At 62.5% G+C, this 56,283-nt stretch carries 54 protein-coding genes and 1 tRNA gene (1 of these 55 only partly in view); 20 read left to right on the forward strand and 35 right to left on the reverse strand.

The features are described from left to right. Nucleotides 1–15 carry the 5' portion of a tRNA dihydrouridine synthase DusB gene (gene dusB, locus M2281_RS26330; RefSeq protein WP_280824169.1) on the reverse strand. 1,002 nt of this gene lie to the left of the window's left edge, so only the first 15 of its 1,017 coding nucleotides appear in the window; its start codon is at nt 13–15; the stop codon falls past the left edge of the window. Between the two features lie 138 nt (nt 16–153). Here dusB and M2281_RS26335 point away from each other — a divergent pair, with 138 nt between their 5' ends. Next, complete coding sequence (locus M2281_RS26335) at nt 154–1,377, forward strand: bifunctional 2-C-methyl-D-erythritol 4-phosphate cytidylyltransferase/2-C-methyl-D-erythritol 2,4-cyclodiphosphate synthase (protein ID WP_280824170.1); 1,224 nt, start codon at nt 154–156, stop codon at nt 1,375–1,377. Continuing rightward, nucleotides 1,374–1,859 (forward strand): CinA family protein, encoded by a 486-nt coding sequence (locus M2281_RS26340; RefSeq protein WP_280824171.1) that lies wholly within the window; start codon nt 1,374–1,376, stop codon nt 1,857–1,859. The genes M2281_RS26335 and M2281_RS26340 overlap by 4 nt, the downstream gene beginning before the upstream one ends. Here M2281_RS26340 and M2281_RS26345 read toward each other — a convergent pair whose 3' ends face one another. From M2281_RS26345 to M2281_RS26415, 15 genes are all read right to left on the reverse strand, one after another. Continuing rightward, nucleotides 1,860–2,321, reverse strand: a complete 462-nt coding sequence (locus M2281_RS26345; protein WP_280824172.1) for a type II toxin-antitoxin system RatA family toxin — start codon at nt 2,319–2,321, stop codon at nt 1,860–1,862. Next, nucleotides 2,321–3,295, reverse strand: a complete 975-nt coding sequence (lipA, locus tag M2281_RS26350; RefSeq protein WP_280824173.1) for a lipoyl synthase — start codon at nt 3,293–3,295, stop codon at nt 2,321–2,323. Before lipA ends, M2281_RS26345 begins: the two co-directional genes overlap by 1 nt. An 8-nt stretch (nt 3,296–3,303) precedes the next feature. Then, the gene (locus M2281_RS26355) at nt 3,304–3,588 is read right to left on the reverse strand and encodes a GlsB/YeaQ/YmgE family stress response membrane protein (RefSeq protein WP_280824174.1); all 285 of its coding nucleotides are present in this window, start codon (nt 3,586–3,588) and stop codon (nt 3,304–3,306) included. 81 nt (nt 3,589–3,669) lie between these two features. Beyond that, complete coding sequence (lpdA, locus tag M2281_RS26360) at nt 3,670–5,115, reverse strand: dihydrolipoyl dehydrogenase (protein ID WP_280824175.1); 1,446 nt, start codon at nt 5,113–5,115, stop codon at nt 3,670–3,672. 15 nt (nt 5,116–5,130) lie between these two features. Beyond that, on the reverse strand, nt 5,131–5,769 hold the full coding sequence (locus M2281_RS26365) for an SGNH/GDSL hydrolase family protein (RefSeq protein WP_280824176.1): 639 nt from the start codon (nt 5,767–5,769) through the stop codon (nt 5,131–5,133). A gap of 13 nt (nt 5,770–5,782) precedes the next feature. Further along, nucleotides 5,783–7,147, reverse strand: a complete 1,365-nt coding sequence (locus M2281_RS26370; protein WP_280824177.1) for a pyruvate dehydrogenase complex dihydrolipoamide acetyltransferase — start codon at nt 7,145–7,147, stop codon at nt 5,783–5,785. Nucleotides 7,148–7,150: 3 nt separating this feature from the next. Beyond that, nucleotides 7,151–7,438, reverse strand: a complete 288-nt coding sequence (locus M2281_RS26375; protein ID WP_280824178.1) for a hypothetical protein — start codon at nt 7,436–7,438, stop codon at nt 7,151–7,153. 12 nt (nt 7,439–7,450) lie between these two features. Continuing rightward, nucleotides 7,451–8,836 (reverse strand): pyruvate dehydrogenase complex E1 component subunit beta, encoded by a 1,386-nt coding sequence (locus M2281_RS26380; protein WP_280824179.1) that lies wholly within the window; start codon nt 8,834–8,836, stop codon nt 7,451–7,453. Nucleotides 8,837–8,850: 14 nt separating this feature from the next. Beyond that, nucleotides 8,851–9,888, reverse strand: a complete 1,038-nt coding sequence (pdhA, locus tag M2281_RS26385; protein ID WP_280824180.1) for a pyruvate dehydrogenase (acetyl-transferring) E1 component subunit alpha — start codon at nt 9,886–9,888, stop codon at nt 8,851–8,853. A gap of 175 nt (nt 9,889–10,063) precedes the next feature. Beyond that, entirely contained in the window at nt 10,064–10,390 is a 327-nt protein-coding gene (locus M2281_RS26390) for an FtsB family cell division protein (RefSeq protein ID WP_280824181.1), read from the reverse strand. Between the two features lie 144 nt (nt 10,391–10,534). Then, complete coding sequence (gene eno, locus M2281_RS26395) at nt 10,535–11,809, reverse strand: phosphopyruvate hydratase (protein ID WP_280824182.1); 1,275 nt, start codon at nt 11,807–11,809, stop codon at nt 10,535–10,537. Between the two features lie 93 nt (nt 11,810–11,902). Further along, complete coding sequence (kdsA, locus tag M2281_RS26400) at nt 11,903–12,739, reverse strand: 3-deoxy-8-phosphooctulonate synthase (protein WP_280824183.1); 837 nt, start codon at nt 12,737–12,739, stop codon at nt 11,903–11,905. Then, on the reverse strand, nt 12,739–13,623 hold the full coding sequence (locus tag M2281_RS26405) for a VOC family protein (RefSeq protein WP_280824184.1): 885 nt from the start codon (nt 13,621–13,623) through the stop codon (nt 12,739–12,741). Before M2281_RS26405 ends, kdsA begins: the two co-directional genes overlap by 1 nt. A 495-nt stretch (nt 13,624–14,118) precedes the next feature. Beyond that, entirely contained in the window at nt 14,119–17,619 is a 3,501-nt protein-coding gene (gene mfd / locus M2281_RS26410) for a transcription-repair coupling factor (protein ID WP_280824185.1), read from the reverse strand. Nucleotide 17,620: 1 nt separating this feature from the next. Next, nucleotides 17,621–17,908: a succinate dehydrogenase assembly factor 2 gene (locus M2281_RS26415; RefSeq protein WP_280824186.1), complete on the reverse strand. Its 288-nt coding sequence runs from the start codon at nt 17,906–17,908 to the stop codon at nt 17,621–17,623. A gap of 93 nt (nt 17,909–18,001) precedes the next feature. On the opposite strand from M2281_RS26415, the gene recG reads away from it, so the two are divergent. Continuing rightward, nucleotides 18,002–20,110 (forward strand): ATP-dependent DNA helicase RecG, encoded by a 2,109-nt coding sequence (gene recG, locus M2281_RS26420; protein ID WP_280824187.1) that lies wholly within the window; start codon nt 18,002–18,004, stop codon nt 20,108–20,110. Here recG and M2281_RS26425 read toward each other — a convergent pair. The 4 genes from M2281_RS26425 to M2281_RS26440 all read right to left on the reverse strand — a co-directional run bounded on the left by M2281_RS26425 (nt 20,062) and on the right by M2281_RS26440 (nt 25,142). After that, entirely contained in the window at nt 20,062–20,817 is a 756-nt protein-coding gene (locus M2281_RS26425) for a DUF502 domain-containing protein (protein ID WP_280824188.1), read from the reverse strand. The two genes, recG and M2281_RS26425, sit on opposite strands and share 49 nt — an antisense overlap. Nucleotides 20,818–20,897: 80 nt before the next feature. Next, the gene (gene glmS, locus M2281_RS26430; protein WP_280824189.1) at nt 20,898–22,721 is read right to left on the reverse strand and encodes a glutamine--fructose-6-phosphate transaminase (isomerizing); all 1,824 of its coding nucleotides are present in this window, start codon (nt 22,719–22,721) and stop codon (nt 20,898–20,900) included. A gap of 159 nt (nt 22,722–22,880) precedes the next feature. After that, nucleotides 22,881–24,230 (reverse strand): bifunctional UDP-N-acetylglucosamine diphosphorylase/glucosamine-1-phosphate N-acetyltransferase GlmU, encoded by a 1,350-nt coding sequence (gene glmU, locus M2281_RS26435; protein ID WP_280824190.1) that lies wholly within the window; start codon nt 24,228–24,230, stop codon nt 22,881–22,883. A gap of 165 nt (nt 24,231–24,395) precedes the next feature. Continuing rightward, complete coding sequence (locus M2281_RS26440) at nt 24,396–25,142, reverse strand: cytochrome c biogenesis CcdA family protein (protein ID WP_280824191.1); 747 nt, start codon at nt 25,140–25,142, stop codon at nt 24,396–24,398. Nucleotides 25,143–25,355: 213 nt separating this feature from the next. Between M2281_RS26440 and M2281_RS26445 the strand changes: the two genes are divergently transcribed. The 3 genes from M2281_RS26445 to M2281_RS26455 all read left to right on the forward strand — a co-directional run bounded on the left by M2281_RS26445 (nt 25,356) and on the right by M2281_RS26455 (nt 27,305). Then, nucleotides 25,356–25,871, forward strand: coding sequence for a DedA family protein (locus M2281_RS26445; protein ID WP_280824192.1), 516 nt, complete (start codon nt 25,356–25,358; stop codon nt 25,869–25,871). A 155-nt stretch (nt 25,872–26,026) separates the two neighbouring features. Continuing rightward, on the forward strand, nt 26,027–27,013 hold the full coding sequence (locus M2281_RS26450) for a DUF1402 family protein (RefSeq protein WP_280824193.1): 987 nt from the start codon (nt 26,027–26,029) through the stop codon (nt 27,011–27,013). A gap of 112 nt (nt 27,014–27,125) precedes the next feature. Next, a complete protein-coding gene (locus M2281_RS26455) occupies nt 27,126–27,305 on the forward strand; it encodes a hypothetical protein (protein WP_280824194.1) in 180 nt (59 codons plus the stop codon). 43 nt (nt 27,306–27,348) lie between these two features. Here M2281_RS26455 and M2281_RS26460 read toward each other — a convergent pair whose 3' ends face one another. Genes M2281_RS26460 through M2281_RS26470 form a run of 3 tightly spaced genes read right to left on the reverse strand, consistent with a single transcriptional unit; the run spans nt 27,349 to nt 29,518 of the window. Then, on the reverse strand, nt 27,349–28,089 hold the full coding sequence (locus M2281_RS26460; protein ID WP_280824195.1) for an SDR family oxidoreductase: 741 nt from the start codon (nt 28,087–28,089) through the stop codon (nt 27,349–27,351). A gap of 28 nt (nt 28,090–28,117) precedes the next feature. After that, a complete protein-coding gene (locus M2281_RS26465) occupies nt 28,118–29,107 on the reverse strand; it encodes an aldo/keto reductase (RefSeq protein ID WP_280824196.1) in 990 nt (329 codons plus the stop codon). Between the two features lie 15 nt (nt 29,108–29,122). Continuing rightward, on the reverse strand, nt 29,123–29,518 hold the full coding sequence (locus M2281_RS26470; protein ID WP_280824197.1) for a (R)-mandelonitrile lyase: 396 nt from the start codon (nt 29,516–29,518) through the stop codon (nt 29,123–29,125). Between the two features lie 113 nt (nt 29,519–29,631). Here M2281_RS26470 and M2281_RS26475 point away from each other — a divergent pair, with 113 nt between their 5' ends. Continuing rightward, nucleotides 29,632–30,525: a LysR family transcriptional regulator gene (locus tag M2281_RS26475; protein ID WP_280824198.1), complete on the forward strand. Its 894-nt coding sequence runs from the start codon at nt 29,632–29,634 to the stop codon at nt 30,523–30,525. A gap of 385 nt (nt 30,526–30,910) precedes the next feature. Here the strand turns inward: M2281_RS26475 and M2281_RS26480 are convergent. After that, a tRNA-Lys gene (locus M2281_RS26480) sits at nt 30,911–30,986 on the reverse strand. 872 nt (nt 30,987–31,858) lie between these two features. Here M2281_RS26480 and M2281_RS29290 point away from each other — a divergent pair. Further along, the gene (locus tag M2281_RS29290) at nt 31,859–31,978 is read left to right on the forward strand and encodes a BA14K family protein (protein ID WP_425537810.1); all 120 of its coding nucleotides are present in this window, start codon (nt 31,859–31,861) and stop codon (nt 31,976–31,978) included. A gap of 68 nt (nt 31,979–32,046) precedes the next feature. Here the strand turns inward: M2281_RS29290 and glpK are convergent, their stop codons facing one another. The 9 genes from glpK to coaD all read right to left on the reverse strand — a co-directional run bounded on the left by glpK (nt 32,047) and on the right by coaD (nt 40,245). After that, nucleotides 32,047–33,540, reverse strand: a complete 1,494-nt coding sequence (glpK, locus tag M2281_RS26490) for a glycerol kinase GlpK (protein WP_280824199.1) — start codon at nt 33,538–33,540, stop codon at nt 32,047–32,049. A gap of 89 nt (nt 33,541–33,629) precedes the next feature. Then, on the reverse strand, nt 33,630–34,394 hold the full coding sequence (locus M2281_RS26495) for a DeoR/GlpR family DNA-binding transcription regulator (RefSeq protein WP_280824200.1): 765 nt from the start codon (nt 34,392–34,394) through the stop codon (nt 33,630–33,632). A gap of 94 nt (nt 34,395–34,488) precedes the next feature. Further along, on the reverse strand, nt 34,489–35,898 hold the full coding sequence (locus tag M2281_RS26500; RefSeq protein ID WP_280824201.1) for a pyridoxal phosphate-dependent decarboxylase family protein: 1,410 nt from the start codon (nt 35,896–35,898) through the stop codon (nt 34,489–34,491). A gap of 37 nt (nt 35,899–35,935) precedes the next feature. Then, complete coding sequence (gene tgt / locus M2281_RS26505; protein WP_280824202.1) at nt 35,936–37,066, reverse strand: tRNA guanosine(34) transglycosylase Tgt; 1,131 nt, start codon at nt 37,064–37,066, stop codon at nt 35,936–35,938. Further along, complete coding sequence (gene queA, locus M2281_RS26510) at nt 37,063–38,139, reverse strand: tRNA preQ1(34) S-adenosylmethionine ribosyltransferase-isomerase QueA (RefSeq protein ID WP_280824203.1); 1,077 nt, start codon at nt 38,137–38,139, stop codon at nt 37,063–37,065. Before queA ends, tgt begins: the two co-directional genes overlap by 4 nt. Further along, nucleotides 38,139–38,567: a DMT family transporter gene (locus tag M2281_RS26515; RefSeq protein WP_425537811.1), complete on the reverse strand. Its 429-nt coding sequence runs from the start codon at nt 38,565–38,567 to the stop codon at nt 38,139–38,141. The genes queA and M2281_RS26515 overlap by 1 nt, the downstream gene beginning before the upstream one ends. 34 nt (nt 38,568–38,601) lie before the next feature. After that, nucleotides 38,602–39,117 (reverse strand): peptidylprolyl isomerase, encoded by a 516-nt coding sequence (locus tag M2281_RS26520; protein WP_280824205.1) that lies wholly within the window; start codon nt 39,115–39,117, stop codon nt 38,602–38,604. A gap of 24 nt (nt 39,118–39,141) precedes the next feature. Further along, a complete protein-coding gene (locus M2281_RS26525) occupies nt 39,142–39,729 on the reverse strand; it encodes a peptidylprolyl isomerase (protein WP_280824206.1) in 588 nt (195 codons plus the stop codon). A 15-nt stretch (nt 39,730–39,744) separates the two neighbouring features. After that, nucleotides 39,745–40,245, reverse strand: coding sequence for a pantetheine-phosphate adenylyltransferase (gene coaD / locus M2281_RS26530; protein WP_280824207.1), 501 nt, complete (start codon nt 40,243–40,245; stop codon nt 39,745–39,747). A gap of 272 nt (nt 40,246–40,517) precedes the next feature. Between coaD and M2281_RS26535 the strand changes: the two genes are divergently transcribed. Then, a complete protein-coding gene (locus M2281_RS26535) occupies nt 40,518–40,652 on the forward strand; it encodes a hypothetical protein (RefSeq protein ID WP_280824208.1) in 135 nt (44 codons plus the stop codon). Nucleotides 40,653–40,810: 158 nt separating this feature from the next. Here the strand turns inward: M2281_RS26535 and gyrA are convergent, their stop codons facing one another. Continuing rightward, nucleotides 40,811–43,576, reverse strand: coding sequence for a DNA gyrase subunit A (gene gyrA / locus M2281_RS26540; RefSeq protein ID WP_280824209.1), 2,766 nt, complete (start codon nt 43,574–43,576; stop codon nt 40,811–40,813). A 237-nt stretch (nt 43,577–43,813) separates the two neighbouring features. Between gyrA and M2281_RS26545 the strand changes: the two genes are divergently transcribed. The 9 genes from M2281_RS26545 (at nt 43,814) to M2281_RS26585 (ending at nt 51,398) form a co-directional block, all read left to right on the forward strand. Continuing rightward, the gene (locus M2281_RS26545) at nt 43,814–44,443 is read left to right on the forward strand and encodes a MarC family protein (RefSeq protein ID WP_280824210.1); all 630 of its coding nucleotides are present in this window, start codon (nt 43,814–43,816) and stop codon (nt 44,441–44,443) included. A 262-nt stretch (nt 44,444–44,705) separates the two neighbouring features. Beyond that, entirely contained in the window at nt 44,706–45,209 is a 504-nt protein-coding gene (locus M2281_RS26550; RefSeq protein ID WP_280824211.1) for a hypothetical protein, read from the forward strand. 3 nt (nt 45,210–45,212) lie between these two features. Next, on the forward strand, nt 45,213–46,442 hold the full coding sequence (locus M2281_RS26555) for an HlyD family secretion protein (RefSeq protein WP_280824212.1): 1,230 nt from the start codon (nt 45,213–45,215) through the stop codon (nt 46,440–46,442). 283 nt (nt 46,443–46,725) lie between these two features. Continuing rightward, complete coding sequence (locus M2281_RS26560) at nt 46,726–47,157, forward strand: hypothetical protein (RefSeq protein WP_425537812.1); 432 nt, start codon at nt 46,726–46,728, stop codon at nt 47,155–47,157. 36 nt (nt 47,158–47,193) lie between these two features. Further along, the gene (gene ppk2 / locus M2281_RS26565) at nt 47,194–48,015 is read left to right on the forward strand and encodes a polyphosphate kinase 2 (protein ID WP_280824214.1); all 822 of its coding nucleotides are present in this window, start codon (nt 47,194–47,196) and stop codon (nt 48,013–48,015) included. A gap of 88 nt (nt 48,016–48,103) precedes the next feature. Further along, nucleotides 48,104–49,798 (forward strand): SulP family inorganic anion transporter, encoded by a 1,695-nt coding sequence (locus M2281_RS26570; RefSeq protein WP_280824215.1) that lies wholly within the window; start codon nt 48,104–48,106, stop codon nt 49,796–49,798. Next, nucleotides 49,765–50,091, forward strand: coding sequence for a DUF3302 domain-containing protein (locus M2281_RS26575; RefSeq protein WP_280824238.1), 327 nt, complete (start codon nt 49,765–49,767; stop codon nt 50,089–50,091). The genes M2281_RS26570 and M2281_RS26575 overlap by 34 nt, the downstream gene beginning before the upstream one ends. Beyond that, entirely contained in the window at nt 50,088–50,255 is a 168-nt protein-coding gene (locus tag M2281_RS26580) for a hypothetical protein (protein WP_280824216.1), read from the forward strand. Before M2281_RS26575 ends, M2281_RS26580 begins: the two co-directional genes overlap by 4 nt. 3 nt (nt 50,256–50,258) lie before the next feature. Continuing rightward, complete coding sequence (locus M2281_RS26585; protein ID WP_280824217.1) at nt 50,259–51,398, forward strand: HlyD family secretion protein; 1,140 nt, start codon at nt 50,259–50,261, stop codon at nt 51,396–51,398. Nucleotides 51,399–51,549: 151 nt separating this feature from the next. Here M2281_RS26585 and ssb read toward each other — a convergent pair whose 3' ends face one another. Next, nucleotides 51,550–52,092: a single-stranded DNA-binding protein gene (ssb, locus tag M2281_RS26590; RefSeq protein ID WP_280824218.1), complete on the reverse strand. Its 543-nt coding sequence runs from the start codon at nt 52,090–52,092 to the stop codon at nt 51,550–51,552. A gap of 921 nt (nt 52,093–53,013) precedes the next feature. Between ssb and uvrA the strand changes: the two genes are divergently transcribed. Continuing rightward, nucleotides 53,014–55,938, forward strand: coding sequence for an excinuclease ABC subunit UvrA (gene uvrA / locus M2281_RS26595; RefSeq protein WP_280824219.1), 2,925 nt, complete (start codon nt 53,014–53,016; stop codon nt 55,936–55,938). Nucleotides 55,939–55,962: 24 nt separating this feature from the next. Then, complete coding sequence (locus tag M2281_RS26600) at nt 55,963–56,235, forward strand: hypothetical protein (RefSeq protein WP_280824220.1); 273 nt, start codon at nt 55,963–55,965, stop codon at nt 56,233–56,235. Nucleotides 56,236–56,283 lie beyond the last annotated feature (48 nt).

The following is a 56,283-nucleotide window of genomic DNA, read 5'->3' on the forward strand; positions in this document are numbered from 1 at the left end:
CGTGAAATCTGGCATGCACAAATTCCAAGCAGTTTTATCTTCTGCTTATTCAGTAGCCAGTTTCAGCTTATTGTGCAATGCGGAAAGGGCGCGGCAAGGTTGCGCGATGGAAAACTCTCGCCTTTGGCCATGGTTGCGACTAAGCCTCTGCGCATGGAAAAGAGCAGATCTGAATCGTCGAGAAAACTGCCGACCGCCGTGGTGATCGTGGCTGCCGGACGCGGCGAGCGTGCGGGCCAGGCCGATGGCCCCAAGCAGTATCGCCTTATTGGTGGACGTGCCGTGCTTGCACAGACGGTGGAGAATTTTCTCCGCCATCCGGCAATCGGAACCGTCGTCGTCGTGATCCATCCGGACGATGGTGTTCTGCTGAAGCAGGCACTCGGCGCCCTCGCCGAAAAGGTGACCCTAGTTCATGGGGGAGCGACGCGTCAGGATTCGACCCGGCTTGGACTTCTGGCGCTGCAGTCCGAGAACCCAGGCGCGGTGCTCATACATGACGGCGTGCGTCCCTTTGCCGATGCCGCACTCATCGACCGGGTGATCGCGTCGATAGACGAAAACCACGGCACCCTGCCCGCGCTGCCAGTGTCCGACACACTCAAGCGCGAGGCCGCAGGTGGCACGGTGGCGGAGACTGTGGCGCGAGCTGGCCTGCATGCAGCCCAGACGCCGCAGGGTTTCCCCTATGCAAGAATTCTGGCTGCGCATCAGGCCGCGCACAGGCAGGGCCTCAGCGAGTTCACCGACGATGCGGCGATTGCCGAATGGGCTGACATGCCGGTTCGGATCGTGCAGGGCTCGCCCGACAATGTAAAACTCACCTGGGCAAAGGATATCGCCATGGCCGATCAGCGTCTGTCTGGAACGTTCAATGCATTTCCAGACGTGCGCACGGGCAACGGCTATGACGTGCACTCCTTCGAGCCCGGCGACCACGTTACGCTATGCGGCGTGGCAATCCCGCATACGAAAAAACTCTCCGGTCATTCCGACGCCGATGTCTGCCTGCACGCCCTGACGGACGCGCTTCTCGCGACCATCGGCGCCGGCGACATCGGCACGCATTTCCCGCCATCCGACCCGCAATGGAAGGGTGCCGCCTCGCGCATTTTCGTGGAGCATGCGGTGAAACTGGTGCGCGCGAAGGGCGGCCGCATCGCCAATGCCGACATCACGCTCATCTGCGAGGCACCGCGTGTCGGTCCGCATCGCGAGGCGATGACCGCCGCCCTCTCCGACATGCTTGGCATCGACAGGGGCCGGGTGTCGATCAAGGCAACCACAAACGAGCGGCTGGGTTTTGTTGGGCGTGAGGAAGGCATTGCGGCGATCGCCACGGCGAGCGTCGTCTATCCGGGAGGGCTGCCCGAGTGAGCGAATTGCGCGAACTGGCTATCGAATTCCTGAAAGCCTGTGAGCGGCACGGCATCATGGCCGCGACGGCGGAATCCTGCACCGGCGGCATGATCGTCGCCGCGCTTACCGATATTCCCGGTTCTTCGACGGTGGTGGACCGCGGCTTCATCACCTATTCCAACGAGGCCAAGATGGAGATGCTGGGCGTCTCCGAGGCGACGTTGGCCGCCCATGGCGCGGTCTCCCGCGAGACGGCGCTGGAAATGGCCGCAGGCGCAATCCAGAATTCCCGCGCCAGCATTGCGCTGGCCGTCACCGGTATTGCCGGGCCCGACGGCGGTTCGGCAACAAAGCCGGTGGGGCTCGTCTGGTTCGGGCTGGCGCTGCGCGGCCAGCCGGCGGTTGCCGAAAGCCGGATCTTTCCGAATGAGGGCCGCGACTTCGTCCGTCGCGAGACCGTTCGGACTGCCCTGAACCTGGGCCTCAAAGCACTCGGTTGATCAGGCCACTTTCGCCGGACCGTAGATTTCGGTCGCGCGCCGCTCGAATGCTTCCACGAACATGCGGAAGGCACGATCGAACATCGCGCCCATGAGCGCGCCCAGAATGCGGCTCTTGAATTCGTAGTCGATGAAAAAATGGATGTCGGTGGCGCCGCCATCCGCCGCATCGAAGCGCCAGATATTGGTCAGATATTTAAACGGGCCATCGAGATATTTCACGTCGATGGCGCTCTCATCCGGCTTCAGGTGAACCTGGGTGGTAAAAGTCTCACGGATCGCCTTGTAGCCGACAGTCATGCTCGCAACGAGAACGGTGCGCCCGTCGCGCTCCTTGCGCGAGCGCACCGTCAACCCTTCGCAAAGCGGAAGGAACTGCGGATACTGTTCCACATCCGCGACCAGGGCAAACATCTGGTCCGGCGCATGGGAGACGCGGCGTATGGTCTCGAATTTTGGCATCAGGCAGAAGCTTTGACCGGCTTCCGCAGATGCTCCTCGCGCGCAGCCTTCAGTTTGGCGAAGTCCTCGCCGGCATGGTGGGACGAACGCGTCAGCGGGCTCGATGCGACCAGCAGGAAGCCCTTGGTCATGCCAACGGTCTCATAGGACTTGAATTCCTCCGGCGTGACGAACTTCTTCACCGCATGGTGCTTCTTGGTCGGCTGCAGGTACTGGCCGATGGTCATGAAGTCGACGTCGGCGCTGCGCAGATCGTCCATGAGCTGCAGCACTTCGTTCCGCTCCTCGCCCAGGCCCACCATGATGCCGGACTTGGTGAAGATCGACGGGTCGAGTTCCTTCACGCGCTGCAGCAGGCGGATGGAGTGGAAGTAGCGCGCACCCGGACGAACGGTGAGATAGTTCGAAGGCACGGTTTCAAGGTTGTGGTTGAAGACGTCAGGCTTTGCTGCAACCACGACCTCCAATGCGCCATCCTTGCGCAGGAAGTCCGGCGTCAGGATTTCGATCGTCGTGTTGGGGTTCAGTGCGCGGATCGCGCGGATCGTTTCTGCAAAATGCTGCGCGCCGCCGTCGGCCAGGTCGTCGCGGTCCACCGATGTGATGACGACGTGGGTGAGCCCCATCTTGGCGACGGCCTTTGCCACGCTCTCCGGCTCGTTCTGATCGAGCGGCAGCGGGCGCCCGGTCGCCACGTTACAGAAAGCGCAGGCGCGGGTGCAGATCTCGCCCATGATCATGAAGGTGGCGTGCTTCTTTTCCCAGCACTCGCCGATATTGGGGCAGCCCGCCTCTTCGCACACCGTCACCAGCTTGTGCGAGCGCACGATCTCGCGTGTCTCGGCATAGCCTTTGGAAACCGGCGCCTTGACGCGGATCCAGTCCGGCTTGCGCAGCACTTCCTGATCCGGCCGGTGGGCCTTTTCGGGATGCCGCACACGAGGAGCGTTGGAGAGATCGAGCACAGTGACCATGTCAGTTCCTAGCGCGGCCGCGGCGATTGCGTGCGGCCGAATATCCAGAGGATGATGATCGCGCCAAAGATGGCGACAAGCAGGTTTCCGAAGAAACCGTAATAGTGAATCTCGAGGAGGCCCGCCAAGGTGCCTCCAACGAAAGAGCCGGCGATGCCGACGAGGATGTTGGTGAAGAAGCCGTGCTCGCGGTTCAAGGTCTTCTCGGCGACATAGCCGGCAAGAAAACCGATGACGAGCATGCCGAAGAAGCCGACGCCCGGCATGCTCATGAAACCCACGCTCTGGTCCATCACAGTCTCCTCGCGACCGCTTGCCAAAGACCCATATAAGTCAGAAGCCGCCGAAACAATAGCCCGGCAAAGGCTCCCCTGTTATGCGTTCAGCGCGCGGCCATAGGCGTCCAGCACGCTCTCCTTCATCATCTCCGACAGGGTCGGGTGTGGGAAGATAGTGTGCATCAGCTCTTCCTCGGTGGTTTCGAGGTTCATCGCCACCACAAAGCCCTGGATCAGCTCAGTCACCTCGGCGCCGATCATATGCGCGCCCAGTAGCTGGCCGGTCTTCTTGTCGAAGATGGTCTTGACGAAGCCTTGGTCCTCGCCAAGCGCAATGGCCTTGCCGTTGGCGATGAACTGGAAGCGGCCGACGCGGATGTCGTAGCCCTGTTCCTTGGCCTTGGCTTCGGTGAGACCGACGGAAGCGACCTGCGGGTTGCAATAGGTGCAGCCCGGGATCTTCAGCTTGTCCATCGGGTGAACGTTCGGCAGGCCGGCGATCTTCTCGACGCAGATCACGCCCTCATGCTCGGCCTTGTGGGCCAGCATGGGCGGGCCGGCAACGTCGCCGATTGCGTAGATGCCCGGCACATTGGTGCGGCCATAGCCGTCGATGACGACACAGCCGCGATCGGTCTTCACGCCGAGCGCTTCAAGGCCAAGGTTCTCGATGTTGCCCTGCACGCCGACAGCCGAGATCATGCGATCGGCCGTGATCTTCTCGATCTTGCCGTCCTTGAGCTCGACATGGGCGGTGACGGAGTTCGCGCCCTTCTCGACCTTGGTCACCTTGGCCTCGAGCAGGATCTTCATGCCCTGCTTTTCGAACTGCTTCTTGGCGAAGGTGGAAACTTCCGCGTCCTCCACCGGCATCACCGCCGGCATGACCTCGACGACGGTCACGTCCACGCCGAGCGTGCGGTAGAAGCTCGCGAACTCGATGCCGATGGCGCCCGAGCCCATGACGATCATCGACTTGGGCAGATCCTGGGGCACCATGGCCTCGAAATAGGTCCAGATCAGCTTGCCGTCCGGCTCGATGCCCGGCAGCGCGCGCGGACGCGCGCCGGTGGCGAGGATGATGTGCTTGGCCGTATAGGTGCCCTCGCCTTTGATGTTCTTGGGCGCCGGGTGCTGCGGCTCCATCGGCTTCTTCGAAGATTTTGCGACGACGATTTCGCCCGGCTTGGAGAGCTTGGCCTCGCCCCAGATGACGTCCACCTTGTGTTTCTTCATCAGGAAGCTGACGCCGCCGTTCAGCTGTCCCGAAACGGCGCGCGAGCGCTGCACGATCGACTGGACGTCCGGACTGACCGAACCCTCGATCTTCACGCCATACTTTTTGGCATATTCGGCATAGTGCAGGATTTCGGCCGAACGCAGCAGCGCCTTGGTGGGAATGCAGCCCCAATTCAGGCAGATGCCGCCCAGATGCTCGCGTTCCACGATGGCCGTCTTGAAGCCAAGCTGCGCCGAGCGCACGGCCGTGACATAGCCGCCGGGGCCCGAACCGATGATGATGACGTCGTAGTTTTCGGCCACAATCTTCTCCTGAGATCAGAGCGCGAGCATGACTCGCGCCAGGGGCGCGAGCGCTTCGCCAATTTTGCGCGTGTTTTCCGCGTCGAGATGGACGCCATCGAGCGGCGTTGTGACTGCAACGGAGCCGGCATCGTAGAAACCGCAACTGGTTTCGGCGGCCAACCCCGCATAGAGTTCCGCCAGTTTTTGCGAGCCCTTGTCGCCGCCTGCGAACATTTCCGCAAAATCCACGTTTTGGGTACGCGTGACCTGCGGTGGCGAAACCAGAAGGATTTTGGGCGCGGCAGCGTCCAGCGGATAGGCGTGGCCGCGCACGATCTTCACCAGGCGCGCCATGCCCTGCCTGGCGGCGAACGGGTTGCCATGGATCCACGGCTTCATGTCGTTGGAGCCAAGCAGGATGATGATCAGATCGAGCGGCGAGTGCGTGCCGAGCACGGTCGGCAGCACGCGCGCGCCATTGCGATCTTCCGGGGCAAGGCTGTCGTCGAAGGCCGTCGTGCGGCCATTCAACCCCTCGGCAATAACCCGAACTCCGCCACCCAACTCGGCCTGGAGCACACTCGGCCAACGGTCCTCCGGCGCATGGCGCGAAGGACCTTCGGCATTGTAGCCCCAGGTGAGCGAGTCACCGTAGCAGAGGACGGTTTTCACTAAAGCCGCGCCCCTATACGAGCATGCCCATCGGGTTTTCGATGTGGCGCTTGAAGGCACCGAGCAGTTCGGCACCAAGCGCGCCGTCGACAGCACGATGATCGGTCGACAGCGTGACCGACATCATGTTGGCGATCTTGATTTCGCCGTTCTTCACCACGGCCCGCTCTTCGCCCGCGCCAACGGCCAGGATGGTCGCATGCGGCGGGTTGATGACGGCGGAGAAATCCTTGATGCCAAACATGCCCAGATTGGACACCGCAGTGGTGCCGCCCTGGTATTCCTCGGGCTTCAGCTTGCGATCGCGGGCACGCTTGGCGAGGTCCTTCATCTCGTTGGAGATGGTAGACAGGCTCTTCTCCTCGGCCCGGCGCACGATCGGCGTGATGAGGCCGCCCGGGATCGAAACGGCAACGCCCACATCCGAATGGTTGTGCTGCACCATGGCGCTGTCCGTCCACGACACATTCGCAGTCGGCACATCGCGCAGGGCGAGCGCCATCGCCTTGATGATCAGGTCGTTGACCGACAGCTTGTAGGCCGGCACATCGCCCTTCTCCGTCTTGCGCGTCGGCGCGGCTGCGTTGAGCTGGGTGCGCAGCGCCAGCAAGGCGTCGAGTTCGCAATCGAGCGTCAGGTAGAAATGCGGGATGGTGGTCTTGGCTTCGACCAGACGCCGAGCAATGACCTTCCGCATGTTGTCGTGCGGAATGAGCTCGTAGGAACCTGCCTCGAACAGCTTCAGCACCTGTTCGTCAGACATCGGCTTCGCGGCCGGAGCCGGAGCCGGGGCGGGAGCGCCCGCGACCGGTGCGGCTGCCGGAGCAGCCTTCGCAACGCCGCCGGAAATCGCGGTCTCGACGTCGGCCTTCACCACGCGGCCATGCGGCCCCGTGCCCTTCACCGCCGAGATATCGACGCCGGCATTCTTGGCGATGCGACGGGCGAGCGGCGATGCAAAGACGCGGCCCTCCTGGGCAACTGCCGTGCCGTTTGCCACGGCTACCGATGCCGGCTGGGCAGCCGGCGCAGGCTGCGGCTTGGCTTCCTCGGCCTTCGCCGGGGCGGGCGCTGCGGTCGGCTGGGCAGCAGGCTTGGCGCCGGCATCCGCCTTGGCGGCAGCACCAGCATCTTCGCCCTCGCCCGCCAGAACGGCGATCACCGCATTGACCTTGACGCCCTCGGTGCCGGCCGGAACGACCAGCTTGGCGACAGTGCCTTCATCGACGGCCTCGACTTCCATCGTCGCCTTGTCGGTCTCGATTTCAGCGATCACGTCGCCGGGCGAAACCTTGTCGCCTTCCTTGACCAGCCACTTGGCCAGATTGCCTTCTTCCATCGTCGGCGAGAGCGCCGGCATTGTGATGTTGATCGGCATCGCTCACTCCTGGATGAATTTGAACAGGCCGCGCATGACCGTCAGCGTGGCGATAATGAACACCGGCGGCAGAATGCCGATGTTGAAAGTGCTTTTGCTCATCTCGAGCGCCATCATCCCACCGGCCTGCTCGGCCTGCATGGCACTGGTGGCAACCAAGGCAAAAATGATGGACGACGCGCCGCTTAACATCTGCAGCACGCCGTCGAACCGGCTAGTCATCGAGCGAATGACAAACGCGAGCGCGACGGTCGGAACGATGATGGCGGCCAGGGTCAATAAAGACGGCATCGCCTACACCTCCTACCGATATGTCACCGCTTTGACCGCCTCGACGACCTCGCCGACATTCGGCAGCGCCAACTTTTCGAGATTGGCGGCGTAAGGCATCGGCACGTCCTTGCCGGCGATGGTGATGACCGGCGCATCGAGATAGTCGAAGGCGCGCCGCGAAACCTGGTTGGCGATGTGGTCGCCGACCGAGCTCTGCGGGAAGCCCTCTTCTACCACGACCAGCCGGTTGGTCTTCTTCACCGACTCGATGATCGTGTCGTAGTCGAGCGGACGGATCGTGCGCAGGTCGATGATCTCGGCATCGATTCCCATCTCGCGAAGCTCGGCTTCGGCCTTCACCGCATAGGTCATGCCGATGCCGAAGGAGACGATGGTGACGTCCTTGCCCTGCTTGTGGACACGCGCCTTGCCAATCGGCAGCACGAAATCGTCAAGCTTGGGCACATCGAAGGAGTGACCGTAAAGAATCTCGTTTTCGAGGAAGATCACCGGGTTCGGGTCACGGATCGCTGCCTTGAGCAGGCCCTTGGCGTCGGCAGCCGTGTAAGGCATCACTACCTTGAGGCCGGGGATGTGGCTGTACCAGGCCGCATAGCACTGCGAGTGCTGTGCGGCGACGCGGGCAGCCGCACCGTTCGGACCGCGGAAGACGATCGGGGCGCCCATCTGGCCGCCGGACATATAGAGCGTCTTGGCGGCCGAATTCACGATCTGGTCAATCGCCTGCATGGCGAAGTTGAAGGTCATGAACTCCACGATCGGCTTCAGGCCGGCCATGGCCGCGCCAACGCCGACGCCGGCAAAGCCGTGTTCGGTGATCGGGGTGTCGACGACGCGACGCGGGCCGAACTCCTGCAGCAACCCTTGCGTGATCTTATAGGCGCCCTGATATTCGGCGACTTCCTCGCCCATGACGAAAACGTCCTGGTCGCGGCGCATTTCCTCGGCCATCGCGTCGCGCAACGCTTCGCGGACGGTCATGGAAACCATTTCGGTGCCGGCTGGAATATCCGGATCGGCGGCCACTTCGACCTTCGGCGCAGCGGCAACGGGAGCGGGCTTGGCGGGTTCAGGGGCCTTCTCGGCGGCGACTGGCGCCTTCGGCGACACTTCTTCCTCGCCGATGCCTTCCCCGATCTTGTCAATGTCTTCGCCCTCGACGGCCAAAACGGCGATCGGGGTGTTCACCTTGACGCCTTCGCTGCCGGCGGGAATGAGGATCTTCCCAAGCGTACCCTCGTCGACGGCTTCCACTTCCATGGTTGCCTTGTCGGTCTCGATCTCGGCGATCACGTCACCGGGGGCGACCTTGTCGCCTTCTTTCTTCAGCCACTTGGACAGGTTGCCCTCTTCCATGGTCGGCGAGAGCGCAGGCATCAGGATTTCGATCGGCATGTCTGTGCCCTCCCTTACAGCGTGATGTCAGTATAGAGTTCGGACACATCCGGCTCCGGATCGGTCTGCGCGAACTCGGCCGAGTCGGCCACGATGTCACGCACCTCCTTGTCGATCGCCTTCAGGTCGTCTTCCGTGGCCCACTTCTTGTCGAGCAACCGCGCCTTGACCTGCTCGATCGGGTCGTGCTCGGAGCGCATCTTCTGCACCTCCTCCTTCGACCGGTATTTTGCCGGGTCGGACATGGAGTGGCCGCGATAGCGGTAGGTCTGCATCTCGAGAATGATCGGACCCTTGCCGGAGCGGCACCACTCGACGGCGAGATCGGCGGCAGCTTTCACTGCGCGCACATCCATGCCATCGACCTGGATGCCCGGGATCTTGAAGGAAGCGCCGCGATGCGAAAAATCGGTCTCGGCCGACGAGCGTGACACCGACGTGCCCATGGCGTAGCGGTTGTTCTCGATGATGTAGACCACCGGCAGCTTCCACAGCGAGGCCATGTTGAAGCTCTCGTAGACCTGGCCCTGGTTGGCCGCGCCGTCGCCGAAATAGGTCAGGGAGACGTTCTTGTTCTCACGGTAGCGATTGGCGAAGGCCAGGCCGGTGCCGAGCGACACCTGGGCACCGACGATGCCGTGGCCGCCATAGAAATTCTTCTCCTTGGAGAACATGTGCATGGAGCCACCCTTGCCCTTGGAGTAGCCCCCACGGCGACCGGTGAGCTCGGCCATGACCCCGCGCGGCGACATGTCCATGGCGAGCATATGGCCATGGTCACGATAGGCGGTGATCATCTGATCGCCTTCGATCAGCGCCATCTGCATGCCGGTGACGACAGCCTCCTGACCGATATACAGGTGACAGAAGCCGCCGATGAAGCCCATGCCGTAAAGCTGACCAGCCTTCTCTTCGAAGCGCCGAATCAGCAGCATGTCGCGATAGGCCTTGAGCTCCTGCTCCTTGGTGAATTCTACGGGTTTGGGCGCTACAAGCGCGGGTTTGCCGTCCGCTTTCGATTTCGCGGACGCCGTCTTGGCGGCAGAAGCCATTCAACACTCCCTAGCAATGTCTCTTTTCGGACATTGGAGGGAGAGCACAATCCCCCTCCGATTGGGGAGAAAGCTAGCACGCAATCCACCCTTCCGCTATGCGGAAAAATGCATGGCAGGCATGCAGCTAAGCACCTGCAATCATTGGGGATATCTACGATTAACCGGATTTCGGTTAATTTGCCCAATCGGACGAACGGATGATCGTGATCTCATCCGTGTGCGAAAGGTTCAGCGCTTTGCGGGCCTGCTCGTCGAGCATGTCCTTCTCGAGAGTGCCATCATGCAGCAACTGAACGCGGCGCTCAAGATCGACGCGACGGGACCTGACGGCATCGAGTTGCGCCTGCAATTCGACCGCCCGCGCCTGGAGCCGGTACTTGGAATAGATACCCAGCTCGCCGTGATAGGCATGGAAGCCGAAATAGGAAAGGAACAGAACGGTGAGGCCCGGCACGATGAATCGGCCGGTATTTCTCTCGCGATGCTGACGTGTCCACATGGTGCATTTCCCTGATGCGTCCCATCTGGCCCCATTATGCTTAATGTCCGGTTACGGGGGATAAAAATTCCGGCCCCAAATGAAAAGGGGCGAGGTTGCCCTCGCCCCTTTTGTTCAGGTTAGCAGCGGAAAATCCGGCCCCGTTCAAGCCTTCAGGATCGAACGGCCGGCGTAGCGGGCCTGCTTGCCGAGCTCTTCCTCGATGCGGATGAGCTGGTTGTACTTGGCCGTACGATCCGAGCGCGCGAGCGAGCCGGTCTTGATCTGCCCGCAATTGGTGGCGACGGCGAGATCGGCGATGGTCGAGTCTTCCGTTTCGCCCGAGCGGTGCGACATGACGGCGGTGTAGGCGGCCTTGTGGGCGGTCTCGACCGCGTCGAGCGTCTCGGTGAGCGTGCCGATCTGGTTGACCTTGACCAGGATCGAGTTGGCAACGCCCATGCGGATGCCGTCGCGCAGGCGCGCCGAGTTGGTGACGAACAGGTCGTCGCCGACCAGCTGCACGTTCTTGCCGATCAGGTCGGTCAGCATCTTCCAGCCTTCCCAATCGTCCTCGGCCATGCCGTCCTCGATCGAGATGATCGGGTAGTCGGCAGCCAGCTTGGCCAGGTACTTGGCCTGGGTCTTGGGGTCGCGGGTCTTCTTCTCGCCTTCGTAGACGTAGTTGCCGCCCTTGAAGAACTCGGTCGAGGCGCAGTCCAGCGCGATCGCGACGTCGTCGCCGGGCTTGTAGCCGGCCTTCTCGATCGACTGCATGACGAAGTCGAGCGCGGCCTGCGCGCTCTTCAGGTTCGGCGCAAAGCCACCCTCATCGCCCACATTGGTGTTGTGGCCGGCGTCCTTCAGAGCCTTCTTGAGGGTGTGGAAGATTTCCGAGCCCCAGCGAACGGCGTCGCGGAAGGTCGGCGCGCCCACCGGCATGATCATGAATTCCTGGAAATCGATCGGATTGTCGGCATGGGCGCCGCCATTGACGATGTTCATCATCGGCACCGGCAGAACGCGGGCGTTCGGGCCGCCGACATAGCGATAGAGCGGCAGGTTGGAGGCCACGGCCGCAGCCTTGGCCACCGCCAGCGAGACGCCGAGGATTGCGTTGGCGCCGAGGCGGGCCTTGTTGGGCGTGCCGTCGAGGTCGATCATGGTCTGGTCGATCTCGGCCTGGTGCTCGGCTTCCATACCGCCGATGGCTTCAAAAATCTCGCCGTTGACAGCTTCAACGGCGCGCTCGACGCCCTTGCCGAGATAGCGCGGACCGCCGTCGCGCAGTTCTACTGCCTCATGCGCGCCGGTCGAGGCGCCGGACGGTACGGCTGCACGGCCCATGGAGCCGTCTTCCAGCACTACGTCCACTTCCACGGTCGGGTTGCCCCGGCTGTCGAGAATTTCGCGGCCGATGATATCGATGATGGCGGTCATTGTGGTGTCCCTCGGATCGTGGCGGAAATGATGGCCGTCTTAGCGAAAGGCGGCGAAAACGCAATGAGACGCCCGGGTGGCCGGGCGCCGAACTCAGTAACCTTTTGCGACGCGGTCGAAAGCCATCAGCTTTTCAAGCAGCTCAGGCATGTCCTTCAGCGGGACCATGTTCGGGCCGTCCGACGAGGTGGAATTGTCGGGATCCTGATGCGTTTCGATGAACACGCCAGCGACGCCAACGGCCACGGCGGCAGACGCCAGGGTCTTCACGAAACGGCGCTCGCCGCCCGAAGAACCGCCCTGCCCGCCAGGCTGCTGAACCGAATGGGTGGCGTCGAAAATCACCGGCGCGCCCATATCGACCATGATCGGCAAAGCGCGCATGTCCGAAACCAGCGTGTTGTAGCCGAAGGACGCACCACGCTCGGTGACCAGCACATTTGCGTTGCCGGAACCTGTGACCTTGCCGATGACATTCTTCATGTCCCACGGGGCAAGAAACTGGCCCTTTTTCACATTCACAATCTTGCCCGTCTTGGCCGCGGCGACCAGCAGGTCTGTCTGACGGCTAAGGAAGGCCGGAATCTGCAGCACATCGACCACTTCGGCTACGAGAGCGCACTGCTCTTCGTTGTGAATGTCGGTGAGGACCGGAATTTCGAACTCCTTGCGCAGGTCCGCAAAGACCGGCAGCGCCGCCTCAAGCCCCGCGCCGCGCGTGGCGCCGAGCGAAGTCCGGTTCGCCTTGTCGTAGCTGGACTTGTAGACCAGGCCGATGCCGAGCTTGCCGGTCAGTTCCTTCAGCGCGCCGGCCATGTCAAAGGCGTGTTGGCGCGACTCGAGCTGGCAGGGACCGGCGATCAGCGCCAGCGGCGCCTTGTTGTCGAAAACGACATTGCCAACGGTAACGGTCGGGTTCGGCGTGTTCATCAAAGCTCCTCGAATACAAAAATGGCGCCCTGCCCGGGTGCCGATGGTACGATCAGCCGACTGCCACAATGGTCGAACTCGATGACATTGGCGCGAAGTAATTTTTCGGTCTGCGTCAGGCTGGCAACGCCGAAGACGACCGCCGCGAGCCGAAGGGTGCCTGCGGGCGCTTCGATCCCGGTATCGGCCATGAATGTGGCCGGATCGACGAGCTCTATCGCTGCATTCGGCAGGCTCACCTGGATCCGGCCGTTTGCGGCGGGCAGCGCCTCCGCGTTTGCCACGGCTTCGAAGAAGCGCGCATGGCTGGCGGGATCGTCCGCGCAGGCGACGACCGACACAATGCGCCTGGCGCCATTGGCATGGGCCTGCAGGGCCGAGCGGTCGACCTGCGGAACGTTTGCGCGCTGGCAGGTGAAGAAAAATGCGTCCGGCGCATCGGCCTCGGCGGCGAAAGCCAGCCGGAAGGACGCCATATCGGCCTTGCCGGAAGCATCCGTGAAGGGCCGCGAGAAATCGAGCCTGTCGCCCGCCGAAACGCCGGCTTCCACGAAGGTTTTGTGGTCGGCATCCGCGTCATCGGTTCCGAAGACAACGGCCGAAAGCCCCTCCTCGCCATTGCGAGTGCGGAATTGGCGGTCGCGTGCGACAAAGACATTTTTCGTCGCCACTGCTTCCTTGACCTTGGCGGCATCTCCGACGACCAGCGGCTCGAGGAATGTGTTGTCGGCGAGGTAGACGCAGGCGTTCTCGGTGCCGAAGGGATGGACGCCCACCGGAGCTACAGTGAAGCCAAGCACTGACAGTCTATCACGCGCAATGCCGAGGTCAGCGGTCGGCAGCACGAGATGGTCGAGCGGACGGGGCGTAGCGGATGTACTCATCTGGCTGCCATGTGCCCCAAATTCGGCGCGCGTTCAAGCGGCCATCTCGCCGGCGGTGGCGTGCTTTATCATCGCCACGCCCGGTTTTCACCGTCTGGCCATTTCAAAGAACGCTCTCTTTCGAGAACTGGGAAGACGGGCGGTCAGGAAACGCGCTCATCTAGTAATTTATCTGCGGTCTCCGCGACCGCCCGTTCGATGCGCTTGCCTGGGTTTGTTCGCCTCCGCATTCGCGCGGTCAGCCACACCCTGGGCCCGGACTTGGGGATTCATCATCCAGCAGCGCTACCGTTAGCGCCACCAGCCCGGACATCGTCGCCCTCCACGCTCATCCGGTTCATGACCCGTGTTCCCGTTGAGGCCGATGCGGACATTATGTGAGCGGCGGAAAGACAGGGGATAAATGAGGCTACAGATTTCTTTTCGAGCAAATGATTTCAGCGGCTTACGCGCGAAGCGGGGTGATTTTCATCCCCATCTCCGCGCGGTAGCAGCCTATGCCGCCTTTTCGACCAGCCGCGCCAGCTGCGTCATGACCACGGCCGAGCCGGCAAGACGCTTTTCGGCGCTCGGCCAGTCGCGGATGAAGACGATGCTCTGGTCCGGCCTGATCTTGGCCAGCGAGCCCTGCTCGCCGATGAATTTGACCAGCCCTGCCGGGTTGGAGAACTCGCGCTTGCGGAAATGGATGACGATGCCCTTCGGGCCGGCGTCGAGCTTTTCCACATTGGCCTTGCGGCAGAGCGCCTTGATGAAGACGATCTTGAGCAGGTGCTGAACCTCTTGCGGCAGCGAGCCGAACCGGTCGATGAGTTCGGCGGCGAAGGCGTCGATCTCCTCCGGCGAATCGAGATCGGCCAGGCGGCGGTAGAGCGCGAGCCTGAGCTGCAGGTCGGGCACATAGCCTTCCGGGATCATCACGGCCGTGCCGATGGTGATCTGCGGCGACCAGCCGCCGTCCAGCGCTTCGCCGTCGCCCTTGATCTCGGCCACCGCCTCTTCCAGCATCTGCTGGTAGAGCTCGAAGCCGACTTCCTTGATGTGGCCGGACTGTTCCTCGCCCAGAAGATTGCCGGCGCCGCGAATGTCGAGGTCATGGCTGGCGAGCTGGAAGCCCGCGCCCAACGTGTCGAGCGATTGCATAACCTTGAGGCGACGGTCGGCGGTGTCGGTCAGCTTCTTGTTGGCCGGCAGGGTCATCAACGCATAGGCGCGCAGCTTGGAGCGGCCGACGCGGCCACGCAGCTGGTAGAGCTGCGCCAGGCCGAACATGTCCGCCCGGTGCACGATCATCGTGTTGGCGGTCGGAATGTCGAGGCCGGATTCGACGATCGTGGTCGACAGGAGCACGTCGTACTGGCCGTCGTAGAAGGCGTTCATGATGTCGTCGAGCTCGCCCGCCGGCATCTGGCCGTGCGCGGTCGCAACCTTCAGCTCGGGGACAGAGCCATGCAGGAAATCGCGGATCTCGGAGAGGTCCGTAATGCGCGGCACGACATAAAAGCTCTGGCCGCCGCGATAGCGCTCGCGCAGCAGCGTCTCGCGCACCACGAGCGGGTCGAAGGGAGAGATGAAGGTGCGCACCGCCATGCGGTCGACCGGAGGGGTGGCGATGAGCGACAGCTCGCGCACGCCTGTCAGCGCAAGCTGCAGGGTGCGCGGGATTGGCGTTGCCGAGAGCGTCAGCACGTGCACGTCGCTCTTCAGCTCCTTCAGCCGCTCCTTGTGCTTGACGCCAAAGTGCTGCTCCTCGTCTATGATGAGCAGGCCGATATTCTTGAAGGTGATCGAGTTGCCCAGAAGCGCATGCGTGCCGACGACGATGTCGACGGTGCCTTCGGCAATCGCCTTCTTGGTTTCCGCGAGCTCCTTGGGACCGACCATGCGCGAGGCCTGCCGCACATTAATTGGTAAGCCGGCAAAGCGTTGCGCAAATGTCTTGAAATGCTGGCGCGCGAGCAGCGTGGTCGGCACCACAACCGCGACCTGGAAGCCTTCCATGGCGGCGAGGAAAGCCGCGCGCAGCGCCACTTCGGTCTTGCCGAAACCGACGTCGCCGCAGACCAGGCGGTCCATCGGTTTGCCGGCTAATAGATCATCCATGACCGAATCGATGGCACGCTGCTGGTCGTCGGTTTCCTCATACGGGAAACGAGCGGCGAACTCGCCATAGACACCGTCTGGCGGGCTGATGATGGGCGCGCTGCGCATCTGGCGCTCGGCGGCGAGCTTTATCAGCTGGCCGGCCATGTCGAGCAGGCGGCGCTTGAGCTTGGCCTTGCGCGCCTGCCAGGCGCCGCCGCCGAGCTTGTCCAGCGTCGCTTCGGCCGTGTCGGAGCCGTAGCGCGACAGAAGCTCGATGTTTTCGACTGGCAGGAACAGGCGGTCGTCGCCGGCATAGTGGATTTCAAGACAATCGTGCGGCGCGCCGGCCGCCTCGATGGTGCGCAGGCCGACGAAGCGGCCGATGCCGTGGTCGGCATGGACGACGATGTCGCCGGCTGAAAGTGCGGCTGCCTCCGCGATGAAATCGGAGGCGCGCTTGCGCTTCTTGGAGCGGCGCACGAGGCGGTCGCCCAGAATGTCCTGCTCGGCCACGACTACGATGTCGTCGGTCTCGAAGCCGGCTTCGAGCGGCAGCACGGCAAGGCCGGCCTGCCCCGCAGTTAGCTTCTCGACATCGGCAAGCGTCGCCACGGCTTTGAGGTTGCCAAGGTGATGCTCGGTGAGGATCTGCGTCAGGCGGTCGAGCGAGCCTTCCGTCCAGCCGGCGATGAGCACGCGCCGCTTGGCCGCGCGCACGTCGCTTACATATTTCACCACCTCTTCGAACACGTTGACGTTCGGGTCGGCGCGTTCGAGCTCGAAGCCGCGCGACGGCTTCGAGCCGGCGTGCAGGAGCTTGCGGCCGCCGGTCTCGGGCGTGTCGAAAGGGGTGAACTCCACCGCCATGCGGTCGGCGACGGCCGCCGCCACGTCATCGGGCGAGAGATACATCTCGGCCGGCGGCACGGGCTTGTAGGGCACCGCTTCCTTCAGCGCACCCGACGTGGCCGGGTGGCGGCGCGCTTCGTAGTAGTCGAGGATCAGCGTATGGCGCTCGCCGAGCGCTTCGCGCGCCAGATGGTCAAATATGACCGGCGCCTCGGGCAGATAGTCGAAGATCGTTTCCAGCCGCTCGTAGTAGAAGGGCAGCCAGTGCTCCATGCCGGCGAAGCGGCGCCCTTCCGAGACGGCCGCGTAGAGCCCGTCATCGCGCGAGGGCGCACCGAAGGCTTCGATATATTGGCGGCGGAAGCGGCTGATGGCCTCGGGCGTCAGCGCCACCTCGCTCATCGCCTGCAATGTCAGCGCATTCCGCTGGCCGGTGGTGCGCTGGGTGGCGACATCGAAGGCGCGGATCGATTCCAGCGTGTCGCCGAAGAAATCGAGCCGCAGCGCCTCTTCAGCGCCCGGCGCGAAAAGGTCCAGAATGCCGCCGCGCACGGCAAATTCGCCGACCTCGCGCACGGTCGCAACGCGGTCGAAGCCGGAATTCTCCAACCGCGCGATCAGCACGTTCATATCGACCTGGTTGCCTGGCCGCGCACGGAAAGTCTGGGCTTCGATCGCCGAGGCTGGCGGCACGCGCTGCAGGAGCGCGTTGGCAGTGGTGAGGATGACGGCGCGGTGCGGCTGCTTTGCCAGCGAAGCCATGGCCCCCATAGCGTCGAGGCGGCGGGCGGCCGCATCGGCGCCAGGCGAGACGCGATCATAGGGAAGGCAGTCCCAGCCCGGGAATTCCAGCACCGGCAGCTCCGGTGCGGCGAAGGCAAGCGCGTCGGTGATTACCGGCAGCCGCTGTCCGTCGCGGGCGACGAAGATCACCGGGCCATCGGGTGCGGCCTCGAGCGCGGCGGTGACGAGCGCCAAGGCCTCGTAGCCGTCGGCCACGCCATCGACGATGAACTGGCCGGTGCCGCTCTTCGGCAGGCCGATTTTCTTGATCAGGCTCATCCTAGAAACTCATGGACAGGCGCTGGGCCAATATCTTGCGGTAGATTGCGGTGTCTTGTGCTGCCGGAATGGCCTGCTCGCCGGTGAACCACGAAAGCAGGTCTGCGTCCTGCAGTTCCAGCAGATTCTCATATTCGTCGAGTTCGGCGTCGGACAGGTCGTGGATGGTGGTGTCGGCGAAAGTGCCGAGAATCAGGTCCATCTCGCGCATGCCGCGGTGCCAGGATCGGAACAGCAGCTTGCGCCGGCGCGTGTCGAGCCCCTCACTTGATCGCGTCGTGCCTGTCATCTTCCACATCCTGGTTGCCGAGCGGCGCATATAGCGTGGATGACGCGGCGTGTCAGCCTTGCACATGGTCGCGTGGCGCATAAGCTGCCAATCATGCGCCCTTCCCTCCTCGACCCATTGTTCGTGCCGATCACCTCGCTCGCCGGCGTGGGCCCGAAAATTGCCGACCTGATCGCCAAGGTCGTGCCTGCCGACCTCAGCGACCGGCCGGCGCGCGCGGCCGATCTCGTCTTCACACTGCCCAATTCGGTGATCGACCGGCGCAACCGGCCGGGCATAGCTTTGGCGCCGTCGGGCGCCATCGTGACGCTGGACGTGACGGTGGACCGCCATCAGCCAGCGCCGCGCGGCAACAAGTCGGTGCCCTACCGCGTCTATGCCTACGACGATACGGGCGAGATCGCACTGACCTTCTTCCACGCCAACGCCTCGTGGCTCGAGCGCGCCCTGCCAGTGGGCGAGGAAGTGATCGTGAGCGGCCGGATGGAGTGGTTCAACGGCCGCCCGAGCATGGTGCATCCCGACCATATCGCGCGCAAGTCCGAGGCCGAGAACCTGCCGCTGGTCGAGCCGGTCTATCCTCTCACTGCGGGCCTGTCGCCAAAGGTGCTGCGCCGCGCCGTCGGCCAGGCACTGGAGCGCGTGCCGGAACTGCCAGAATGGCAGGACGCCGAACTGATGCGGCGGCAGACCTTTCCGGCTATGCGCGATGCGCTCAACCGCATTCACCACCCGGCCGATCCGCTCGACGTTTCGCCCGACAGTGCGGCGTGGCGCCGGCTCGCCTATGACGAGTTTTTGGCGGGACAAATCTCGCTGGCGCTGGTGCGGGCGACCGTGCGCAAGCTTTCGGGCCGACCGCTAACCGGCGACGGCAAGCTGATTGCGGCGCTGAAAAACGCCCTGCCCTATGAGCTGACGCGCTCACAGATTGAGGCGCTGGCTGAGATTGACGCGGACCTGCAAAAGCCAGAACGCATGCTGCGCCTGCTGCAGGGCGATGTTGGCTCGGGCAAGACGGTCGTGGCACTGCTTTCCATGGCTCGCGCGGTGGAAGCCGGCGGGCAGGCAGCGATGATGGCGCCGACGGAAATCCTTGCCCGCCAGCATTTTGCGTCGATTGCGCCGCTTGCCGAAAAGGTCGGCTTGCGGATAGCTGTTCTGACGGGCCGCGAAAAGGGCCGCGAGCGCGCCGATATCCTTGCCAGTCTGGCAGATGGCGAGATCAACATCGTCGTCGGCACGCATGCGCTGTTCCAGGAGACGGTGCAATTCCGCGACTTGGCGCTGGCAGTCATCGACGAGCAGCACCGCTTCGGCGTGCACCAGCGGCTTGCGATGACGGCTAAGGGCGATGCGCCCGACATGCTGGTGATGACGGCAACGCCCATTCCGCGCACGCTGGTGCTGACTGCCTTCGGCGACATGGACGTCTCGCGCCTGACCGAAAAGCCGGCGGGCCGGCAACCCATCCGCACGATCACCCTGCCATTCGACCGCCTGGATGAGTTGGTCGGGCGGATGCGCGACGCCGTCGCGGAAGGCCAAAAGGTCTACTGGATCTGTCCGCTCGTGGAGGAGTCCGAAGAGGTCGAGCTGATGTCGGCCGAGGAGCGTTTTTCGTCGCTAAAACCCGTGTTCGGTGACAGGATCGGCCTCGTTCATGGGCGCATGAAGGGCGCGGAGAAGGACGAAGCCATGCGCGCCTTCAAGGAAGGCGAAACGCGCATCCTGATTGCCACCACGGTCATCGAGGTGGGCGTCGACGTGCCCGACGCCACCATCATCGTGATCGAACATGCCGAGCGTTTTGGGCTCGCGCAGCTACACCAGCTGCGCGGCCGCGTCGGGCGCGGTTCCAAGGCTTCGACCTGCGCGCTGCTCTATAAGGACCCGCTCGGTGAAACCGCCAAGCGCCGGCTTTCAGTCATGCGCGAAACCGAAGACGGTTTTCGTATCGCCGAGGAAGACCTGAAGCTGCGTGGCGAAGGTGAGTTGCTGGGCACACGGCAATCGGGCACGCCGGGCTTCCAGGTCGCTCGTATTGAAGCTCACGCGGATCTGCTCGAAATCGCGCGTGACGATGCTCGCCTACTGCTGAACCGCGATCCGGACCTCAAGTCCGAGCGCGGACAAGCTGTGCGGACGCTGCTCTATTTGTTCGGGCGCGACGAGGCGGTGAGGCTGCTGCGCGCCGGCTGATCGGCATCGGCCAGCGCCGGATTGCCGATGCCGCCGTCAATCGTGACGCCCTTGACCTTGATCGCCTTCTTGACCTCTGGCGCGACGAGGCCGGCCGAGACGATGAGCTTGGCGCCGTCTTCGATGCTCATGTCGAGCAGAACGATCTCGGATTTGCGCACATACATCAGGAAGCCGGTCGTCGGATTCGGCGTGCAGGGCATGAACACCGCAATCAGCGGATCGTCGCCGTCGTCGAGCTTCTCGTTGATTTCCGTGCGCTTGTCGCCGGCCACGAAGACGAGCGACCACACGCCCTTGCGCGGATATTCGACCAGCCCGACTGTGCGGAACATCTCATTCTTGTTCGAAAGGGCCGTTTCGAAAATCTGCTTCAGCGCCTTGTAGATGCTGCGCACCAGCGGCATGCGGTCGAGCAGCCGCTCGCCGAGCGAAATCACCGTGCGGCCGATGATGTTGGCGGTAAGGAAGCCGATCAGCGTGATCAGCACGAGCGCCACGATGAGGCCGAAGCCAGGCACCCTGATCGAGAGATAGGTATCTGGATTGTAGTCGGCCGGAATGTAGGGCTTAACCCAGGAATCGACCCAGCCGATGAAGGACCAGGCGATGTAGGCCGTGATCGCCAACGGCGCGCAGACCACGAACCCGGTCAGGAAATAATTCCTCAACCGTGTCATAGCCGATGTCTTGTGCGTTTCCGACATGCTTCACCCGCCGCTGGTTGCAGCGCAACATTAGTGAAGCATGCCGTCCTTTGGAACAGCGAAATTGGCCGAGCGGCCGCTTATTCGACCGTGACCGACTTGGCGAGGTTGCGCGGCTGGTCGACGTCGGTGCCCATGAACACGGCCGTGAAATAGGCCAGCATCTGGATCGGCAGCGCGTAGACGATAGGCGTGATGATCTCCGGCACGTCCGGCAGCACGATCGTCTCCATCGTGTTCACCGAGGCCTGTTCGGCGCCCTTGCGGTCGGTGATCAAGATGATCTTGCCACCGCGCGCAGCCACTTCCTGCATGTTCGAAACGGTCTTTTCGAAGATGCGGTCGTGCGGCGCAATCACGATCACCGGCATGTTCTCGTCGATCAGCGCGATCGGTCCATGCTTCAGCTCGCCCGCGGCGTAGCCTTCAGCGTGGATGTAGGAGATTTCCTTGAGCTTCAGCGCGCCTTCCATGGCGAGCGGGAAATTGGTGTCGCGGCCGAGATAGAGCACGTGGCGATAGTGCGAAAGCTCGCGCGCGACTTTCTCGATCTGCTCGTCGAGCTTCAGCACCTGGTTGGCATAGCGCGGTGCTTCGGAGAGCGCACGCACCAGAACCCGCTCCGTCTCCGTCGAGATGGTGCCGCGCGCCACGCCGGCGCGCACGGCAAGCGAGGCAAGCACCGAAAGCTGGCAGGTGAAGGCCTTGGTTGAGGCAACGCCGATTTCCGGACCGGCAAGCGTGGGCAGCACGACGTCGGATTCGCGCGCGATGGTCGATTCGCGGACATTGACGATGGCGCCGATCGGGACGCCCGCCTTGCGGCAGTAGCGCAGCGAGGCCAGCGTGTCGGCGGTTTCGCCCGACTGTGAGATGAACAGTGCGGCGCTGTTCTTCGAGATCGGCATTTCGCGGTAGCGGAACTCGGAGGCGATATCGATGTCCACCGGCAGCCGCGCGATGCGCTCGAACCAGTATTTGCCGATGAGGCCGCTGAGATAGGCCGTGCCGCAGGCCGACAGCGCCAGGCGGTCGATCTTGGCGAAGTCGAAAGGCAAATCGAGCGGCTTGGAGGTGCCGGCGGTGAAATCCACATAGTTGGCGAGCGTGTGGGAGATGACCTCCGGCTGCTCGTGGATTTCCTTTTCCATGAAGTGGCGGCGGTTGCCCTTGTCGACCATGAAGCTCGTGCTGAGCGATTGCTGGCGCTTGCGCTCGACCGAATTGCCTTCGATGTCGAAGATATTGAACGAATCCCGGCGCACCACCGCCCAGTCGCCGTCTTCCAGATAGGTGATGGAATTGGTGAAGGGCGCGAGCGCAATGGCATCGGAGCCGAGGAACATTTCGCCCTCGCCATGGCCGACGGCCAGCGGCGGGCCGTTGCGGGCGCCGACGATGAGGTTTTCGTCGCCGCGGAACATGATGGCGAGCGCGAATGCGCCCTCCAGACGTTTTAGCGCCGCGTGCGCGGCCGCGACCGGGTCGGCGCCGCGCTTGAGCTCACGCGAGACGAGGTGGGCGACCACCTCAGTGTCGGTCTGGGACGTGAATTCGTAGCCGTCGGCGGTGAGCTCAGTGCGCAGCTCGGCAAAGTTCTCGATGATGCCGTTGTGAACCACTGCCACGTCGTTGGAGAAATGCGGGTGCGCGTTGGTCTCGTTGGGGACGCCGTGGGTGGCCCAGCGGGTGTGGCCGATGCCGATATTGCCGTCGAGCGGCTCGGCGTTCAGGCGCTTTTCCAGATTGACCAGCTTGCCCTCGGCGCGCCGGCGCGCAAGCTTGCCACGCTCGATGGTGGCGACGCCTGCGGAATCATAGCCGCGATATTCGAGCCGCTTCAGTGCATCGACGATCAGTGGCGCAACGGCCGTCTGGCCGACAATCGCAACAATTCCGCACATGGTTCGCTTGCCCCGATTCCGAATTTCGCCCCTGCGGCTATCTAGTAACTGCCGCAGGCAGGAGAAAGTCACATTGCGTGTCGTTTCGTATCAGCCGGAAGGGTCGGGCCGGGCGACCCGCCGGCCCTTCGGCTGATGCGCATGAATAGTCTATCGAAGTTATTTTTTCGCTGCGCTGGCGCGTCTTTCGCGCAGCTGCTTGGCGCGCTCCGGAAGCGTCTTTTGGCGGGCGCGGCCAAAGGCCAAGGCGTCTTCAGGCACATTCTCGGTCACCACGCTTCCCGAAGCGATGTAGGCGCGGTCGCCGATCGTGATGGGTGCCACCAATGCGGTGTTCGAACCGATGAAAGCGCCCGCGCCAATATCGGTAAAGAACTTCGAATAGCCATCATAGTTGCATGTGATGGTGCCGGCGCCGATATTGGCGCCCGGTCCGACACGGGCATCGCCGATATAGGTCAGGTGGTTGACCTTGGCGCCCGCCTCGATTGTAGCCTTCTTGACCTCGCAGAAATTGCCGACCTTGGCCTTTTCGTGAAGGTTCGCACCCGGCCGAAGCCGCGCGAACGGACCGATCTCCGCGCGGGGGCCGATATTGGCGCCTTCGAGATGGCTGAAGGCGTGGATGATCGCGCCGCTGGCCACTGTGACGCCCGGGCCGAAATAGACATTCGGCTCGAGCAGAACGTCAGGGTCTATCTCGGTGTCATGCGAGAAGAACACCGTTTCGGGGGAGATCATGGTCACGCCGGACAGCATGACCTCGCGACGCTTGCGCTTTTGCCAGATGGCCTCGGCCTCGGCGAGCTCTGCGCGGTTGTTGATGCCGAGCACGCTCTCGTAGCTGGCTTCAGTTGCAACCACCTTCAGCCCTGCGGCATGGGCGATCTCGACCACGTCGGTCAGATAATATTCGCCCTTGGCGTTGTCATTGCCGATCTTATCGAGCAGCGTGAGAGCATTCTTGCCCGAAATGGCCATCAGCCCGCTGTTGCAGAAGCCGATCCGCTTTTCCTCGTCGGTGCAGTCCTTGTCCTCGCGGATGGCAACCAGCTCGCCGTCCTTTTCGATGAGACGGCCATAACCTGCCGGATTGGGCGGGAGGAAGCCGACAACCACGACCGCAGCCCCTTCGGCGAGCTTTCCGCGGGCAGCCACAAGCGCATCCGCGTCGACCAGCGGCGTGTCGCCGAACATCACCAGAATATCGTCATAGCCGCGTTCGATCGCGGCCCGCGCCGAAAGCACGGCGTGTCCGGTGCCGAGGCGCTCGGTCTGGACAAAAGTTTCGGCGCGTGGCGCGAAGGAAGCTGCGGCTTCGCGCATCTGTTCGGCGCCATGGCCGATGATCAGCGCGAGATCGCCAGCGCCGGCAGCTTCGGCCGCACGTGTGACGTGAGCGACCATCGGCAGGCCGGCAATCTTGTGAAGCACCTTGGGCAAGGCGCTTTTCATGCGCGTGCCTTCACCGGCGGCAAGGATGATCGACAGGCAAGATCGTGCGGTCATGGCGATTTCCGAAAGTGAACGGGAAGAATCGGCTCAGTTCTAGAGCACGATTCCCAAGAATGCGAAGGGGTTTTGCAAGAGCCCCGGGCCACGATCTGCAAAGGATTGTGACGCAGGCGGGGCGTGATGCCCTTTCAGGTCACTGCCAGTTCGTAAAACCTTCGATCAGCCGAGCCTGCCGAGAACCGGAAACGTCTCCAGCAGCCAGTAGGATGCGGTCTGCACGCCCCCGGTCAGGAACAGCACGCCGGCAACGACCAGCAACGCGCCGATGACCTTTTCGACACGGCCGAGATGCAGGCGGAAACGACCGAGGAAGCGCATGAAACTGTCCGAGAACAACGCCGCGAGCAGAAACGGTATTCCGAGGCCGAGCGAATAGGCGGCAAGCAGCAGCGCGCCCTCGCCCATCGTCTCGCGGCCTCCGGCCAGCGTCAGGATTGGCCCGAGGACCGGCCCGATGCAGGGCGTCCAGCCGAACGCGAAGGCCAGCCCCATGACATAGGCGGCAACGGCATTGGCCGGCTTGCCTTCAGCATGGAAGCGCGCCTCGCGCGACAGGAACGGGATTTTGATGAAGCCGAGGAAATTGAGTCCCATGACGATGATCAGAACACCAGCCGCCATGGCCAGCGGTTCCTGCCAGACGCGCAGTACCCGCCCAATCGTCGAGGCGCCGGCGCCGAGTGCTACGAAAACCGTCGAAAAGCCGAGCACGAAGGCAAGGGAGGTTAAAAGCAGAGCATTACGAGTGCCGGCCCGCGAGGCCTTGCCCTCACCGGCGCGGAAATCCTCGACCGACACGCCGGCCATGTAGCAGAGATAGGGCGGCACCAGAGGCAGGACGCAGGGAGACAGAAACGACAGCGCGCCCGCCCCGATCGCACTCAGATAACCGACATCCAACGCCATGCTTTTGCTGCCCCTTCAGGTCTCGCGCCGCTTATAGCCACGCTAGACCAGTCTCTCCAATCACGACTGCGTGGCAGATCGTCACCCTCGCAACAATCAGCCGAGTTCAGCCCTGAACTTTGCCGGCTGCCTCCATATATCAGGGCAATCCGCCCGCCGAGCGTGCTCTGACTGCGCCTCGACGCAGTCGTCTTCAACGTCTAAAAGGCACGTATGAACATTGAAACCCTGGTAGATGGCATCATCGCCTTCACCCAAGAGAACGCAAGCTGGGCGCCATACATCGTGTTCGCCCTGGCATTTGCCGAATCCATGGCGATCGTGTCGCTGCTGGTGCCGGCCTGGGGCATCCTGATCGGCATCGGCGCTCTTGTGGGCATCAGCGAGATCGATTTCTGGCCGGTCTGGCTCGGCGCTGCACTCGGCGCCATCGTGGGCGACTGGCTGTCCTACCTGTTCGGCTTCCATTTCAAGGATGCCGCAACGAAGGTCTGGCCTCTTTCCAGGCATCCGGCCATGGTCGAGCGCGGGCAAGTCTTCTTCGATCGCTGGGGACCGTGGAGCGTGTTTTTCGGCCGGTTCTTCGGCCCGTTGCGCGCCGTCGTGCCGCTGCTTGCCGGCATGTTCGCGATGCGCAGCCTGCACTTCCAACTGGCCAATGTCGCCTCAGCCATCGTCTGGGCATTCGTGCTGCTGGCGCCGGGCTCCATTCTGCGTCAAATCTTCTAGAGCATTTTGCAGCCAGACGGAATCGTCCGGCGTCGCATAAAGGCGGCTGAGAAAACGAATAGAGCGACGGAATTGCATTCGCCAGAATGCCCGTCCGCTCTAGCATCACGGGCCAATTCGTGGTTTGTCGGCCGCGGATCTGGCGGAGGACATTCATGAAAGCTTGGAACAGGTTGGGGCTCACGGTTGCGCTTGCGGCCGCCCTGGTTGCCGTGTCGCTCGCGAGTGGCGCGGTGCAGGCCGACGCCATGGTCGTCGTGCCCGCCGGCAACAGGTCCGCGACCCAGCCGCCGATCCCGAACACTTCCGCACTCCGGGCGCGCGCCTTCAACACCACCTACGAGGCCAAATACGAGCAGATCATCGCCCTGCTGAAGCGCGAAACCAAGCTGATGGCCCAGATCAAAACGGCCGCCGCCACTTATGGTGTCGACCCGATCCACGTCGTGGGCGCGCTGGTCGGCGAGCACACCTACAATGTCAGCGCAGTCGGCACGGTGCAGACTTACTATGTGAAGGCACTGGCCTATGCGAATGCCGACTTCGCTTTCCGCTACAAGGGCGTGGCGGTGCAGAACTTCCTCGAGCGGCCGGAATTTTCACGCTGCGCCGCCGATCAAGGCAGCGCCGCGCTGTGGAGCTGCCGCGACCAGGTCTGGGACGAGGCGTTTCGTGGCAAGACAGTCGACGGCGTCGCCTATGAGCCGCTGAGCTTCCAGCGCGCCTTCTTCCAGCCCTTCTATGCTGGCCAGACCTTTGGCCTGGGCCAGATCAGCCCGCTGACGGCGCTCGAAGTGACGGACATGGTCAACAAGGTGAGCGGCTTCGACAAACTGACGCCCGACAGGCCGCAGGCGATCTATCGCGACATCATGGATCCCGACCGCGGCATCATCTACATCGCGGCAATCGTGCGCGACTCCATAGACGCCTATGCGGCAGAGGGTTTTGATATTTCCGGCAATCCCGGCATCACCGCAACGCTCTACAATGTCGGCCAGCCGAGGCGACGTGCCGCCGAGCTGCGGGCGGCGGTGGCCAGCGGCAGCGACCGCAAGCTGCCCGTCGAGAACTATTATGGCTGGCTGATCAACGAAAGGCTGGACCAGCTGAAAGCCCTGCTCGGCACCACGACACAGTGATTCCAGCGGCGCGGCAGCTCCAGCGGCTGCCTTGCTGTCTGGGCCTGCCTATCCTCATTCAGGCGGAACATAGGCTTTCGGACGACGTTTTCGTTCGAAAGGGAGAAACACCATGCCGCCCGACAGCGCTCCTCCGCGCCCCTCGCCCGAAAAGGATCCTTCGACGGATGCTCCGTCATGGGAACCCGATGTTTCGGACTTCGATCCCGAGCTCGATGAGGAACGCGAGCAGATCGACCCGACCGAGGAAGAGATCATCCCGTCGCCTCCCCAGCCATTCCCTCCGGTTTGATCGCCGTGGCCCTTGTCGTGCGGCGCTGACCTCGACGCGACTATCAATATTCCTGCCTGGTAGGCCGATACAGGATCTCGTTGACGTCGACGTCCTCTGGCTGGCTCATCGCGAATGCCACCATGCTGGCGAAGGAGTCGGCCGGGATCGCCACCTGGTCGTAAAGCTGGCGCACCCTGTCGGCGACTTTCGGGTCGGTGATGGTGTCGGGGAGCTCGGTCGCGACCGCCCCTGGCGAAATCACGGTCGTGCGTATGTTGTAGGGCTTCACTTCCTGCCGCATACCCTCGGAGATCACGCGCACAGCATATTTGGTGGCGGAATACACCGCGCCTCCCGGCCCCACCTTGTGGCCGGCGACCGAGGCAACATTGATGATGTGGCCGCTCTTCTGCTGCTTCATGTGCGGCAGCACCGCCGCAATCCCGTAAAGCACGCCCTTGATGTTGACGTCGATCATGCGGTCCCACTCGTCGATCTTCAAGCTTTCGAGAAGCGACTGGGGCATCAGGCCGGCATTGTTGATGATGACGTCGACCCGGCCGTGCATCTGCGCCGCACGATCGACCAGATGCTTGACCTGCTCGAAATGCGAGACGTCGGTCTCGATGGCCGCCTCCCTGCCTAGTGAAAGCTCCCCGGCAAGTGTTTGCAGCCGTTCGAGGCGGCGCGCGCCGAGCACTAGCTTTGCTCCGTCCCTCGCGAGGCGACGCGCTGCCGCTTCGCCCAGCCCGCTGCTGGCACCGGTGATGACGACGACTTTGTCATTGATGTTCTCGGTCATGGCGGTTTCCTAATTTTGCACGCGATACTCAGCGATCGACCCGGGCCTGCAGTTCGGGCGGATAGCGGTCGCCCTTCACCTCGACGGCAGCCAGGGAGGCCTCGATCTGGCGGAGGTCGTCGGGCGTCAGCTCGACGCTTGCCGCACCGATGTTTTCTTCCAGGCGGTGCAGTTTGGTGGTGCCGGGGATCGGCACGATCCAGGGTTTTTGGGCAAGGATCCAGGCCAGCGCGATCTGCGCGGACGTGACGCTTTTCCGCGCCGCGATCTGGCCGATCAGCTCGACCAGGGCCTGATTGGCCTTGCGGGCCTCGGGCGCGAACCGAGGCACGAGGTTACGAAAATCGCCGCTGCCGAAGCTCGTGTCCTCATTGATGGTGCCGGTCAAAAATCCCCTGCCCAGCGGGCTGTACGAGACCAAGCCGATCCCGAGTTCCTCCAGCGTCGAAAAAACCTTCGTCTCGGGTTCGCGCCACCACAGCGAATATTCGCTCTGCAGTGCCGTAACCGGCTGCACCGCGTGAGCCTTGCGAATGGTCTGAGCGCCGGCCTCGGACAATCCGAAATGCCTGACCTTGCCTTCGCGGATCAACTCCTTCACGGCTCCCGCGACGTCCTCGATGGGGACGTTCGGGTCGACGCGGTGCTGATAAAAGAGGTCTATGTGGTCGGTCTTCAGCCGTTTCAGCGACGCTTCGGCGACGTCCCGGACATGCTCGGGGCGGCTGTTGGTGCCGCTCTGCCCGCCCTTGTCGTCGAACTCAAAGCCGAATTTCGTGGCGATGACCACCTGCTGGCGCAATGGTGCGAGTGCCTCGCCCAAGAGCTCCTCGTTCTTGTAGGGGCCATAAGCCTCGGCCGTATCGAAGAACGTCACGCCGCGCACGACGGCGCCGCGAAGGAGTTTGATCGCCTCTTGCCTGTCCATGGCCGGGCCATAGGCGAAGCTGAGGCCCATGCAGCCGAGCCCGATGGCGGAAACCTCAAGACCACTGTTTCCGAGTTTGCGCTTTTGCATTTTCGTATCCTTGTTTCACGCTCGGTACTGTTCGTCGCTGACCTTCTCCATCCAGTCGACGACCTTGCCCTCAAGGGCCTCGGCGATGGCGATGTGGGTCATGGCAGTCGTTGGCGTCGCGCCATGCCAGTGCCTTTCGCCGGGCTCGAACCACACTACATCGCCGGGCCTGATTTCCTCGACCGGGCCGCCCTCGCGCTGCGCCCAGCCACAGCCCGACGTCACGATCAGGGTCTGTCCCAGAGGATGCGTGTGCCAGGCGGTGCGAGCGCCGGGCTCGAAAGTGACGATCGCGCCACCGACGCGCGCCGGCGCGCTTCTCGAAAACGGGGAGTCGAGGCGGACAGTTCCCGTAAAGTAATCAGCCGGTCCCTTGGCTGACGGCTGCGTTCCGTTTCGCTTGATTTCCATGTTGTCTTTCCCTTCGGCTGTCTCTCGATCTCGGATGCTTGCGGAATTTACCCACGACAGGCGCTGCGAATTAGCTGCTATAATGCGCATGAACCCATGAGATGGATTCATGAATGGCGCGTGAGAACATCAACGACCTGATCGCCTTCCTGGCCGTTGCCCGGGAGCGGAGCTTTACCCGGGCCGCTGCAAAGCTCGGCGTTTCGCAATCGGCACTTAGCCACACTATCCGCGGGCTGGAGGAGCGGCTCGGAATTCGGCTGCTGACACGCACCACCCGCAGCGTAGCGCCCACGGCGGCGGGCGAACGCCTGCTGCAAACAGTAGGGCCGCGCTTCGAAGAGATCGAGACCGAACTGGCTGCGCTCAGCGACATGCGCGACAAGCCGGCCGGCACCATCCGCATCACCACGGTCGAGCACGCCGCCGAAACAATCCTCTGGCCTGCCATGGCAAGGCTGCTGCCGGACTATCCGGACGTCAATGTCGAGATAGCCGTCGATTCCAGCCTGACGGATATCGTCACCGAGCGTTATGACGCCGGTGTCCGGCTCGGCGAACAGGTCGCCAAGGACATGATCGCCGTTCGCATCGGGCCGGACATGCGCATGGCGGTTTTCGGGGCGCCGTCCTATTTCGCGCGGCATCCGAGGCCGCTAACGCCGCAAGACCTTACGGCGCACAATTGCATCAATTTGCGCCTGCCGACCTATGGCGGGCTCTATGCCTGGGAGTTCGAGAAGAACGGACGGGAACTAAGGGTGCGCGTCGAAGGCCAGGTCGTTCTCAATTCACCCAAGCTGATCGTTCAGGCGGCCGTGTCAGGACCTGGACTGGCCTGCCTGCCGGAAGACCATGCCGAAGCGCATTTCGCCGATGGGCGGCTCATACGCGTTCTCGAAGACTGGTGTCCGCCCTTCCCCGGCTATCATCTCTACTACCCGAGCCGCCGGCAGTCGTCGCCCGCCTTCGCGCTGCTGGTCGATGCGCTGCGCTATCGAGGCTGAAACGCCTCCGAATCGGCATCTCGGCCAGTACTGAAATCGTGAAACGAATTGAATGGCGCGCCCTATGGCGCGGGCGCATGTTGGAGAAAAGCGAATGCCGGAGATCGCACCAACGAATATGGTGGCGGGAGGCTTGGCATCACTTGCCGACTCTTGGGCCGGATCGACCGTAAGGCAAAGAGGACATCCCGATGCCTATGGACTCAATCATTGTTACGGTCTGCGTGACCGTTGTTTTCGTCGCCTTTGCCGCGGTCCTTGCCTTCGGGATGATAACATCCGGGAAGTGAGAACGGTCCCCTCGAAGACGTGATCCGGAAGCGCCAACTAGCGCGATGCCTTCACAAGGTAAAAATCTAATAGAATCAATCGGTGATTTTGGCGGTGGTGGGCTGGATGGGACTCGAACCCATGACCCCAGAATTAAAAGTTCCGTGCTCTACCATCTGAGCTACCAGCCCTTCGCCAAGCCGCCCCTTCTGTCCGTTGCCGAACAAAATACCCTGAAACGCTGCAGATCGAAAATGCAGACGAGGTCCGCAATGTCTGTTTCTGGATCGTCGGCCGAAGCCTGGGTGGGCGTCTTCGTGAGCCGCCTGTGGCGACCGCGAGATTGCGGCGGAACATAGGGAGAGTGCTTCGGCCGGTCAACCGGAAAAACGACCTTTCCAGCAGCTTGTTGGAAAAGGTGTCCGGACGCCGTCCGAAATCCCGTCCAGACACGGGATGAAAAGCAAAAATACCAGTATTATCAGTACCTTGGTCTTTTTCTGGAACTAACGCAGCAAGCGAGACGTTGATGAATCGAGGGATGCTTATGCTTTCGTAGCAGGAGATTATGATGAGTAAGCTTCTTTCGAGCCTCTGCGCCTCGTTTCTGTCGCTCTCCGTTGTCGTTTCTCCCATTGTGCCGGCTGGTGCGGGAGAGATAAACATTCCGAGGTCGGCAACGGTACAGCCAGACAACGCGGGCCTGCAGACAGTTCAGTATCGGAGACGTGCCGGCGGCGTACGTTGGCACGGACCGCGAGGTGGTGGCGCCGCGTGGCGCGGGCCTCGCGGAGTCCATGGCGTTCGGTGGCATCACGGATTCGGCGGCAGAAACGTCGTGCGGTGGCACGGGCCTCGCGGCCGCGGCCGCGTCGTGGGATGGCATGGAATAGGCGGCAGACCGTTTGTGCGCGGTGGTGTATGGCGCGGCGGCAACTTCTACTGGCGCGGATATCGCGGCTTTCGCACTGCCCGGCCGGGCTTCCGCTTCTATAACGGCTGGTGGTTTCCACCGGCTGCTTTCGGTACCGCAGCGATCGTAGGTCCTCGGCCCACCTTCTATATGTCCAACCCGCACGCGCAGTGGTGCGCCAACCGCTTCATTTCGTATCGGGCTTCGGACAACACCTTCCAGCCATTCAATGGACCGCGGCGCCAGTGCGTGTCGCCCTTTGGCAGCTGAAGACCTGTCAGCAAGCACTCTGAGCCCGCATTCCACGATGCGGGCTCTTTGATTCCAGGTCTTTGATTCTATGTCTTGCTGAGCGTGCGGCGAACGGCATCGCGCCAGCCTTTCAGCCTGGCCGAGCGTTGCCTCTCGTCCATCTTCGGTTCGAACCGGCGGTCGAGCGCCCAGGACTGGGCAAACGCCTTCTCGTCGGGCCACACCCCTGCCCGCGAGCCGGCAAGCCAGGCCGCGCCCAAGGCGGTGGTTTCCAATGTGGTCGGCCTGTCGACCGGCGCGTCGAGAATGTCGGCCAGGCGTTGCATCGTCCAGTCCGACGCGACCATGCCGCCGTCGACGCGCAGAACCGTCTTGCCTGAGTTGACCTTCCAGTCCTTCCTCATCGCGTCGAGCAGGTCCCGCGTCTGGAAGGCGACCGATTCGAGCGCGGCGCGCGCGAATTCGGCCGGCCCGGTGTTGCGCGTCAGGCCGAATATCGCCCCCCGCGCCTCGGCATCCCAATGCGGAGCGCCCAGGCCGACGAAGGCAGGCACCAGATAGACGTCCTGAGCATCGTCGGCGTGGTTCGCGAGCTCGCCGCTGTGCTCGGCCTTGCCGATGACCTTGATGCCGTCACGCAGCCACTGAACGGCAGCACCAGCTACGAAGATCGAGCCTTCCAGCGCATAGGTGGTCTTGCCGTTCAGCCGGTAGGCGATCGTGGTCAGCAGCCTGTTCTTTGAGCGGACGAAATCGGCGCCCGTGTTGAGCAGCGCAAAGCAACCGGTGCCATAGGTCGACTTCATCATGCCAGGCTCGAAGCAAGCCTGGCCGATAGTGGCCGCCTGCTGGTCGCCGGCGACGCCCTTGATGGGGATTTCGGCGCCGAATAAGTCCTTGTCCGTCGAGCCGAAATCATCGGCGCAGTCCTTCACCTCCGGCAGCAGGGCTGCGGGAATGCGCAGGATCTCCAAAAGCTCCGGGTCCCAGGCGTTGGTGCGGATGTTGTAGAGCAGCGTGCGCGAAGCGTTGGTGGCATCGGTGGCGTGCACCTTGCCGCCTGTGAGCCCCCAGATGAGAAAGCTGTCGATCGTGCCCGCGAGCAACTCGCCCTTCTCCGCCCGCTTGCGCGCGCCCTTCACCTTGTCGAGCACCCAGGCGATCTTGGTTCCGGAGAAGTAGGGATCGAGCAGCAGGCCGGTCTTGCGCGCGAAAACCGGCTCAAGCCCCTGGGCCTTCAGCTTTCGGCAGAGCTGAGCGGTGCGGCGGTCCTGCCAGACGATGGCATTGTGGATCGGCTTTCCGGTCTGCCGGTCCCAGATCACCACCGTTTCACGCTGGTTGGTGATTCCGATGGCGGCAATGTCGGCCGGCCGGCACTTGGCCCGCTGCAACGCTGTCCGGCAGGTGTCGACAACACTTTGCCAGATGTCTTCCGGATCGTGTTCGACCCAGCCGGAAGCCGGAAAATGCTGCGGAAACTCCTGCTGGCCGACCCCGATGGCGCGCCTGTTCTGATCAAAGACGATGGCACGGCTCGATGTCGTGCCCTGATCGATTGCAAGCACCAAACCGTTCATTCGCGCTCCCCTTCATGCAGTCGGCGCATACGAAGGGATGGCCGGAACGAATGTCAAACGAAAAATACCGAAACTACCTGGATATGATTTCAAAGGCCGGTCTCGATTAGCTGGACCTCGGCCTCGCGGCAGATCCTGCGGATTTCCTCGCTGTTGCAGCGGTCGGTAATGAAGGTGTCGACCTGGGAGAGATGGCCGATTCGCACCGGCGCCATGCGTTCGAATTTTGTCGCGTCGGCGACCAGGATGACATGGCGCGCATTGGCGATGATGGCCTGTGCGACTTTCACTTCGCGGAAATCGAAATCGAGCAGGCCGCCATCCTCGTCGATCGCCGACGTGCCGATGACCGCGTAATCGACCTTGAACTGCTTGATGAAATCGACCGCCGCCTCGCCGACGATACCGCCGTCCGAGCCGCGGACAACGCCGCCCGAGATCACGACCTCGATCTCAGGATAGACCCGCATCCTGTTGGCAACATTAATGTTATTGGTAATCACCATCAGGCCGGTGTGGTCGAGCAGGGCCTTGCTGACCGCTTCGGTGGTGGTGCCGATATTGATGAAGAGCGAAGCCTTGTCGGGAATCAGGCGGGCGGCGGCGCGGCCGATCGCATCCTTCTCCTCGGCCGCGATCTTGCGGCGTGCCTCGTATTCGACATTCTCGATTCCGGAGGGAAACAGCGCGCCGCCATGGATGCGGCTGAGCAGGCGCTGATCGCACAGATCGTTGAGATCCTTGCGGATTGTCTGCGGGGTAACGCCGAAATGGGCCGCGAGTTCATCGACCAGAACGCGGCCAGAATCCTTGGCCATCTGGATTATTTCGGCATGCCGCGGCGACAGGAACACAAGACAACTCCAGTCTTCGTTTCTGTCTATTCTAATGCAAAACGAAAGGCGGCGGAAGTTGGGCCGTCGGGCGGCCCAACCACGTTATTCACCGCTAAAGCATAGCCGCAATCTCGGTGATGACCGCAAAGGCGTCCCGCACATCCTGCTCGGTCGCCTCGAATTGGCCCGCCTGGAAGCGGATGGCGAAGCGGCCGTCGACGCGCGTCTGGGTGAGATAGATGCGGCCGTCGTCGTTGATGGCGTTGAGAAGCCGCTGGTTGTGCGCGTCGAGATCGGCAACGCCTGCCGGCGCATGGCGGAACGAAAACAGCGACAGCATGGGCTCGGTCACGATCTCGAAACCGGGCTCCTTGTCGAGTTGCGCCGCAAGAGCCTCCGTCCAGGCAACATGGTTGCGGATCATCTGGCGCAGCCCTTCCAGCCCGTGCGCCCGCAGCAGGAACCACAGTTTTAGCGCGCGGAAGCGGCGGCCGAGCGGCACCGACCATTCCGAATAGTTGATGATGCCGTCCTTGCCGTGCGTCTTGAGATATTCGGGCTTGATGGCCAGCGTGCGGACGAGCACGTCGGGATCACGCACGAACTGCACCGAGCAGTCAAACTGTGCGCCGAGCCATTTGTGCGGATTGAAGACGATCGAATCCACGCCTTCGATGCCGATCCAGAAATGCCGGAACTCCGGGCAGATCATCGCCGACCCGGCCCAAGCCGCATCGACATGCAGATAGAGGCCGTATTTTTGCGCAATCGCCGCCACTGCGGCGATGTCGTCGGTGCCGCCGACGCTTGTGCCGCCCACGCAGGCGATGATGCCCGCCGGCAGGAAGCCGCTTTTCTTGTCGGCCAGGATTGCCGCTTCGAGTGCGGCCACATCCATCGCACGGAACTTTCCGCCGGCCGGAATGCGTACGAGATTGTCCTCGCCGACGCCGGAAACCCAGATGGCGCGGTCGATGGAGGTGTGAACCTGATCCGACGAATAGATGCGCAGGCCCGGCTGACCGGACAGGCCCTGCTTGTTGCCCTGCCAGTCAAGCGCGCGCTCGCGCATGCAAAGCACGGCAGCCAGCGTGGCCGAGGACGCGCTGTCCTGAATCACGCCCGAAAAGCCTTCGGGCAGCCCAAGCGCCTGGCGCAGCCAGTCGATGACTTTCGTTTCGAGCTCAGTGGCGGCCGGCGAGGTCTGCCACAGCATGCACTGCGCGGCCATGACGGTGACGAGATATTCCGCAACCACCGAAACCGGAGCCGCATTGGCCGGGAAATAGGCGAAGAAGCGCGGATGCTGCCAGTGCGTCATGCCGGGCAGGATCTTCTCCTCGAAGTCGGCGAAGATCTGTTCCATCGGCTCGGCCATTTCGGGCGGAGAGGCCGCAATGCGCGCTGCGACTTCGCCGGGCTGGGTCTGCGCCCTTACTGGCCGCTCACGCAGGGTTTCGCGATAATCCGCGCCCCAGTCGGCCGCCTTCCGCGACCAATGTCGAAATTCTTCGCCGTTCAATTCATCCTCCCCTGGCCGGACCTAAGTCCGTTGCCCCCTATAGAGCAGAAATATCGCCCCTCGCCCAGCCTTCCGAAACCTCGGCCACATGCTCGGCAAACCTGCCCTGCTCGATCGCGTTGCGCAGGCCCTGCATCAGGCTCTGGTAGTAGGAAAGGTTGTTCCAGGTCAGCAGCATGGCGCCCAGCGCCTCCTGCGAACGAACCAGGTGATGCAGATAGGCGCGCGAATAGTCGCGCGCAGCCGGGCAATCGCTTTCCTCGTCGAGCGGGCGATGGTCGTCCGCATGGCGGGCATTGCGCAGGTTCACCTTGCCGCGCCGCGTGTAGGCCAGGCCGTGGCGGCCGGCGCGGGTCGGCATCACGCAGTCGAACATGTCGATGCCGCGTGCGACCGATTTGACGATGTCGTCCGGCGTCCCGACGCCCATCAGATAGCGCGGCTTGTCGGCCGGGAGTTCGGGACAGGTGATATCGAGCATGTCGAGCATCACGTCCTGCGGCTCGCCCACCGCGAGGCCGCCGACGGCATAACCCTTCAGCCCAAGGCTCGACAGCGACTGCGCCGAGCGCTCGCGCAGACGGGGATTGTCACCGCCCTGCACGATGCCGAACATCGCCTTGCCGGGCTGGTCGCCGAAAGCGGTCTTGCAGCGCTCGGCCCAGCGCAGCGAAAGCTCCATGGCCCGCTCGATCTCGGGTTCCTTGGCCGGCAATGCCGTGCATTCGTCGAGCTGCATCTGGATGTCGGAATCGAGCAGCCCCTGGATCTCGATCGAACGTTCGGGCGACATCTCGTAGGGCGCGCCGTCGATATGCGAGCGAAAGGTGACGCCCTTCTCGGTGATCTTGCGCAGCTTCGACAGGGACATGACCTGGAAGCCGCCGGAATCGGTCAGGATCGGGTGGGGCCAGCGGGCGAATTCGTGCAGGCCGCCGAGTTTTGCCACGCGCTCGGCGCCGGGCCGCAGCATCAGGTGATAGGTGTTGCCGAGGATGATGTCGGCGCCCAGATCGCGCACCTGGTCCATATACATGGTCTTCACCGTGCCGCCGGTGCCCACGGGCATGAAGGCCGGGGTGCGGATGGTGCCGCGCGGCATGGTGATCTCGCCGCGCCGCGCCTTGCCGTCGGTAGCGAGGACTTTGAAGGTAAACTCGGTGCTCATTTATCGGTCCTGAACAGCAGGCTTGCGTCGCCGTAGGAATAGAAGCGGTAGCCGGTGTCGATCGCATGCCGGTAGGCATCGCGCATGGCTTCTAAGCCGCAGAAGGCAGAAACCAGCATGAACAGCGTCGAACGCGGCAGGTGGAAATTGGTCATCAGCACATCGACCGCCCGGAACTTGTAGCCGGGAGTGATGAAGATATCCGTGGCGCCTGACCAGGCGGTCATGGTGCCGTCCGGCGCTGCAGCGCTTTCCAGCAGGCGCAGCGAGGTGGTGCCGACGGCAATGACGCGGCGGCCTTCGGCGCGCGCGGCATTGATGGCGGCCGCCGTCTCATTCGATACGTAGCCGATTTCGGCATGCATCTTGTGGTCGGCCGTGTCGTCGGCCTTCACCGGCAGAAAAGTGCCGGCGCCGACATGCAGGGTCACGAAATGGCGTTCAACGCCGCGCGCGTCGAGCGCAGCGAACAGTTCGGGCGTGAAATGAAGACCGGCGGTAGGGGCGGCAACCGCGCCCTCTTCCCGCGCATAGACGGTCTGGTAGTCCTTGCGGTCCTGCTCGTCGTCCGGACGCTTGGAAGCGATGTAGGGCGGCAGCGGGATGTGGCCGACCGCGTGCAGCGCCTCGTCGAGCAGCGGACCGGACAGGTCGAAAGCCAGCAGCACCTCGCCCGCCTCGCCCTTTTCGACGACCGCGGCATCGAGCGCGCCGAGCATGCAGGCCTCGGCGCTATGGCCGAACTGGATGCGATCGCCCTCGGCCACGCGCTTACCGGGCCGCACAAATGCCTTCCAGCGGTCGGGACCGACGCGCATGTGCAAGGTGGCGTCGACATGCGCCACCGCCTCGCCGCGCTGGCGAATCCCCTTCAGCTGGGCGGGAATGACTTTGGTGTCGTTGAAGACGAGGACGTCGCCCGGCTCGAGCAGCGACGGCAGATCGCCCACACGCTTGTCCTCGAGCGGCTCGCCAGGGCGCACCAACAAAAGCCGCGCGGAATCGCGCGGCTCGGCCGGGCGAAGAGCGATGTGCTCTTCCGGTAGGTCGAAATCGAAAAGGTCTACGCGCATCAGTAAAGTCGGATCATCAAGGCTCCGGCGAGCAGCAGCACCGCGCCGACGATGCGGCCCATGGAGATTTCGCGGACGGCCACGCCCAGGAAGCCGACGCGGTCAACCAGCATGCCAGCCAAGAGCTGTCCTGCCACCAGGAACGCCATCAGCGCGGCCGCGCCGATGCGCGGCGTGAGAAACACCGAGCTCGTCACATAGACCGCGCCCAGCGCGCCACCGGCCAGGAACATCCAGGGAGCGGGCGCGCGCCAGTCGATCGCGAGCCCTTGGGTCCTTGTCGTGAAGAAGGTGATGAGGCTCAGCACCACCGCCCCGGCAAGGAAGGAAATGGCGGCCGCGGCGACGGGCACGCCCAGCCCGCGCGCGAGCTGGGCATTGATCGGCGCCTGAATGGCGATGAAAGCGCCAGACAGGATACCGAGCATTGACCAGAGGATATTCGCCACGGCCGTATTTTCCTTATTCGGCGACGTCAGCCGCGACCTTCATCGACACGATCTTGTCGGGATCCTGAACCGGCTCGCCGCGCTTGATCTTGTCGACATTCTCCATGCCTTCGATGACCTGGCCCCAGACCGAGTACTGGCGGTTGAGGAAGCCGGCGTCGTCGAAGCAGATGAAGAACTGCGAGTTGGCGGAGTTCGGGTTCTGCGCACGGGCCATCGAGCAGGTGCCGCGGCCGTGGTTGGCGTTGGAGAACTCGGCCTTCAGGTCCGGCTTGTCGGAGCCGCCCATGCCGGCGCGGGCCGGGTTGAAGTTCGGGCCATCGGACTTGCCGAACTTGACGTCGCCGGTCTGGGCCATGAAGCCGTCGATGACGCGGTGGAACACGACGCCGTCATAGGCGCCTTCGCGTGCCAGTTCCTTGATGCGGCCGACGTGGCCGGGAGCGAGGTCGGGGAGGAGTTCAATGACAACCCTGCCCTTCGTGGTCTCCATGATGAGCGCGTTTTCGCGATCCTTGATTTCGGCCATGTCAGATTCCTTTCCGGATGCCAGTTACTTGCCGTCGCCGGCGATGCGCACCTTGACCATGCGATCAGGTTCGCTGACAACCCCGTTGGCGGCGGGATCACCCTTTTTTATCTTGTCGACGAGTTCCATGCCGCTCTCGACATTGCCGACGATGGTGTAATTGCCGTCGAGGCCGGGGTTCGGAGCATACATGATGAAGAACTGCGAGTTCGCCGAATTCGGGTTCTGCGCACGCGCCATGCCGACGGTGCCGCGCGCATAGTGCTCGGTGGAGAACTCGGCCGGCAGGTTGGGCAGATCCGAGCCACCGGTGCCGGCACGGTCCGCGTCAAAGCCCTTGGCCATGTTGCCGAACTTTACGTCGCCGGTCTGGGCCATGAAGCCGTCGATGACGCGGTGGAAGGCGACATTGTCGTAAGCGCCTTCGCGCACGAGCCTCTTGATCTGCGCGACATGCTTGGGCGCCAGGTCCGGCCGCAACGCGATGGTGACGTCGCCGTCCTTGAGCGTGACGATCATGGTGTTGTCGGGATCGGCCGCCCAGGCAGGAAGCGAGGCGCCGACGAGACCGGCCATGACGACGAATGACGAAGCGAGCCGTTTGAACTGCATGAAGGGTCTCTCCCTTTAAATTGAGAATTTGGCAGCCAGCGCGTCTGCGACGACTTCCGGCACGAAAGGACGAATGTTGCCACCCATCGAGGCTATCTGGCGAACGAGTGTGGCGGTAATGGTACGCACCGACGGGCTGGCCGGCAGGAACACGGTCTGCAATTCCGGCGCCATTGTCTCGTTCATGCCGGCCATCTGCATCTCGTAGTCGAGGTCGGTGCCGTCGCGCAGGCCGCGGATCATGATCGAAGCGCCATGCTTGCGGGCGGCGTCGATGACGAGGCCGCTGAACGACACGACCTTGATGCGCCGGCTTTCCGCACCGAACTCGTCGGCTGCCGCCTTCTCGATCAGATGCACGCGCTCCTCGAACGAGAACAACGGCTTCTTGTTCGCCTGAACGCCAATGGCAGCATAGACCAAATCGGCGACGGCGAGCGAGGCCTTCAGCACGTCGAGATGGCCGTTGGTGAGTGGGTCGAAGGACCCGGCATAGATGGCAACGCGATCGGTCATGGCGTGTTTCTAACGCATTAGCCCAAAAATCGAAATCGATTTTTAGGCAGGATTACACGTGGATTCAAAGCGTTACAGCGGCTTTAACCGCCCCTTCAGGAACATGGGGCCGTAGTGGCACACGGATCACCGGCAACCGGCCGGTGCTTCGACGTTGAACCGCAAGTGAACGGAGCGATCACAACAAGTTCAAGTCGCGACAAGTAACGTCATCTGGAAAGCATGAAACCAAAGCTCCAGATCAAGCGTTGGAGGGTCAGGAGAACAAGACCATGATGATTTACATGCTCGCTGCTGCAATGACCGTGGCCATGCTGATTGCGACTGCAGTCGGTCTCCATCAGGAGTCGCAACGCCTGCGCTTCAAGGAGCAGAAGGTGCGCTCCAAGGACTTCGGTCGTCGCTGACCGCCCTCACCGCCTCGCAACCTCCCGACGAGGCGGTTTTCACGTTGGAAAAGCTGTCGGAAGCCTTTGGCGGATCTTTCTCAAATGATCCACCGGCTTGGTAGAGCCCGGTTCCGATCGAATGGAACGGGGCTCTGATTTCGAGCTGGGTCGAACGCTTATTCGGCGGTCTCTTCAGCCGCTCCGTTGCCGTCTTCCACTCCGTTGCCTTCCTCGCCTTCCGGCTCGGAAATACGCTCGACGGAGACCACCTTCTCGTCCTCGGCGGTATTGAAGATGGTGACGCCCTTGGTGGCGCGGCTTGCGATGCGAATGCCGTCGACCGGAACGCGGATCACCTGGCCGCCGTCCGAAACCAGCATGATCTGGTCTTCATTGCCCACCGGGAAGGTGGCGACGAGACGACCGATTTCCGCAGCCTTCGAGACGTCGGTGGCGCGGATGCCCTTGCCGCCACGGCCCGTCAGACGGAAATCGTAGGACGAGGAGCGCTTGCCGTAGCCGTATTCGGTGACGGTCAGCACGAACTCTTCCCGCGCCTTCAGCTCTTCGTAGCGCTCGGCCGACAGGCTGGTCTCCTCGCCGATTTCCTCGTTGGTGAGCGCGATGTCCTCGTCCTCGCCGGTGGCAAGCTTGCGCTCGTTAACCGATTGCTTGAGGTAGGCCGCCCGTTCCGCCGGGGTGGCGTCAACGTGGTGCAGGATGGTCATCGAGATAGCGCGATCGGTCTCCAGCATCGAAATGCCGCGTACGCCGACCGAATTGCGGCTCTGGAAGACGCGCACGTCCGAAACCGGGAAGCGGATGCACTGGCCAGACCCGGCGGTCAAAAGCACGTCGTCATTGTCGGTGCAGGTCTCGACGCCGAGGATCTCGTCGCCTTCCTCCTCGAGCTTCATGGCGATCTTGCCGTTACGCTTCACGTCGACGAAGTCGGACAGCTTGTTGCGACGGACGGTACCACGCGTGGTGGCGAACATCACGTCGAGCTCGCCCCAGCTTGACTCGTCCTCGGGCAACGGCAGGATGGTGGTGATGCGCTCGCCCTGCTCCAGCGGCAGCATGTTGATCAAAGCCTTGCCGCGCGACTGCGGGTTGCCGATCGGCAGGCGCCAGACCTTTTCCTTATAGACGATGCCACGCGAGGAGAAGAACAGCACCGGCGTATGCGTGTTGGCCACGAACAGCCGCGTGACGAAATCCTCGTCCTTGGTCGACATGCCCGAGCGGCCCTTGCCGCCGCGGCGTTGCGCCCGGTAGAGCGACAGCGGCACGCGCTTGATGTAGCCTGAATGGCTGACGGTGACGACCATGTCCTCGCGCTGGATGAGGTCCTCGTCCTCCATGTCGGCGCCGCCCTCCGACAGCTCCGTACGGCGAGGCGTGCCGAACTCGTCGCGAACCAGGGCAAGCTCGTCCTTGACGATCTGCTGGATGCGCGCACGCGACGACAGGATGTCGAGATAGTCGGTGATCTCGGTGCCGATCGTGTTCAATTCGTCGGCGATTTCGTCACGACCCAGTGCTGTGAGGCGTTGCAGGCGCAGTTCGAGGATGGCGCGGGCCTGTTCCTCGGACAGGTTATAGGTGCCGTCGTCGTTGATGCGATGGCGCGGATCGTCGATGAGGCGGATCAGCGACTCCACATCGCTGGCAGGCCAGCGGCGCTCCATCAACTGGTCGCGCGCCGACTGCGGATCGGGCGCGGTGCGGATCAGCTTGATCACTTCGTCGATGTTTGCGACGGCAATGGCCAGGCCCACCAAGACGTGGGCGCGATCGCGCGCCTTGCGCAGCAGGTATTTCGTGCGCCGGCTGATGACCTCTTCGCGGAAGCTGACGAAGGCCTTCAGCATGTCGACCAGCGTCATCACTTCCGGCTTGCCGCCGTTCAACGCCACCATGTTGGCGCCGAACGAAGTCTGCAGCGGCGTGAAGCGATAGAGCTGATTGAGGATGACCTCGGCATTCGCATCGCGCTTGAGCTCGATGACGACGCGGTAACCCTGCCTGTCGGATTCGTCGCGGATGTCGGAGATACCTTCGATGCGCTTGTCGCGCACCAACTCGGCCATCTTCTCGATCATCGTCGCCTTGTTCACCTGGTAGGGAACCTCGGTGACGATGATGGCCTCGCGCTCGTTGCGGATCTTTTCGATATCGACGCGACCGCGCATGACGATCGAGCCGCGGCCGGTGGAATATGCGTTGTAGATGCCGGAGCGGCCAAGCACGATGGCGCCGGTGGGGAAATCCGGGCCCGGAATAATCTCCATCAGCGACGGCAAATCCATCACCGGATTGTCGATCAAGGCGATCGCACCGTTGCACACTTCAGCGAGATTGTGCGGCGGGATGTTGGTCGCCATACCGACCGCGATGCCGCCTGAACCGTTGACCAAAAGGTTCGGGAAGCGGGCCGGCAGAACGCGCGGCTCCTTGCCGGAAGCGTCATAGGTTTCCTGGAAATCGACGGTATCCTTGTCGATGTCCTCCAGAAGCTCATGCGCGACCTTGGTCAGGCGCGCTTCCGTGTAACGCATCGCCGCCGGCGGATCGCCGTCGATGGAGCCGTAATTGCCCTGCCCGTCGATCATGGGCACGCTCATCGACCAATCCTGCGCCATGCGGACCAAGGCGTCATAGATCGAGGCGTCGCCGTGCGGGTGATATTTACCCATCACGTCGGCGACGGGGCGCGCCGACTTCACATATTTGCGGTTCCAGTGGTAGCCGCTCTCGTGCGAGGCATAGAGGATGCGGCGATGAACCGGCTTGAGGCCGTCGCGTACGTCCGGAAGCGCACGACTGACGATGACGCTCATCGCATAGTCGAGATAGGAGCGCTGCATCTCCTCGATAATCGAGACAGGCTCGATGTCGGAGGGGCCGCCGGGTCCACCCGGTATCTTCTGGTCGGTCAAGTCAGGTCACTGAGTCCGTTGGAATCAACGTCCTTTATATAGGAACGACTCGGAATTCTCCAACTTCGGCCGCGCTTTTCCCAAACTGCTTTTCCATCGATAATTCAATTGGATAAGCTGGGAAGCCGTAACCCTGCGGCACCTAGGCAGAAATAACAAACCCTCCGCACGAAGCAGCATCTTGGGGGCTGGCGCTGCACGCGGCGTCAGGATAGCTTGCGGACAGGAGGACGATTGATGCAAAGTTTCGACAGTATTTTCAATGCCTTCGTGACCATACTCGTCACCATCGACCCTCCCGGACTGGCCCCGCTCTTCCTGGCCCTGACGCGTGGCATGACGCGTCACCAGCGCCAGCAGGTATCGATCCGCGCCAGCGTGATCGGCTTTGCCATACTTGCGCTCTTCGCAATTGCCGGCGCGGCAATCCTGTCGGTATTCGGCATCACGCTGCCGGCCTTCCGAGTGGCCGGCGGCATGCTCCTGTTCTTCATCGCCTTCGAGATGGTTTTCGAAAAGCGGCAGGATCGGAAGGAAAAGATCTCTGACGTCGCCATCACGCGCGACCACATCCACAATCTCGCAGCCTTTCCGCTGGCCATCCCGCTGATCGCCGGGCCTGGCGCCATCTCGGCGACCGTACTGTTGTCCGGCTCGTTCCAGGGCTGGATGGCGCAGGTAACGCTCGTCGGCATCATCCTGGCCTGCCTTATCCTGACCTATGTGGTCTTCGTGCTTGCCGAACGCATCGACGGCCTGCTCGGCCAAACCGGCCGGTCGATCCTGACGCGACTTCTGGGCGTGATCCTTGCGGCGCTGGCCGTGCAGTTCGTCGCTGACGGCATCAAGGCACTCGCGGCGGCGTAGGTATCATCTGCCGTCGGGTTCGGCGTGTATCGCGATAGAAATTGCCAGGCCTGCCCCTGCAGGCGACACAGCAAAATATCGTGACACACAAAACGACGTCGCTCCCTATATAATAATATCGAAGAACGACGCGACCACGGAGCGAAGCGAAGCTCCATAGGTCCTAGGCGTAAGCGAATCCAACGTCGAGGACCGCTTTCTTCGCATCGATGTAAGCGTTTTACGGCCAAGTGCTTGCTACTCTTGTAAGGGGAGCTCAGACATGGCGGAGCCGTTGCATCCAGCGGCAGTGGACCATCTGCCCTTTTTCATTACGGCGCCAGGACAGACAGACGTTCTCCTCGTCGCGATGTTCATCTTTATTCTGCTGATTATTTTCCTGGCCGGAATCTTGTACTTTCGGCTGCACGCCCTCCCCGAGCACATGGCCCATGGCGCCAGCAAGGGTCAGTTGCAGCTGGTTGCTGTGCTCGCGCTGATTGCCCTGTTTACGCACAATCACCTGTTCTGGATCGCAGCCCTGCTCCTGGCGCTGATCGAATTCCCGGATTTTTCCAGCCCCATCAGCTCAATGGCCAGCTCGCTTCGGAAGATTGCCGGCATGGCTGGCAAGCAAGCCGAACCCGCATCGACAGAAGCCGCAGCGGGGCCGGCAGAAGCCCAGCCGGCGCCGACAAGGCCGCATTCAGTCCAAACCGAACCTCAGTTGACGCGGGTCGAGGAGCCTGGTGCTGCCGCCGAAGATCTTTCCGAGCGGAGGGGATGAGCCATGCTTGAATTCATGATCTGCTCCATGCTTACGATCTTTCCGGACTACCTTTTCCGTCGCTATGTCCAGGGCAAGAGGATCGGCCAGGAGATCAACCTCTATACAATGTGGTTCGAGCTGCGTTGGGGCATCACCGCTTGTGTGATCCTGACGCTTTCGCTGATCACGGCGATCTTCTACTTCCACCCCTCCACCAGCAACGTCACGGCAATCTTCCGCACCGTCACGATCCTGCCGGAGACCAACGGCCGCGTGAAGGAGGTCTATGTCAACACCAATGACAAGGTGGAGGCCGGTGCTCCACTGTTTCGGTTGGACGACGCGAAGCAGAAGGCCGCTATCGAAACCGCAAGCCGGCGCGTGGAAGAAATAGATGCCGAGACAACGGTGACCGAAACCGAGCTTGCGGAAGCGGACGGCGTGATCACCCAGGCCGAAGGCGCCTTACAACAGGCAGTGGATGAATATGAAACCCAGGTCGAACTGAACAAGCGCAATCCGAACGTCGTGGCAAGGCGCGAGATCGAGAAGCTGCAAGTGGCCACGGAAACCAAAAAGGGTGGGCTGGCCGCAGCTGTAGCCAACAAAACGACGTTGGAGACCAAGATTTCTTCACTTCTGCCGGCGCAGAGAGCGAGCGCCGAAGCCGAACTTGCCCAGGCAAAGGTGGAATTCGAGAAAACCGTCGTGCGCGCCGGCACCGCCGGGACAGTTCAGCAGTTTTCGCTACGGCCCGGAGATATCGTCAATCCGCTGATCCGCTCTGCCGGCATACTGATACCCGAGGATCGCCGCGTGGCCCTGGTGGCAGGTTTTGGCCAGATCGAGTCCCAGGTCCTCAGGCCAGGGATGATCGCTGAGGTGACATGCATCGGCAAACCCTTCACCATTATTCCGATGGTCGTGACCGAGGTCCAGGAGGCCATTGCCGCCGGCCAGATGCGCCCGACCGATCAGCTCATCGACGTGCAGCAGATAGCCCGCCCCGGAACGCTGACCACCTATCTGGAGCCGCTCTACGAGGGACAACTCGAGGGCATTCCTCCGGGAAGCAGTTGTATTGCCAACGCCTATACGAGCAATCACGATGAGCTGGAGCACGGCAATCTGAGCACCGGACGCTGGTTCGTCCTGCATGCAATCGATGCGGTTGGACTGGTGCACGCCATGATATTGCGCCTGCAGGCTATCATGCTGCCGGTTCAAACGCTGGTGTTGACGGGGCACTGACAAGTCCCCAGGCGACGCCGCGATAGTCGCCTTTCGACCTAATCGTTCCGTCTCGACGGAACCTGGGAAAGGTGAGAAAGTTTATCTCCGCAATCGACAGCAGTCGTCGGTGCGGAAGTTCGGTCGGCGGCCAGTGGCCCTCCCCGACCGAAGCATCTTCGGGATCGCTTACGATACCGGAACCGGGGGACGGAATGCCGCGCGCTCCAGCGCGCGGGGTCTGCCGAGAGAAAGGTGCCCCATGACCAATACCGACCCGACAAAGGGCGACGACATCGAGCAGATGCTGCCGACCGCCAAGGATGTGATGCGGAAGCTTGCGGTGATCGAAGGCGAGAAAGCCTCCGAAGCGATGCAGCGGGCCAAGCACATCGAGGACGAAAAGAAACAGCTGATCGAAAAGCTCAGCAAGCCATCCGGTCTCTCCCGGGAAGAAAGGATCAAGCTGGCCGCCAACGTGATCCAGCGCGCGGTGAACAACGGCCTTACCGAGGTCGAGGTCTACCGCTTTCCCAACGAGCTCTGCACCGATGGCGGACGCGCCCTCAGCCAGAACGAGCCGGGTTGGGAAGACACGCTGACCGGCATTCCGCGCGAAATCTACGAGCTCTGGCAAGAGCACCTGAAGCCGCGCGGCTACAAGATCCGGTATCAGGTCGTCGAATATCCCGGCGGAATCCCCGGAAAAATCGGAGTTACCCTGAGCTGGCACTAAGCGCCGCCCATTGTCACAACAACGAATGGTGCTCCCATGTTGGACAAGAAGGAAAACCGCCGCGAACTCGAACAGATGAGCCGCAAGAGTTACTACAAGGAGCTGCGCAAGCTTCAGGAAAAGCTTTGCGATCTTCAGGAATGGGTGAAATTCAAGGGACTGCGCGTCATTATCCTGTTCGAGGGCCGAGACGCTGCCGGCAAGGGCGGGACCATCAAGGCACTGACCGAGAAGGTGAGCCCGCGCGCGTTCCGGGTTGTGGCTCTTCCCGCCCCATCGGACCGCGAAAAGACCCAGATGTTCATGCAGCGCTATATGACCCATTTCCCGGCGGCGGGCGAAATCGTCATTTTCGACCGCAGCTGGTACAACCGGGCCGGCGTCGAATATGTGATGGGCTTCTGCACCGAGAGCGAATATCACCGCTTCCTGGAACTGTGCCCGGAAATCGAGAAATATATCGTCGATGGCGGCATCCTTCTGATCAAGCTCTGGCTTGAGGTCGGGATGAAGGAGCAGAAAAAGCGGTTCGAGGCGCGCATAGACGACCCCTTGCGCCAATGGAAGCTGAGCCCGATGGATCTGGAGTCGTACCGGCGCTGGTATGATTATTCGAGAGCTCGCGACAACATGCTGCACGCAACCCATACCGAGCATGCGCCATGGTATGTCGTGCGCTCCGACAACAAGCGCCGCGCGCGCCTCAACTGCATTTCGCAGATCCTGAAGCTGATCCCCTACGAGAAAGCGCCGCTCAAGCGCGTCGTTCTGCCGAACAGATCGGCCAAGGACGCTTATGACGACAAGGCCAGCCTTCGCGACGCGTTCTTCGTGCCGGATGAGCACTGGCCTTCCTGAACAGGACGGCCGCGCGATATTCAGAAATCAGGGGCGATTTGCACGCCGGCCCCGGGCGGAGCTGAGACCTTGAGATGAGGAGTCTGCAGTGCTTGGCCGGCTTCCCGTTCTGACCAGTCTGAGAGGCTACCAATCCGCCTGGATCCGCAACGACATTACCGCCGGTCTCGCGATCGCTGCGGTAGCCATCCCGAGTGCGATTGCCTATCCCGCGATTGCCGGCTTGCCGCCGGAAGTGGGCGTCTATTCGAGCATTCTTCCGCTCCTCGGATACGCCCTTTTCGGCCCCTCGCGGAAACTCATCGTCGGGCCGGATGCCGCGGTGATGACGGTGCTGGCCGCTGTGCTTGCCACCACTATGGTGCATACGCCACAGGATCGTGTCGTGATCGCATCGGCGCTGGCCTTGGCCGTTGGCGTCTTCTGCCTCATCGGCAGCAGGCTTCACCTCGGGGTGCTGGCCTCCTTCCTGTCGAAGCCTATCCTGGTCGGCTTCATCAGCGGCATTTCCATTTCCATCCTCGTAGGTCAGATAGGACGGTTCACGGGCCTGCGCATCGAGTCCGACGGGCTCATCCCGCCGCTGGTGGAACTGCTGCAAAAATCCGACTCGATCCATTGGCCGTCGGTCCTGCTTGGCCTGGTAATGCTGGCCATCCTGTTGGCGCTCAAGCGCTCGCCAATTCCCGGCCCGGTGGTCGTGGTTGTCCTCGCCGTTGCCGCCTCGGCGCTTTTCGACTTCGAAGGCAAGGGCATCAAGGTGGTGGGCACCCTGCCCCGGTCCCTTCCAGCCCTATCCCTCCCGCTCTCGCCGGCAATCTCGACAAGGGACCTCCTGTTAGGGGCCGCCGCGGTCTGGCTGGTCGGCTTCGGCTCGGGGCTCGTCGCGGCGCGAAGCTTTGGGGCGCGCGACAAATTCGACGTGGACGCCAATGCGGAACTCAACGGCTTCGGGGCGGCCAACATCGCATCCGGGCTGTTCAGCGGCTTTCCGGTGACGGTTTCGGATTCGCGTACCGCAACCAACATCTCAGTTGGCGGTCGCTCTCAGCTTTCCGGGCTTGTGGCCGCGCTGGCGCTCACCATCTCGCTTTTCTATCTCAATGATGCCCTCAGGCTGATGCCCCAGCCGGCGCTAGGCGCCATTCTTGTCGCCGCAGCCATCAGCCTCATCGACGTCAAAAGCCTGCGCGAGATCTGGCACATCAGCAAGCTGGAGTTCGCCTTCGCGCTGATCGGCATGTGGGGCGCAATCAGCCTTGGCGTGCTCAGAGGCGTGGTGATCGCCGTCGCCGGCACCCTGTTATACGTGCTTCTCAAGGAGATGCGCCCGCGCGACGCAATGCTCGGCCAGATCCCCGGCCAGCACGGCTTCTACAAGCTGCACAGATCGAAGGTCGCCAAGCCCGTTCCCGGCCTGGCGGTCTGCCTGATCCAGGGAAGCCTGCTGTTCTTCAACGTTGACTACGTCAAACAACGCCTGAAAGCGGTCCTGGAAGGTCTTCCCAAAGACACGCGTTGGTTCGTGCTCGACGCCAGCGCCATCGTCCAGATAGACTCGACGGCGGCGGAGATGCTGGAAGATGTACGGCAGGCATGCGTCGAACGCGGCCTCGCCTTCGGCCTTGCCGAACTGCATATCGAGCCGAGGAAGATTCTGGAGCGGGCAGGCCTGCTCCAGAAAATCGGCGATGCGATGATCTTCGACGACCTCGAAGACGTGGCGACCGCTTTCGACCAAGGCCAGCAATCGCCGAAACCGCAGTTGGGCGACCGCGCTTAGAACGCGAAAATGAAGACGGCGCCGTCTACGCCCTCTACTGGCTTGGCAAGTTTCCCGGCGAGACGGCCCGTGCACGCGGCCATCCCCAGGCGTCCGCGATTTCGGTTTGCGGATGGCTCGGTTTGCTGTTCCCGCCGCTGTGGCCGATCGCCCTTATCTGCGCCTATCTCAATCCGCGTGGGCAAGAGCCCACGCCGCCTCCCGACCTTTCGGGCCTGCGCGCAGCGCTCGACGCGGCGACCGCCAAAGTGGCGCAGATCGAGCAAAGGCTCGGAAAGACCGGTGCCTCATGATCCCGGCAATGATCGCCTCCGTGCTGATCCTTTACTGGTACTGGCGCGACAGCCGCCCCAAGCCGGGCGAGCCCGTGCCCGGCAGCGCGGAGGCGCTGAGCCGGGAACTGTCGGCTCTCAATGCGAGGCTCGACAAGGTCCTCGACGAGATGCCGAAGAGGTAGCGGATGCAGTGGCCCCTTTTCCTCGGTTACGCCGCGCTCATCTGGCTGATCTTCGTCAAGCTCAGGATAGTGCGGCTGTCGCTGCCGCTCGCCATTTTGTTCGCCGCCGCCGGGCCATTGCTCTTCTTCTTCATCCTCATGGCGATGAATTTCTATCAGCCCGGCTCGAGCGACGTTCAGGTGCTGCACCGTGTGGTGCAGATCGCGCCGCGCACTTCCAAGCCTGGGCGCGTGCAGAATGTCGCGGTGCAGGCGAATACGCCGCTGATGACGGGAGACGTGTTGTTCACGATCGATCCGGAGCCCTTCGAATTCGATGTCGAGCGCCTCAAGGCGTCGCTCGCCGCGGCCGAACAGAATGTTGCCGAACTCAAGGCGGGGCTGGACCAGGCCACTGCCGCGCGCCACCGCGCCGAAGCCCAGACCGAACTGGCGAAGGAGGAGTTCGGCCGCCAGAGCGAACTCTTGAAGAGAAAGGTGGTTTCGCAAGCAGACGCCGACACCGCCCAGCGCAATCTCGATACCGCAAAGCAGGCGGAGAACGGAGCCAAGGCTGCTGAAGACCGGGCCAGGCTGGAGCTGCAGTCCAACATCAATGGCGAGGACACATCGGTCGCGCAGGTGCGTCAGCAACTCGAGGCGGCGCAAAACGACCTAGCTGAAACCAAAGTCGTCGCACCCTGCAGCGGCTTCGTCTCCAATGTGAACATCCTGCCCGGCGAGGTGGTAAGCGCTGGCGTCGCAGTAATGCCACTCATTTGCGATGTCTCGCCGGGAAACCGGGGCGAAGTAGTGGCGACCTTCCCGCAAGGAGCGTTTCTCGGGGTAAGGCCTGGAGACTACGCCGAAGTCATCTTTCCTATGTATCCCGGTCGCGTGTTCACCGCGAAGGTGCTCAACACGATCGACATCACGAGCGGCGGTCAGATTCCTGTCGGCGGCATCATCCCGCAGATCGATGGCTCGACAAATGCGCCACGCTTCGCCGCAGTGCTCAAAATGGACAACCCAGATCTCCGCCTGCCGGCGGGAGCCCGCGGCGAAGGTGCGGTGTACACCGACAAGGTGCCCTTCGCCGGCTTGTTCCGCAAAGGGCTGATACGCACCGACACCATCCTGAACTATGTGAAATGGGGGACGTGATCGAGGCGCGCATGGCTGGGCGACGTATGACCGGCTGGCGACAAAGCAAGAGCAGCGAGGTGTTCATGTCCTCGACATGCCCACGACGCTGCTCAAATCAATAACCAGTGTAACGATTTAATGGCCAACTAATTGGCCATGCATTCCGGCCTTAGAACGGAATCTCGTCGTCGAGGTCGCGCGACGAACCGCCGCCACCACCGCCGCCACCGCGATTGCCGCCGCCGCGACCGTAGTCGTCCGACGGGCCCGACTGGCCGAAATCGGAGCCACGGCCGCCACCATAACCGCCGCCGCCACCGCCACTACCATATCCGACCTGACCGCTGTCGCCGCCCTGCCCGCGGACGTCGAGCATCTGCAACTCGCCACGGAACTTCTGCAGCACCACTTCGGTGGTGTAGCGCTCGTTGCCGTTCTGGTCCTGCCACTTGCGGGTCTGCAACTGACCCTCGACATAGACCTTCATGCCCTTCTTCAGGTACTGCTCGGCAACCTTGGCCAGATTGTCGTTGAAGATCACGACATTATGCCACTCGGTCTTTTCCTTGCGCTCGCCCGAGTTCTTGTCGCGCCAGCTTTCCGAGGTCGCGACGCGAATGTTGACGACCGGCTCGCCCGAATTCAAACGCCTGACTTCGGGGTCCGCGCCAAGATTACCGACCAAAATGACTTTATTGACGCTACCCGCCATGACACCGCTCCGCGCTCATCCTAACAAAACTGCACTGCTGCCGGCGCATTCTATATGATCGCCGCAAGCCGGGCCTCTTGACCCGGCAAAATTCGAACTCTGTCCACAAATTGTTTTGTTCTATTTTTGTTCTAAGGTAGGTTTGTACGAATTGCAAGGCCTCGTTGCCGGGGGGGCGCTGCATTCGGCTGCTCCCGACTTGGCGATCCAGTCGCTGCCAATACCCAGAACGAGAACGGCCTCGCCGCTCGTTCAGGAGCGCGCGAGGCCTTCGTGGCATATTTTCGCCAGATGTCGGGAGTGGTTTACCGACTTTAAGTTCAGAGATTCCGTAGTTTTCAGGCTACGGTCCGATGTGAAATTATTCCTGATTTTTGGGATGATACAGATGGCCGACCTTACCCGGTACCCAAGGTGGTCAGACCTGCTGCGGCCTCACGGCGAGGTGAGGCCAATTCGGATTGTCCGGTGGGGTCATACCTCGCTCCATGTGTGTTAACGCCTATGCCTTTCGAGGCGTTTATTCGCCGTTTGCGGCGTCTCGCAAACTTGCCCGTCGGCCACGAAGAACATCACCGATGCTCAACCTCGAATGACAAAGCCATTCTGCCCCCATCCTTCCGTAGGGTCAACCTTGGAGTGACAGGCGTGCCAAATGACCGCAGTTGCCGTCAGCGAGTCCAGGCGAACGTGGGGGCAGCGCCCGTCGGCCACGGATCAGGTGACCAACCGAGACAAAACATGTCAGGAGTGCGTTCGGCCTTTGTTCTTTTTGCTTGCTCGTGGCGGTCAAAGACGGTTAAACCGCCAAAGCTCGGGGCGTGTGCATCCCTCGACAGATTGACGAGAATACCTACATGAGCGGTTTGGCCGGACAAACCAGCCAAGCCGAAAACTTTGAAATCGAGGCGGCGAACTGGCATGGCCGAGCATAAATACCTCTCCATTCGCGGTGCGCGCGAACACAATCTCAAGAACGTTGATCTCGACCTGCCGCGGGACTCGCTGATCGTGATGACCGGCCTGTCGGGTTCGGGCAAGTCGTCGCTTGCCTTCGACACGATCTATGCAGAAGGCCAGCGTCGTTACGTCGAAAGCCTGTCGGCCTATGCGCGGCAATTCCTCGAGATGATGCAGAAGCCGGACGTCGACCAGATCGACGGCCTGTCGCCGGCCATCTCGATCGAACAGAAGACGACCTCGCGCAATCCGCGTTCGACGGTCGGAACCGTCACCGAAATCTACGACTACATGCGCCTACTGTTTGCGCGCGTGGGCGTGCCCTATTCGCCGGCGACCGGTCTACCGATCGAAAGCCAGACGGTGAGCCAGATGGTCGACCGCGTGCTGGCGCTCGACGAAGGCACTCGCCTCTACATTTTGGCGCCGCTGGTGCGTGGCCGCAAAGGCGAGTACCGCAAGGAACTGGCGGAGCTGCAGAAGAAAGGCTTTCAGCGCGTGAAGGTGGACGGCACCTTCTACGAGATCGCCGACGTGCCCGCGCTGGACAAGAAGTACAAGCACGACATCGATGTCGTCGTGGACCGCATCGTCGTGAGGCCGGATCTCGCGACCCGTCTCGCCGACTCCATGGAAACGTCGCTCAAGCTTGCCGAAGGCCTTGCGGTTGCCGAATTCGCCGACAAGCCGCTCCCGCCAGAGGAGACGGCGGAAGGCGGCGCGGCCAACAAGTCGGCCAACGAGACGCATGAGCGCATCCTGTTCTCGGAAAAATTCGCCTGTCCGGTATCCGGCTTCACCATTCCGGAGATCGAGCCGCGCCTGTTCTCGTTCAACAATCCGTTCGGCGCCTGCCCGGCCTGCGACGGCCTGGGCAGCCAACGCGCCATCGATGCCAGCCTGATCGTGCCGGACGACAATGTCTCGCTGCGCGACGGCGCGGTGAGCCCGTGGGCGAAATCGACCTCACCCTACTACTCGCAGACGCTGGAAGCGCTGGGCAAGGTCTACGACTTCAAGCTGGGTGACAAGTTCAAGGACCTTTCCGCTGAAGCGCAGAAGGCCGTGCTCTACGGAACGGGCGAGCGCGAGATCGCTTTCAACTATGACGACGGCCTGCGCTCCTACAAGACGACCAAGACTTTCGAGGGCGTGATCCCGAACCTCGAGCGCCGCTGGAAGGAAACGGAATCGGCCTGGATGCGCGAGGAAATCGAGCGCTTCATGTCGTCCACGCCCTGCCCGGCCTGCAAAGGCTATCGCCTGAAGCCGGAAGCGCTGGCGGTGAAAATCGGCGGCAGGCATATCGGCGAGGTAACGGGGCAATCGATCCGCAAGGCCAATGCCTGGTTCGAGGACCTGCCGGCCAGCCTCAACGATAAGCAGAACGAGATCGCAGCACGCATCCTCAAGGAAATCCGCGAACGGCTGCGCTTCCTCAACGATGTCGGCCTCGACTATCTGACGCTGGCGCGCAATTCGGGAACGCTGTCGGGCGGCGAGAGCCAGCGCATCCGCCTGGCTTCGCAGATCGGCTCGGGCCTGACCGGTGTGCTCTACGTGCTCGACGAGCCGTCGATCGGCCTGCACCAGCGCGACAACGACCGGCTGCTCGATACTCTGAAGCATCTGCGCGACCTCGGCAACACGGTCATCGTGGTGGAGCATGATGAGGACGCGATCCTCACCGCCGACTATGTCGTCGACATCGGCCCCGCCGCCGGCATCCACGGCGGGCAGATCATCGCGCAGGGTACGCCGGCCGAGATCATGGCCAACCCCAATTCGATCACCGGCAAATATCTGAGCGGCGAGCTCGAGGTTCAGGTGCCGGAGGCGCGCCGGCAGATGAAGAAGGGCCGGCGCATAAAAGTAGTCGGCGCGCGCGGCAACAATCTGAAGAACGTGACGGCGGAAATTCCGCTCAGCACCTTCACCGCAGTGACCGGCGTTTCGGGCGGCGGCAAGTCGACCTTCCTGATCGAGACGCTGTTCAAGGCAGCATCCCGACGCATCATGGGCTCGCGCGAGCATCCGGCAGAGCACGATCGCATCGAGGGGCTCGAATTCCTCGACAAGGTCATCGACATCGACCAGTCGCCGATCGGGCGCACGCCGCGCTCCAACCCGGCGACCTATACCGGCGCCTTCACGCCGATCCGCGACTGGTTCGCGGGCCTGCCGGAGGCCAAGGCGCGCGGCTATCAGCCCGGCCGCTTCTCCTTCAACGTGAAGGGCGGCCGCTGCGAGGCCTGCCAGGGCGACGGCGTCATCAAGATCGAGATGCACTTCCTGCCGGACGTCTACGTCACCTGCGACGTCTGCCACGGCAAGCGCTACAACCGCGAAACGCTGGACGTCACCTTCAAGGGCAAGTCGATCGCTGACGTGCTTGATATGACGGTCGAGGAAGGCGCGGAGTTCTTCGCGGCCGTTCCGGCGGTGCGTGACAAGCTAGAGACGCTGGTCAAGGTCGGGCTCGGCTACATCCATGTCGGCCAGCAGGCGACGACGCTTTCGGGCGGCGAGGCGCAGCGCATCAAGCTCGCCAAGGAACTGTCGCGCAAGGCGACCGGCAAGACGCTCTACATTCTGGACGAGCCGACGACCGGCTTGCATTTCCACGACGTGGCCAAGCTTCTTGAAGTACTGCATGAGCTGGTCGAACAGGGCAACACGGTGGTGGTGATTGAGCACAATCTCGAAGTCATCAAGACAGCCGACTGGATCCTCGACCTCGGTCCTGAGGGCGGCGACGGCGGCGGCGAACTCGTGGCCGTCGGCACACCGGAAGACATCATTGCCGAGCCGCGCAGCTACACCGGCCAGTTCCTGATGGAATTGCTGGAGCGGCGGCCAAAGGGAAAGCGGGAAGCGGCGGAGTGATTGTCTTCGAGCGGATTTCGATAGATGACCAGTGAGATTTTTCGCTTTTACGCGGATGATCCTGAGTTCGTTTTCGATTTCTTGCGTAAGAACTGGCGTGACGCTGTCGTGCGCTGGGACGGTCGGAAAGTGGGCGCAAGCAATGTTTGGCTGATGGTTATTGTACTGGACAATGCGCCCGCCAGCGGAGCTTTCCAAAGTTGGCTGGATGAGAACGGAACGGTAGGCGACCTTTCCTTGGGGCTCAGCGGAGAGCCGATGTATATTCGTGATTGTCTGCTGGTCACAAAGAGATGACCAGACATGGGCTTGGCGGCATAAGCCGGCCTGCGAGTGGCTGCGAAG

Source organism: Pseudaminobacter soli (ex Li et al. 2025) (genome assembly GCF_029892515.1).
Lineage (GTDB): Bacteria > Pseudomonadota > Alphaproteobacteria > Rhizobiales > Rhizobiaceae > Pseudaminobacter > Pseudaminobacter soli_A.

What these genes read in the sequence shown, in the direction of transcription:
- M2281_RS26405 (WP_280824184.1), bottom strand. Translation starts at nt 13,623, where the DNA reads ATGAGTACATCCGCTACGCCCCGTCCGCTCGACCATCTCGTGCTGCCG.
- uvrA (WP_280824219.1), top strand. Translation starts at nt 53,014, where the DNA reads ATGGCCGAGCATAAATACCTCTCCATTCGCGGTGCGCGCGAACACAAT.
- M2281_RS26580 (WP_280824216.1), top strand. Translation starts at nt 50,088, where the DNA reads ATGATCCCGGCAATGATCGCCTCCGTGCTGATCCTTTACTGGTACTGG.
- glmS (WP_280824189.1), bottom strand. Translation starts at nt 22,721, where the DNA reads ATGTGCGGAATTGTTGCGATTGTCGGCCAGACGGCCGTTGCGCCACTG.
- kdsA (WP_280824183.1), bottom strand. Translation starts at nt 12,739, where the DNA reads ATGAACACGCCGAACCCGACCGTTACCGTTGGCAATGTCGTTTTCGAC.
- lipA (WP_280824173.1), bottom strand. Translation starts at nt 3,295, where the DNA reads ATGGTCACTGTGCTCGATCTCTCCAACGCTCCTCGTGTGCGGCATCCC.
- M2281_RS26560 (WP_425537812.1), top strand. Translation starts at nt 46,726, where the DNA reads ATGCTGCCGACCGCCAAGGATGTGATGCGGAAGCTTGCGGTGATCGAA.
- M2281_RS26445 (WP_280824192.1), top strand. Translation starts at nt 25,356, where the DNA reads ATGAACATTGAAACCCTGGTAGATGGCATCATCGCCTTCACCCAAGAG.
- M2281_RS26470 (WP_280824197.1), bottom strand. Translation starts at nt 29,518, where the DNA reads ATGGAAATCAAGCGAAACGGAACGCAGCCGTCAGCCAAGGGACCGGCT.
- M2281_RS26475 (WP_280824198.1), top strand. Translation starts at nt 29,632, where the DNA reads ATGGCGCGTGAGAACATCAACGACCTGATCGCCTTCCTGGCCGTTGCC.
- M2281_RS26460 (WP_280824195.1), bottom strand. Translation starts at nt 28,089, where the DNA reads ATGACCGAGAACATCAATGACAAAGTCGTCGTCATCACCGGTGCCAGC.
- mfd (WP_280824185.1), bottom strand. Translation starts at nt 17,619, where the DNA reads ATGAGCCTGATCAAGAAAATCGGCCTGCCGAAGAGCGGCACCGGCCAG.
- ppk2 (WP_280824214.1), top strand. Translation starts at nt 47,194, where the DNA reads ATGTTGGACAAGAAGGAAAACCGCCGCGAACTCGAACAGATGAGCCGC.
- M2281_RS26535 (WP_280824208.1), top strand. Translation starts at nt 40,518, where the DNA reads ATGATGATTTACATGCTCGCTGCTGCAATGACCGTGGCCATGCTGATT.
- M2281_RS26465 (WP_280824196.1), bottom strand. Translation starts at nt 29,107, where the DNA reads ATGCAAAAGCGCAAACTCGGAAACAGTGGTCTTGAGGTTTCCGCCATC.
- glmU (WP_280824190.1), bottom strand. Translation starts at nt 24,230, where the DNA reads ATGACCGCACGATCTTGCCTGTCGATCATCCTTGCCGCCGGTGAAGGC.
- M2281_RS26585 (WP_280824217.1), top strand. Translation starts at nt 50,259, where the DNA reads ATGCAGTGGCCCCTTTTCCTCGGTTACGCCGCGCTCATCTGGCTGATC.
- queA (WP_280824203.1), bottom strand. Translation starts at nt 38,139, where the DNA reads ATGCGCGTAGACCTTTTCGATTTCGACCTACCGGAAGAGCACATCGCT.
- M2281_RS26525 (WP_280824206.1), bottom strand. Translation starts at nt 39,729, where the DNA reads ATGCAGTTCAAACGGCTCGCTTCGTCATTCGTCGTCATGGCCGGTCTC.
- M2281_RS26390 (WP_280824181.1), bottom strand. Translation starts at nt 10,390, where the DNA reads ATGTGGACACGTCAGCATCGCGAGAGAAATACCGGCCGATTCATCGTG.
- recG (WP_280824187.1), top strand. Translation starts at nt 18,002, where the DNA reads ATGCGCCCTTCCCTCCTCGACCCATTGTTCGTGCCGATCACCTCGCTC.
- M2281_RS26355 (WP_280824174.1), bottom strand. Translation starts at nt 3,588, where the DNA reads ATGGACCAGAGCGTGGGTTTCATGAGCATGCCGGGCGTCGGCTTCTTC.
- M2281_RS26550 (WP_280824211.1), top strand. Translation starts at nt 44,706, where the DNA reads ATGGCGGAGCCGTTGCATCCAGCGGCAGTGGACCATCTGCCCTTTTTC.
- M2281_RS26375 (WP_280824178.1), bottom strand. Translation starts at nt 7,438, where the DNA reads ATGCCGTCTTTATTGACCCTGGCCGCCATCATCGTTCCGACCGTCGCG.
- M2281_RS26380 (WP_280824179.1), bottom strand. Translation starts at nt 8,836, where the DNA reads ATGCCGATCGAAATCCTGATGCCTGCGCTCTCGCCGACCATGGAAGAG.
- M2281_RS26455 (WP_280824194.1), top strand. Translation starts at nt 27,126, where the DNA reads ATGCCGCCCGACAGCGCTCCTCCGCGCCCCTCGCCCGAAAAGGATCCT.
- M2281_RS29290 (WP_425537810.1), top strand. Translation starts at nt 31,859, where the DNA reads ATGTCCAACCCGCACGCGCAGTGGTGCGCCAACCGCTTCATTTCGTAT.
- M2281_RS26515 (WP_425537811.1), bottom strand. Translation starts at nt 38,567, where the DNA reads ATGCTCGGTATCCTGTCTGGCGCTTTCATCGCCATTCAGGCGCCGATC.
- eno (WP_280824182.1), bottom strand. Translation starts at nt 11,809, where the DNA reads ATGACCGCCATCATCGATATCATCGGCCGCGAAATTCTCGACAGCCGG.
- M2281_RS26600 (WP_280824220.1), top strand. Translation starts at nt 55,963, where the DNA reads ATGACCAGTGAGATTTTTCGCTTTTACGCGGATGATCCTGAGTTCGTT.
- coaD (WP_280824207.1), bottom strand. Translation starts at nt 40,245, where the DNA reads ATGACCGATCGCGTTGCCATCTATGCCGGGTCCTTCGACCCACTCACC.
- glpK (WP_280824199.1), bottom strand. Translation starts at nt 33,540, where the DNA reads ATGAACGGTTTGGTGCTTGCAATCGATCAGGGCACGACATCGAGCCGT.
- M2281_RS26450 (WP_280824193.1), top strand. Translation starts at nt 26,027, where the DNA reads ATGAAAGCTTGGAACAGGTTGGGGCTCACGGTTGCGCTTGCGGCCGCC.
- M2281_RS26370 (WP_280824177.1), bottom strand. Translation starts at nt 7,147, where the DNA reads ATGCCGATCAACATCACAATGCCGGCGCTCTCGCCGACGATGGAAGAA.
- M2281_RS26440 (WP_280824191.1), bottom strand. Translation starts at nt 25,142, where the DNA reads ATGGCGTTGGATGTCGGTTATCTGAGTGCGATCGGGGCGGGCGCGCTG.
- M2281_RS26520 (WP_280824205.1), bottom strand. Translation starts at nt 39,117, where the DNA reads ATGGCCGAAATCAAGGATCGCGAAAACGCGCTCATCATGGAGACCACG.
- pdhA (WP_280824180.1), bottom strand. Translation starts at nt 9,888, where the DNA reads ATGGCTTCTGCCGCCAAGACGGCGTCCGCGAAATCGAAAGCGGACGGC.
- M2281_RS26335 (WP_280824170.1), top strand. Translation starts at nt 154, where the DNA reads ATGGAAAAGAGCAGATCTGAATCGTCGAGAAAACTGCCGACCGCCGTG.
- M2281_RS26415 (WP_280824186.1), bottom strand. Translation starts at nt 17,908, where the DNA reads ATGACAGGCACGACGCGATCAAGTGAGGGGCTCGACACGCGCCGGCGC.
- M2281_RS26345 (WP_280824172.1), bottom strand. Translation starts at nt 2,321, where the DNA reads ATGCCAAAATTCGAGACCATACGCCGCGTCTCCCATGCGCCGGACCAG.
- M2281_RS26425 (WP_280824188.1), bottom strand. Translation starts at nt 20,817, where the DNA reads ATGTCGGAAACGCACAAGACATCGGCTATGACACGGTTGAGGAATTAT.
- ssb (WP_280824218.1), bottom strand. Translation starts at nt 52,092, where the DNA reads ATGGCGGGTAGCGTCAATAAAGTCATTTTGGTCGGTAATCTTGGCGCG.
- M2281_RS26555 (WP_280824212.1), top strand. Translation starts at nt 45,213, where the DNA reads ATGCTTGAATTCATGATCTGCTCCATGCTTACGATCTTTCCGGACTAC.
- M2281_RS26545 (WP_280824210.1), top strand. Translation starts at nt 43,814, where the DNA reads ATGCAAAGTTTCGACAGTATTTTCAATGCCTTCGTGACCATACTCGTC.
- tgt (WP_280824202.1), bottom strand. Translation starts at nt 37,066, where the DNA reads ATGAGCACCGAGTTTACCTTCAAAGTCCTCGCTACCGACGGCAAGGCG.